Below are 56,514 nucleotides of genomic sequence, written 5' to 3' on the forward strand. Positions count from 1 at the left end.
CTCCGGTTCCGCTTCGCTCCACCTGCGGTCACCCATGGCGCCGGAGGCAATCTTGCACTAACAATTAACGCGGACCACTCAGTGGGGGCCGGTCATCTGCATGGGCAACGCCCGTAAACAGCACGAAGCTGGCGGCGATGGCCGAGGTTGAGTTGCTCAGAAAACGGGACTTTTTCATCGGGTGCATCCTTGCTGGCGGAAAATCATTGCACCCCGACCCGGCGCGAAAACCGGCCGGGCCTTGGTGCAATTGCGGTCTGGCCGCGGAAAACTGATCAGGGTGAATCCCTAGAACATTAGACTAACAGTCTATTACGGGATATATTTTCTGACAATTCTGCTAAAATACGTACGCATTTACGTACGAAGGGACGTCTATCTACCTATAAATACAGTATCGCCGTAATTATACAGATAGAGGTCGCCAAAAACTGCGAAAACCAGTCGCTTTTAATGCTTAAGCCATGAAATGTTTTTAGCGCAGCTGCGAAGCCGGACTGGCCGTGTCCGAGATGCTGCGCTGCCCTCAAGCCACACGAAAGCAAGCCGCGATGAAGTCCATCGCGGCTGCCGGGCTCTAGGGATTGAAAGGAACGCCCCCTTACCAGGTAAGGGTAAGGGCAGGCCGATCAGCCGTTCGGCTTGTTCATCCGCTTGCGGTGCTTGAAATTGCGGTCGCGCGGCGGGCCGGGGCGCTTGGCGTCGCGATCTTGTCCACGGTGCGGCTTGCGCGGGGCTTCGCCGGGGGAATTGTCTTCCGCCAGGATGATTTCCACGCCGTCGTCCTCGCTGGCAGTGCGGCGCACGGCGGCCAGGAAGCGCGGGGCGATGGCGGTAGGTACCTCAAAGCGGCTTTCGTTGCCCAGGATGCGGATCGCACCGATCTCGCTGCGGCTGACGTGGCCCCGGCGGCACAGCAGCGGCAGCAGCCAGCGCGGATCGGCATTGTGGCGGCGGCCGACGTTGATGCGGAACCATGTGCTTGCTTCAAACCCGGGGCGTGGACCCTGCTGCGGCGGAGCTTCGCTGGCCAGCAGTTCTTCTGGCTCGGGCAGGCGGGTGCGATAGGCCTGGACCAGGGCGAGGGCGATGTCCTCGGCGCTGCGCTCCGCCAGCAGGCGCTGGGCGATGGCGGTGTCGGCTTCGCTCGGCTCGACCGGGGTAAGCAAGGTGGCCAGCAGGCGCTCGCTATCGGCGGCGCGGATTTCGTCGGCGGTGGGCGGGGAGAGCCACTCTGCCGGGATCTTCGCCCCGCGCAGCATTCCTTCGACCCGGCGGCGACGCGGATAGGGGACCAGCAGGATCGCCGTGCCCTTCTTTCCGGCGCGGCCGGTGCGGCCAGAGCGGTGCTGCAAGGTTTCCGCATCGCGCGGCACTTCGACATGGATTACCAGCGACAGGCCGGGCAGGTCGATCCCGCGCGCGGCCACGTCGGTCGCCACGCAGACGCGGGCGCGGCGGTCACGCAATGCTTGCAAGGCATGATTGCGCTCGTTCTGGCTATGCTCACCCGACAGAGCGACGACGGCAAAGCCGCGCTCGGTCAGGCTGGAATGGAGATGGCGCACATTATCGCGCGTGGCGCAGAACAGGATCGCCGTCTCCGCCTCGTGAAAGCGCAGCAGGTTGACCACCGCGTTCTCGATATCGGCGGGCGCAATGGCCATGGCCTGATAGGCGATATCGCCGTGGCCGCTGCTGGCATCGGCGGTGGAAATGCGCAGGGCGTTGCTTTGATAACGCTTGGCCAGGGCAACGATCGGCTTGGGTATGGTGGCCGAGAACAGCAGGGTGCGGCGGCCATCGGGCGTGGCGTCGAGCAGTTCTTCCAGGTCCTCGCGGAAGCCCATGTCGAGCATTTCGTCCGCCTCGTCGAGCACGGCTACGGCGAGGCCGGTCAGGTCCAGCGCGCCGCGCTCCAGATGGTCGCGCAGACGGCCCGGCGTACCGACGACGATCTGCGCGCCGCCATTCAGCGCGCGGCGTTCGCGCATCGGGTCCATCCCGCCGACGCAGGTAACCACCCGCGCCCCGGTGGGTTCGTACAGCCACGAAAGCTCGCGGCTGACCTGCATGGCCAGTTCGCGGGTCGGCGCGATGACCAGCGCCAGCGGCGTGCGGGCGGGCAGGATCTTGCCGTCCGTCCCCAGCATTTCCGGGGCCATGGCCAGACCGAAGGCGACGGTCTTGCCGGAACCGGTCTGGGCCGAAACGATGAGGTCGCGGCCCAGTGCCTCGTCTTCAAGCACGGCGGCCTGGACAGCGGTGGGAGCGGAATAGCCGCGCGCGGCAAGTGCATCGCCGAGCAGCGAAAAAGGAGTCTGGAAAGTCATGTTCTCACGATTGCTAGTGCAAACGGCCATACGGGCCGCGGGCGGACATTCTGGCCGCCGGATCGGGCCGCATTAGGCCTTTGTGGCGCCGGGGACAACGACAATCGCCAGAATCTCCAAAGCGTCTTCCTTGCCGGCGAATTCGCGCAGTTCGCCTACCTCCGCGCCGAGCAAAGCGCGGGCCAGTGGCGCGGAGAACGAAATCATCCCCGCTGCCGGATCGGCCTCGTCATCGCCGGTAATGGCCAGGGTGCGTTCCTTGCCGTTGTGGCGGAAGGTAACCTGGGTGCCGATTTCCACCGTCTCGCCATCGGGCTGGGGGACAAGTTCCGCCGTGATCTGGCGCGTCTGCCAATAGCGGAGGTCGCGCTTGGCCGCGTCGATCCGGCTCTGCTCCGCGCCCTGCTGGACCAGTTCGGCAATCTCTGCCTCCAGCGCGGCAAGACGCGCGTCAATCAGCGCCAGCCCGCGTGCCGTGACCAGGTTGGGGCCGGGCGGGATCGGAATCTCGAACTTGGGTTCAAGGTGTTCCTCATCCCCCTCGCGCCGGAAAGCCACGCTCATTGCTTCTGTCTCCTAGGCCACGATGGCTTCGAAGGCTTCGCTCGCCTCAAGCCAGGCTGCCTCAGCCGCTTCGATCTGCGTTTCGATAACGGCGCGGCGCTTCATTAGTTCAGTCATGGTCAGTTTCGCCAGGGCAGGGGCGGCGCTGGCGGGATCGAACATCGCCTGGTCAATCGCGCTGCGTTCTGCCGTCAGGCGCTCCAGCTCGGCTTCGGCCTTGCGGGCGCGCTTGCGCAGTTCCTGGCCTCTTTCACGCGCTTCGGCATTGGCCTTGCGCTGTTCCTTCTTGTTGACGCCGCGGGAGCCGTCATCCTTGCCAGCCGCAGCGGGTTCGCGGGCGAGGACGAAGGCGATGTAATCGTCGATCGAGCCGTCGAACTCCCGGGCCGTGCCGGAATCGACCAGGACCAGCCGGTCAGCAGTCATTTCCAGCATGTGCCGGTCGTGGCTGACGATAACGACCGCGCCTGAATATTCGTTGAGCGCCTGGACCAGCGCCTCGCGGGCGTCGACGTCCAGGTGGTTGGTCGGTTCGTCCAGGATCAGCATGTGCGGCGCATCGCGGGTGATCAGGGCGAGGGCCAGGCGTGCCCGCTCTCCGCCGGAAAGCTTGCCCACTTCGGTCGTGGCCTTGGGCCCGGCAAAGCCGAACCGGCCCAACTGCGCGCGGACTGCCGCTGGACTCGCCCCCGGCATGGCCAGCGTCATGTGTTGCAGCGGGGTCTCGCTGCGGTCCAGCTCTTCCACCTGGTACTGCGTGAAGTAGCCCACGCGCATCCGGCTGCTGGCGGCCATGGCCCCGTCCATGGGCGCCAGCTGCGCCGCGAGGAGGCGCGCCAGGGTGGTCTTGCCGTTGCCATTGCGGCCCAGCAGCGCGAGCCGGTCATCCGGGTCGATCCGCAGGTTCAGCCGTTGCAGCACTTTGGTCTCGCCATAGCCGACCGAGGCCAGGTCCAGCGTGATCAGCGGCGGGCGCAGCTCGTCCGGCTTGGGGAAGTCAAAGCTGAGCGAGGGATCGTCGATCAGTTCGGCGATCGGTTGCAGCTTGGCCAGCGCCTTGGCGCGCGATTGCGCTTGTTTTGCAGTTGAGGCGCGGGCCGAATTGCGCGCGACATAGTCCTGCAGCCGCTCGCGCATCGCGTCCTGCTTGGCCTTGGCCGAGGCAAGCTGCGCCTGCCGCTCTGCCCGCTGCCGTTCAAACGCGTCATAGCCGCCGGGGTAGAGCGTCAACTTGCCGCCAGACAGGTGCAGGATGTGATCGACCACGTTGTTCAGGAAATCCCGCTCGTGACTGACCAGCAGGATCGTCGCGGGGTAGGAACGCAGGAAGTCTTCCAGCCACAGCACCGCTTCCAGATCGAGGTGGTTGCTCGGTTCGTCGAGCAGCAGCAGGTCGGGCTGGGAAAACAGCAGCGCGGCCAGGGCGACGCGCATGCGCCAGCCGCCGGAAAAGCTTTCCAGCGGGCGGTTCTGGGCCTCCTCGTCAAAGCCCAGACCGGCCAGGATGCGCGCGGCGCGGGCCGGGGCGGAGTGGGCGTCGATCGCGATCAGCCGTTCGTGCACTTCGGCCAGCCGGTCGCCATCGGTGCAGCTTTCGCTTTCCGCCATCAACGCTTCGCGCTCGGTATCGGCGGCCAGCACGGTTTCGAACGGCGTTGCATCCCCACCCGGTGCTTCCTGCGCGATATAGCCAAGCCTGCTGCCGCGGGGCATGGCGACGCTGCCGCTGTCCGGCTCCAGCATGCCGGCAATGACCCGGACAAGCGTGGACTTGCCCGCGCCGTTGCGCCCGATCAGGCCGATCCGACCGCGCGGCGGCAGCTTTGCGGTGACATCGTCAATGATCGTCCGCCCGCCAAGGCGAACCGTAATTCCGGTCAGGTTCAGCATCCCGCGCGCCTAGCAGGACCGGCGCGCGGGCGAAAGCCATTGGGGTAAGGGCAGCGGATCCAGTGATCGAGAGGTGACTGTTGTTTGGGCGGCTGTTTGGCAGCTGGTGCTACTTTCCGTCATTCCCGGTGAGGGGTTTAAGTATTTTAATTTAAAACTAAACCCCCATAACAGAACGGGATTACGGGATGTAGGTATATTTCGGTAATTTCAAGCCGGTGCCTCAGTACTCTAATAGTCCCCGTGTCAAGCACCTGGGGATTTTCCATGAAAGTTATCTTCGCGTCCGCCATCGCCATTGCGGCTGGCACCATCTCTGCGCCAGCTTACGCCGACAGCACGATCTATGATGGATACGGGGCATTCGCCGCTGGCTACAATTCGCTAGATGGGGGTTCTGGCACCTATACCTATTGCTACGATGGGAACTGTGATTCCGGAACGGATGAAATACCTGAAAAGTACGATGGGCTTAACCTGAACGTTCGTACCAGCGTTTCAGTCCCGCTGGGCGGGGCATGGGGTGCCCAGGTTGATGGAGACTTCTCGCGTACTGTCTATGATGCCAATCAGGATTACGGCAAAGGGCAAAGCTTCACGCTAAAGTCGAATGAGTCGACCTTTGCCGGCCATGCGTTTGCGCGCAATGACAAGCGTTTGCTGGGGCTGTTTGTACAACGCACTTCGATCAACAACAACTTTGGTGTTGGTCGCGCGGTTTACTATGCCGGTGGTGAGGCCCAGGCCTATCTGGGCAAGGTCACGATGTACGGACAAGCCAGTTACGGTAGCCATGATTTTAAACCGCACGATTCAAATCTCGTCAATCTGGGCCTGCAACTGCGCTATTTTCCGCAGGACAACCTGAAACTGACGCTTGGCGGAAACTATCAAAGCGAAAAATTGACGCGGGATCAGGACTGGTTCAGTGCGGATTACTATTCCGACTCGAGCTGGAAAGAAAATCAAGAATACCTCGGATTTTCGTTCAGCGCCGAAAAGAAACTCAAAAAATCACGCGCAAGCATCTTTGCGGACTTTTCATACGGCGATCTGAAGACGAAATCCGAAGATACATACCGAAATGAGATTGGTTCCGGATCGGAGTCCTATCGCTCTGACGCGTCTCAAGTGCGTCTCATGATCGGGGTAAAGCTCAATTTCGGTTCGACGACCCTGCTCCAGCGTGATCGTTCCGGTGCCACGCTCGATCCGGCCCGCAACGGCTACTTTACCTACCAAGGCTATTACGCTCCCTGATTTCCCTGGATCGGGCAGAGGGACAGAATTTGTCCAGGCCGCGGTTCCAGAACCGGGCCTGGACGGTCTGTCCCACTGCCGACGGGATTCAACGCCAGGGCTCGACCACGATTTTGACGTCATTGCCGGGATTACCCAGCCGTTCAAAGGCTGCGGCGGTTTCGTTCAATCCCACCTGCCCGCTCAGGAAGATCGAAGGGTCGATCTCTCCTTCGCCCAGGGCTTGCAGCGTCTCGGCGAATTCGTCAGGCGTATAGGCAAAGACGAAGCTGAAGCGTAGCTGCTTGTTGATCGCCAGGACGGGCAGAATACGGTCGTCCTCGGCACAGGCGCCCACCACTACGACGTGCGCGCCGGGTGGGGCATTTTCCAGCAAGGACTGGAGCATCCCCGGAACGCCGACGCATTCAAAGATCACGGCATCGCGCAGGGACCGTCCGGCCATTTGCGCCAGTCCCATTTCCGCCAGCGTGGCCGGAACGTCAAAGCCCGACCAGGCGGCGTGGGGCGAGGTTTCGGCCGGGTCGACTACGATGTCCGCACCCAGCTGCTCGGCCCGGGCGCGGCGGGCGGGGGAAAAGTCGGCGGCAATGATCGGGCCGATGCCCCGCCGTTTCAGCGCGACGATAACGGCCAGGCCGATCGGACCGCAACCGATCACCATGGCCACCGAGCGCTCGCCCGGCGCGCCCACCGCAACCGCGTGCGTACCGACCGCAAGCGGTTCGGTCAGGGCAGCCGCTTCCGATGCCAGCCCGTTGGGAACCGGCAGAAGCAAGGCTTCGGTCAGGACCAGCCGCTCGGCAAATGCGCCGCGATAGCGGGTGGAAAAGCCGATCAGCTCCGGCCCTAGCTCGCTGAAGGCAAAGGGGGTGGAAACGACGCGGGTACCTGCCTTCAGGCGCTTGTCGGTGCCGGGGCCGTGATCTAGCACTTCGGCGCAGAATTCATGGCCCATGACCAGGTCCTGCGCTGGATCGAGCGTGTCCGCAGCACCGGAACGCCGGCCCATTTCGATGCTGTGCTCAAGGTGGTGGACGGCATGGAGGTCCGATCCGCAGATGCCGCAGGCCAGGGTCCTGGCTACAACCTGACCGGCGCCGGGCACAGCATCGGGCACGTCCGCAACCAGCAGACGCGGTCCGCGGCGAACCACGGCTTTCATGGTTCCCGTACTCATTCAGCGGGCGACTTCAAACGGACGGCGTTCTTCCGCCCACCTGGGATGGGCACTTTTCAGAGCGTCCACGGTCTTGTCCCAGAATGCCTGGGTCTTGCCCAGGAAGCGGATGTCGAAGTGATCCGCCGTGCGGAACTCAAGCACTTCCACCCCGTCCGAGCCGGGCTTGTAGGTATAGGGCACGTCGCTGCCGACGAAGAACCCATCTCCGGCGCCCAGCTGCTCGGTCCCGATCGTCAGCGATCCGGCCACGATGTAATAGAGGCAATCGGCATTGTGGCTGTGCAGCGGCAGGGGAAAGCCGCTCTTGAACCAGGCGTAGGTCAGGCTCATCCCGGGCATCGAGAACAGCATCTTCACGACGTTGCCATCGTTCGCACCGGCGGCGGCGGCGCGTTCGATCCCGTCGGCGATCAGCGGGGTGACGCCGACAGCTTCCATGCAGGACAGTTCATCGAAATCGGGCGCTTCGGCGGCGCGGTAAATGGCGAACCGGGGGGCAGCCTCGGCCTTGGCGGTTTCTGCGGTCATCCTATCCTCCTTGGTGGTTCAAGCTTCGGCGGCGCTGGCGGCAGCGGCCATGCGCGCGCGCAGATCGGGTTGGCCGGTGTGGGCGGTCAGGCCGCCATCGACCGGTACGGAAACCCCCGTGACGTAACTGGCGTCGTCTGAGGCGAGGAACGCAGCAACGGCGGCAATTTCCTCAGGCCGGGCAAAGCGTTTGGCCGGAACGACGCCTTCCCATTCGGCCTTCAGACCGGGAATGGCATCGACGCCGTTCATCAGGATCGGGGTTTCCACCGGCCCCGGGCAAACCGCATTGGCGCGAATGCCGTCCGCCGCGTGGTCGATAGCGAGGCTGCGGGTATAGTTGATCACTGCGGCCTTGGTGGCGTTATAGGCAGTAAAGCCGAAGTCCGCCGCCATGCCCGATGCCGATGCGGTGTTGATGATCGCGCCACCGCCGCGTTTGCGCATCTGGGGGATCGCCGCCCGGCAGCCGTAGAAGACGGCGTCCAGGTTGACCGCGACCACGCGGTGCCATTGTTCCAGCGGAAGGTCCGGCGTCAGGCCAAAGCAGCCGATCCCGGCATTGTTGTAAAGAATGTCCAGCCCGCCGAATTGCGCGACGCAGGCTTTGACCATGGCTTCGACAGCGACGGCATCCGAAACATCGACCTGGCGAAAGGCTGCCCCATCGCCCAGTTCGGCGGCGAGCGCCTCCCCGCCAGCCACGTCAAGGTCTGCGATCAGGACCGCGGCCCCTTCGCCATGCACCCGGCGCGCGAAGGCGGCGCCGATGCCCGATGCGCCGCCCGTGACGATGGCCACCTTGCCCGTGAACCTGTTTTGCTGGGTCATTGCCTCGCTCTCCAAACCTCAAGAGTCGAGGGCGCACTGCTTCACAATGAAGGCGGCATGCGCAGCTTGGGTCGCGTCACGAACGACCGCCCAGGCATCGACTCGATCCCAAATCCGTCCGGATTGCCCGGATCATTGCGGCAAAGAGGACAGAGAATCCGAAAGCCGTCAAACAAAAACTAATCAAGCTTGACTATTTTTGGCGCGGAGCCGTTCGCACAAGTGGCGATGTTCGGCGTGGAGCGCCTCGATTGCCGCCAGGATCATCGGGCGCGCGGGATCGAGCTTATATTCAATGATCAGGCCGCGGGTGCTAGCCAGCAGCATCCAGCCGTGCGGAACGTAAGCGGCGGGATCGGGCAGTCCGGCACCCTGCGCCAGGGCCAGAAGCGCCTCTGCCACCTGCAACTCGATCTTGCTGGTCACCGGAAGCAGGGCGTGGGCCAGATTGCTGTCCCACCGAGCCGCCAGCAGAATGTCGGTCAGAGCGAGGCCGCAGTCGCTGGCCTGGGTGGCCCACATGATTGCCGGGTAATCGGCAAGTCTTTCGAACGGGTCAGCGATGGCCAGGGCACGTTCGTCAGCATCGGCCATCACGGTGCGCATGGCATGTTCGGCCGTGGCTACGGTCAGTTCCAGACGCGTCGGGAACTGGTGGAGCAAGGAACCCCGGCTTAGGCCTGCTTCGGCCATGACATGTTCCACCGTGGTCGCTTCGAAACCTGAGCGAACAATGCAGGCGACCATCGCGCTGACGATGCGCAGGCGCGCGTCCATCCCCCGGCGGGTCAGCTTGCGCGGTCGCAATCGAACGGAATGATCAAGCAGGTCAGGCATCCAATCAACAGCTTGGCAGGATTGGAGCGAAGGTCAACCGCGCGGCTGCCGGGCATTGGTGCCGTACCGGCGCTAAATCAGGTTCGCCTTTGCAACCTGCCTTGACGGATCAGGAGGGCTTAACTAGTCATTTCTGACCAAAATAGAAAATGGAGAGGATAATGACCGTAAAGTCAGGGCTTTTTGCGTCCACGATCTACGTGGCCGCTGCCAGTGCGATTTCCCTTTTTCCCGCAACGGCCGCATCGGCGCAGGAAGCTGCTGCCGAACAGAGCGGTGGAATCGAAGACATCGTCGTCACTGCCCAGCGCCGTGAAGAGAACATGCAGGACGTGCCGGTTGCCGTGACCGTGGCCACGGCGGAAACGCTGTCGGAATCGGGCATTACGAATGTCACCAACCTCAACACCCTGTCGCCGAGCATCTCGTTCCGTGCGACCAACATGGCGTCCAGCACGTCGAACATCCAGATCCGCGGCATCGGCACCACCGGTAACGCGCGCACTTTTGAAGGCGCGGTCGGCGTGTTCATTGATGGGGTCTATCGCACCCGTTCGGGCCAGGCCCTGTCCAACTTCCTCGATGTGGAAAGCCTCCAGATCCTGCGCGGTCCGCAAGGTACCTTGTTCGGCAAGAACACCTCTGCTGGCGCGGTCCTGGTGGCCAGCGCCAAGCCCAGCACCAGCGACGTCGGCGTGAATTTCGAAACGTCTTACGCCAACTATGGCACCTATCTGGTGCGCGGCGCGCTGAACGTGCCGCTTTCGGACAAGGCCGCCGTGCGTGTCGCCGCTGTCGGTTCGGGCACGGATGGCAATATCCGCAATCCCAACGGCGGCTGGACCAACAAGAACGACGATTGGGGTGTGAAGGCCCAGATCCTGCTTGAGCCGACCGACCGCCTGACGCTGCGCCTGATCGGGGACTATGCCAGGTCGGTGGGCGATTGCTGCTATGGCACGGTTGACTTCAACGCGAACACCGCACCCACGCAGGGCTATATCGACTACCTCTCGCGGCTCAACGGCCTGACCCCGCCGTCGCGCGACATCACCAAGCGCGAAGCCGTGGTGAATCCCTACACCGACAACCGGATCAAGGATTACGGCGCAACCCTGCACATTGACTATGAGCTGGGCAACGGTGCGCTGCGTTCGGTCACGGCCCTGCGCCGTTACAACGTCATGAACGAGCAGGACGCCGACTTCTCGGGCGCGACGATCATGAACAACGTCGAGACGTTCAATTCCAAGTTCTTCTCGCAGGAATTGACCTATACCGGCGAGATTGAGGGCGGGCTGAACGTCAACTACGTGATCGGCGGCTTCTTCTCCGACGAAAAGCTGAACATGAACCGCGACCTGTGGCACGGTTCGCAGGCCCAGTCCTATTGGGACCTGGTCTTCGCTTCCCCCGCAGCACCGGGCGTTACCTTGGCCGACGTGCTTGGCGCACCGGATGCCAGCGGGTTTGACGGCAAGGGCTATTTCGGTTCGGAACGCTTCAACGGTACGGCCCGTTCGCTCGCCGCGTTCACGCACTGGGACTTCAAGGTCTCGGACCAGTTCAACGTGATCGCCGGCGCGCGCTACACCAATGAACGCAAGACCGGCGCGGCCGTGTTCCACGCCATGAATCCCAGCGATCCGCTGGTCCTGCTGGGCGTGATGCCGGGCGCGCCCTACAGCCAGAAGGTCACCAACGAAGCGTTGAGCGGAACCGTGGGCCTGCAATACAAGCCCAACGACGACGCGATGCTCTATGTCACCTACAATCGCGGCTTCAAGGCAGGCGGCGTCAATCTTGACGTCAACGCGTTCGGCGTGCTGGGCAATGTCGGCGCCGATGCCACGGCGATCTACAAGCCGGAAACGATCGACGGGTTTGAAGCCGGGGTCAAGCTGGACTGGATGAACGGCTTTGCCCGGACCAACGTCGCGGTGTTCCACAACTCCATCACCGACCTGCAGGTCGCGCAGTTCCTGGGTCTGCGCTTTGCCATCGTCAACGCGCCCAGCGCCAAGGTCACGGGTGCGGAAATCGAGCAGACCTTCAAGCTGTCCGACAACTTCACGCTGAACGGCGGTCTGACCTGGCTGCCCAAGGCGAACTACGGCAATGACGCTATCATTGGCACGCTGGCGAACCGCCGATTCTCGACCGCGCCGGAACTGGCCGGGAATGCCTCACTGAGCGGCGAAGTGCCGGTCAGCGACGCCTTGGCGGTAACGGGCCGCATCCATGTCCAGTACACGGGCGAGGTGTTCACCAACCCGGTTACCAGCAACACCGAGCGGGCCTATGCTCTGGTCGATGCCAACCTGGGCCTGAAGTCGTTGAACGCCCACTGGCAGATCGATGCCTTCGTGCGGAACCTGTTCAACACGACCTATGTCACGTCGCACTTCAACACGCCGCTGCAAACGGGCGATATCAACGCCTACCTCGGCGCGCCGCGTACCTACGGCGTGACCCTGCGCGGCTCGTTCTGATCCAACCGTCCACTCACTTGCCCCGCCGGCCACCGGAACCTCCGGCCGGCGGGGATTTTTTATGCCTGCCGCCGCTGGAGCCACCAGATCAGTCGCAGGTCAGCATTCCGGCCAGCGAGCGCGAGATTTCGGTCAGGGTGCTGTCCGAACTCCACATGGGGTGGGGGCGAGAGCGGTCCGCCAGTTCACCTTCCCGGCCAGCCAGGATGCCGCCCAGGGCCGCGCCCATGAACAGCAGGCGCTGGTTGACCCGTTTGCGTGGCAGATCGGGCATCAGGCGGCGGATGTGCTCGAAGCAGCGTAGATAGCCAGAATTCCAGCGCCCCTCCAGCGCGGCCATGAACAGCGCGCGGTGGGTGAGGCCCAGCATCACCACGAAGCGGTTATAGCATTCGCCCCATTCGGGGGGATCGGGATTGAGCGAGGTGCGGACCAGGCCCTCGACCGCTTCCAGCACCGTGTGCGGCCCGCCGTTTGCTTCTGCCGCATCCAGCCAGCGGTTGCGCTGCACGTCGATCAGGCGCGCGCCATCGACGATCAGTTCGCGCACCAGTTCTTCCTTGGAGCCGAAGTGATAGCCCACGGCGGCGTGGTTCTTCTGTCCCGCAGCCTCGGCGATCTGGCGCACGGTCACGCCGTCGATCCCGCGCTCGGCAAACAGCTTGAGCGCCACTGCTTTCAAGTGTTCCGCCGCTTCTGAGCGGGCATGATGCGCCGGTTCGTGCATGGTTCGGTAATAGCTTGACTCGCCCGCGCGTCAAACCGCATTATCCAAATGGATAAACCTTGGGACAGGAGCCGGCATGGGGTGGATCAAAAGCGGCAAGCGGACATTCAGCGCTGAAGAGTTCGATCTGCGGGCCCGCCGCGCCGCCACGGTCGTATCCGGTTTCGGCCTGGCCCGGGGCGACGGCGTGGCGCTCTACCTCAGGAACGACATCGCCTATTTCGAAGCGGTGTTCGGGGCCGGAATGCTGGGGATCTATCCGGTGCCGGTGAACTGGCATTACACCCCTGACGAGGCGAATTACCTGCTGACCGACAGCGGGGTCAAGCTGCTGCTGATCCATGCCGATCTGTATGAACCGGTCAGGCACGCGATCCCCGATGGTCTTCCGGTCGTCATCGTGGAAACGCCGGAGGAAGTGCGCGCCGCCTATGGCCTTGCCGCTGCGCCGCCGCCGTCGGGACTGCCCTTGTGGCGCGACCTTGTCGAAGGGGCTGAGCCGTGGCTGGGCGAAGCGGGAATTGCGCCCAGTTCGATCATCTACACCTCTGGCACCACCGGACGCCCCAAGGGAGTGAAGCGCGCCGCCTTTACCGAAGAGCAGAATGAGGCGGTCAGCTTCATGCTCGGCTGGTCCTATGGCTATTCCGAAGTGCTGGCCGGACAGCGCGATCCCGCGACCATCACGACCGCCGTTATAGGCCCGGTCTACCACTCGGCCCCCAATGCCCATTCGGCCTTTTCGATCCGAATCGGCGCGAACGTGGTGGTCTGTCCGCGCTTTGACGCCGAGGAACTGCTCGCCCTGATCGAGCGCGAGCGGATCACGCACCTCAACATGGTGCCAATCATGTTCAACCGGCTGCTGCGCCTGCCGGATGAGGTGAAGCGCAAATATGACCTGTCCAGCCTGGAATTCGTCACGCACGCGGCGGCACCATGCCCGCCGCCGGTAAAGCGGGCGATGATCGAATGGTGGGGGCCGGTGATCTGGGAATATTACGGCTCGACCGAAATGGGCAACGTGACCTGCCTGTCATCGGAAGAATGGCTGGCGCATCCCGGGTCGGTCGGCCGGGTCATGCCGGGGGTTACCCTTCGCGTGGTTGGTCCCGATGGCCAGGACGTCGCGCCGGGCGTGGTTGGAGAAGTGATCGGCAAGGGCCGCCACGGCACGGACTTCACGTACCAGAATGCCCCGGAAAAGCGCGCCTCCATGGAAAAGTACGGCCTCGTGACGCCGGGCGACATGGGCTATTTCGATGCCGACGGATTCCTCTACCTGTGCGACCGGATCAACGACATGATCATTTCCGGCGGGGCGAACATCTATCCTGCCGAGATCGAGGCCGAACTGCACAAGCTGCCAGGCGTGGCGGACTGCGCCGTGTTCGGCATTCCGGATGAGGAATTTGGCGAAAGCGTGATGGCGGTGGTCCAGCCGATGCCGGGCGCGGCCCTGACCGGTGAAGGCCTGCGCGCCGAATTGAAGAAAGTGCTGACCAGCTACAAGGTGCCGCGCCGGATCGACTTTGCCGAAAGCCTGCCGCGCGAGGATTCCGGCAAGATATTCAAGCGCAAGCTGCGCGAGCCCTTCTGGGCGGGACGCGAACGGCGGATCTAGGTTACCGTCATTGCGAAACGCCGCGAGGCAATCCAGGCCGGTTTCAGCGGCACTGGATTGCCTCGTCGGCGTCCGCTCCTCGCATGGACGAGCGGAGCGGCTGATTACCGCTCGTTCATCGCGACATATTCCTTGATCTTCTGCTTGCCGAGCTGGCTCATGTGCACTTCGTCCGGGCCGTCGGCGATGCGAACAAAGCGGTTGAGCGTGAAGAAGCGCGCAATCGGGGTATCGTCCGACACGCCCATGCCGCCGTGCACCTGGATGGCGCGGTCGCACACGGTCTGCGCCATTTGCGGGGCGACCACCTTGATCGCGGCGATCAGGTCCTTGGCCACCTTGTTGCCATAGCGGTCCATGGCGTCTGCCGCCTTGAGGGTCAGCAGGCGGGCCATTTCGATTTCGCAGAAGCTCTTGGCCACGTCCTGACGGATGCTGGACTGGTCGGCCAGCTTCTTGCCGAAGGCGACCCGGCTGTCAGCGCGGCGGGCCATGATTTCCAGCGCGCGCTGGGCCTGTCCGATGGAGCGCATGCAGTGGTGGATGCGGCCCGGCCCGAGGCGGCCCTGCGCGATCTCGAACCCGCGCCCTTCGCCCAGGATCAGGTTTTCCTTGGGCACGCGGACATTCTCGAACCACAGCTCGCTTTCGCCGCCGGGCGAGTTGTGGCTGCCGAACACCGTCTGGTGGCGGACGATGGTGATGCCCGGCGTGTTCGGTTCGACCAGGATCTGCGAGTGCTGGGCGTGGCGCGGGGCATCGAAATCGGTCTTGCCCATGACGATCCAGATGTCGCAGCGCGGGTGCATGGCGTTGGAAATCCACCACTTGCGCCCGTTGAGCACATAGTCGTCGCCGTCCGGCGTGATCGACAGCTCCAGATTGGTCGCGTCGGACGAGGCGACCTGCGGCTCGGTCATGACATAGGCGGAACGGATGGTCCCGGCGAGCAGTGGCTTCAGCCACTTTTCCTGCTGCTGCGGGCTGCCGAACTTGGCCAGCACTTCCATGTTGCCGGTGTCCGGGGCCGAGCAGTTGAATACCTGGCTGGCCCATGGCACGCGGCCCATGAGTTCGGCCAGCGGGGCATATTCGAGGTTGGTCAGGCCGGGCGAGAATTCGCCATATTCATGCGGGAGGAACAGGTTCCACAGGCCCTGGGCATGGGCCTTTTCCTTGAGCGCTTCCATGCCCGGCCATTCCTTCCAGATGTTCGCCGGATCGGTCACGAAGTCGTGATAGGCCTGCTCATTGGGGTAGATGTGCTCGTCCATGAAGGCACTGACCTGCGCCAGAAGGCCCTTCACCTTGTCGCTGTGTTCGAAATTCATGGTTCAATCCTTTCAGAGGGACAGCCCGCCATCGACGATCAGCGTGTGACCGGTGACGTAGGAGGCGAGCGGGGATGCGAGGAACACGGCCGCGCCCGCCATGTCGGCGGGCAGGCCCATGCGGCGCTGCGGGATATTGGCCAGCGCGCCGGCCAGCCGGTCGGGATTCTGCGTGGTCACCTTGGTCAGCTTGGTATCGACCAGGCCCGGCGCCAGGCCGTTGACCCGGATCCCTTCCGGTCCCCAGGCCTGGCCCAGGGTCTTGGTCAGGCTGATCGCTCCGGCCTTGGACGCGGCATAGGCGGGGTTGCCGATATTGGCCTTGAGGCCCGAAATCGAACTGACGATGATCACGCTGCCCTGCGATTCCAGCAGTTGCGGTTTGCACAGGCGCGCGATGTGCATCAGGCTGTCCAGGTTCACGGCCATGACGTGATCCCAGCCGGGCCGTTCGAATTCGCCGCGGCGATAGACCACGGTGCCCTGGCACATCACCAGCACGTCCAGTGTGGGGAAGGGCAGGGGCGCCGCCGCGATGGCGTCGGGATCGCTCACGTCGACGCAGGTATAGCCCAGGCCCGTCAGGTCCGATCCTTCGGCGGGATCATAGTCTGCCGCAGTGGCGCGGGTGCCCCAGACGTGGACCTGGGCCCCGCGCTGGCGAAACCCGTGGGCAATGCCATTGCCGATCCCGCTGGACCCACCCACGACCAGCACGGTCTTGCCGGTAAAATCAGTGTCGCTGTGCAATATCGTCTCCATCAGCCAATGCGCCGCAGCGCGCGTTCGAACAGGTACAGGGTATGGGCATGGAGCCGGTTGCCCACTTCGCGCGGAGCCTTCCCGGCGCAGGCGCGGGCGTGGGTGCCTTCCAGGATGATGCCCAGCTTGTAGCAGGCCAGCACGGCGAACCAGTCAAAGTGGGCAAGGTCGCGTCCGGTCTGCGCGCCATAATGCGCAACCAGTTCGGCGGGGCTGGCAAAGCCGTCCCACGGCGTGATCGCCACGTCCGTTGCGTGCGGGGTTGCGCCTTCGGGCCAGGTGGCGACCAGCCAGCCCAGGTCGAGCAGGGGATCGCCCAGAGTGCACAGTTCCCAATCGACCACGGCGGCCAGTTCCCCGCTATCGCGCCGGAACAGCACGTTGCCGAAGTGGAAATCGCCGTGGATGATCCCGCCCTGGCAGCTTGCGGGCCGGTTCGCTTCCAGCCAGCGGCCAACCTTGTCAACGCCGGGAATGGCCGCCGCGCCGGTCCAGCCGGGCAGGTCGGCATAGCTGGCCAGCTGCGCGGCCCAGCGGCCCACTTGCCGCTCCAGCCAGTTGTCCAGCTTGCCAAAATCGGCCAGTCCCAGCGCGGCATGGTCCACCTTGCTGAGCGCCGCGATGGCATCCACCATGGCAAAGCCCATGCGGCGGCGCATGGCGGCATCACCGGCGTGCGGCTGGAGCAGGCCCTGGGTGGGATTGAAGCCGTCAATCGGCTCCATCAGGTAAAAGGCCGCGCCGATCACGCTGTCATCCGGGCAGGCCGCGATCAGGCCGGGGTGGGGCACATCCGTTCCGGCCAGCGCGGCCAGAATGCGCGCTTCGCGGCGCATCGTCTCGTTGGAATTGGCCCGCAGCACCGGAGGCGGGCGGCGCAGGATGTAAGCGCGCCCCGCGCGGGAAAAGCGCAGCAGGATGTTCTGTGTCCCGCCGGAGAGATATTCGATCCCCTCCAGCGGCCCGGTGCCCAGTCCCTGCCGGTCCATCCAGACCTGCAAGGCTGCCAGGTCTATCCGACCGTCCACGCCATTCCCTCGCCCAATGATTTATCCATCTGGATAATGCGAGTGGCGTAGGAGGGAGTCAAGGCGTTATTGGCAGGCGCCAGAAGCGGGCCTAGGAGCGGGCCCAGAAGCAAGCCATGCCTGCACCACAAAATTGATCCCTGCCGCTCATGCAAGAGCAGCAGGGATCACGCGGACTGGCAGCGGGGGGCGGTGCGCCAGTCCGGTAGAACAGAGCTTATGCGGTGGGCCGGGCGCCCTTGGCTTCCCTGGCCTTGTCGGCGTTGCGCTGCCCCTTGCCCGCAGGGGCGGCCTTGGACGCCGCCTGGTCATTGCGGGCTTCCTGACGCAGCGCGCCTTCGCCCATGGCCGAGATCAGGGCATTGCCACTGACCGCGAAGTTGTCCGCCGGAACGGTGGCGAGGCCATCCTTGGTCTGGACGATCACGGCATAGACATGGCCCGCTTGGTCAGTAACCAGCTGGCGCACCTTGCCGATGCGGTCCCCTTCGCCATCGAGTACCGGCATGGTCGGCGCGACGGAGAGCGTGCCCGAACCACTGGCTGCGGCGCTACCGGCGGCGACCAGCTGGCCCGGAGCGCCGATCACGCTACCTGCCGCAGCACCCGATCCACCAGCGCTTCCAGCAGCGGAGCCCGCACCCGATGCGGCCCCCTGCGCCGCTCCGCGAGCCTGCGCCCGGCCAGTGGCGACGAGCGAACTGGTCGTATCGCGGGTCTGCTGCACAGCGCCGCGCACGGCGTCAGTGCCGATCAGGCTGGCCGATGCGGAGCCTTGCCCGGATGCGGAACCCGAACCCTGCGCCGATCCGGCGGCGGAACCCAGCGGGCTGGCCAGGAGCGATCCGGAATTGCCGTTGGCGGCGGCGTCCGCACTGCGGTTCGCCTCGACCTTGCCAGAGCGGCGATCAACCTTGTGGCTGCCCCGGGAAGAAGCGGATGCCTCACCTGATCCGCGCGTGGTCGATCGGACGGATTCGGTCGTGCTGCCGATGGTGGAATTCAAGGTCGTGCCGATATTGCCGCCCAGGCTACCGCCGATTCCGCCACCCAGGCCTCCACCCAGCAGCTGGGCATGGGCCGGCGCGGAGACAAACGCGAGTGCGGCGGCGGAGATAAGAAGCTTGTGCATGATCTCGATCCTTTCCTGCGATTGCGGATGGTCCGATCCATCCGCTCATCCAGGAAACGGACCCCGCCGCCGGTTTAATCCACGCGGCGCGAAAATTTTTTCAGCGCGCGGGTCGACAGGCGCTGCACAGCAGCCCGCGCCCGTAGAGCTTGTCCGGCCCGCGTGCCCCCAGATCGAGCGCTTCGGCATCGAGGTGGGGGCGCCAGGCGGGGCCCAGATCCAGTGCCGCCGCCAGCCGCGCGGCAACCAGCGGCGCCGCATAGGAGGTGCCGCGAACCGGACCGGCGCGGCCAGCGGCGTTCTGCGCCCAGAGGTCCGCCCCGGGCGCCGCATAGTCGAGATGCAAGGCGCGCCCTGCCTCGATCAGGGGGCGGTTGCGCCGATCCACCCCGGTTACCGAGACGACATTGTCGTAAGAGGCGGGATAGGCAGGCGGCGCTGCGGGTCCGTCGTTGCCGACCGCCGCAACGATCACCACCCCGCGCTGCTGCGCCGCGCTGACTGCGCGGGCAAGCACCGGGTTGCGCGGGCCGACCAGGCTGATCGTCACGACCTTCGCCCCGCCTTGCGTCAACCAGCCCAGCGCCCGCGCAATCGCCAGGGCGTTCCCTCCGGCCGGGTCGCTGCCATAGACATCGGCCAGGCGGACATCCCGGACGCCTGCGGCCGACAGCAGGGAGACTACCGCGCTGCCGTGGTTGCTGGCGCGCGGCGCACCGCTGGCAAAGCCACGTTGCATGCGGACCGGCGCGGCGCTGCCGACACCGCCGTCGATCACGCCAACGCTCGTGGAAATCGTGCGGCTGCTGACACCGCGCGCTGCGAATGCCGTTGCGCGTGCCGCGGTCCCGGCGCCCAGATGCAGGTTGTCCGCGCTGATCGTCGCTCCGGGTAGAAGCTGCTCCAGCTTCGCCTGCGCCTTGCCCAGCGGCAAACCGGGCGGAACGGCCAGGCGGATGACGGCAAGGTCAAGTCCCTCGACCGTGGTTCGCTCGATCACCGTGAAGCCCGCAGCGATTGCCTGGGCCAGAGCGGCATCGTCCACGTCCATGACCAGCAGCTCGCCGCGCCGGGCGAGATCGCCAAAACGGTCGCGTTCGATCCTGTCCCGATTGTCGCGCAGCAGGCGGTCCAGCGCACGCTCACGCAGTTGCAGCAGTTGTGCTGCCCGCGCGCCGACCTGGGCGTCGAGCGTTTCCAGCACGCCATCGACTTGCACGCCGGGAAGCTGCGGCAGCGGCAGTTGCGGCACGGCCAGTTGCGCTGTGGCTGGTCCGGCCAAGGCTATCGCGGCGGAAATGGTCCAGAGGGCTTTGCGCAGCATGGTTCACCTTTTAGCGGGAATTTGCATTAATCATGGATGAAACGGACAGTTCCGGACGTTTCATCCATGAAAGGCACAGAACCTGTCTGATTCGTTTGAACGTGACCTGCTGGCACTTCTGCCCCGGCTGCGGCGCTTTGCCGCCGGGCTGGCCGGTAGCGTGCCGGACGGGGACGACCTGTGCCAGATGACTCTGGAGCGCGCGCTGGCCAATCGCGACAAGTGGCAGGCGGGCACGCGTCTCGATAGCTGGATGTACCGGATCATGCGCAACCTGTGGATCGACGAAGCCCGCTCCCGCCAACGCCGCGGCCAGACCTTCATGGAGGAAGAGGCGGGCCTGACGATTGGCGCGGACGGAGCGCAAGAGGCGAAAGTGGAGCTGGGCAACGTGGACCGCGCGATGAGCAGGCTGCCCGCCGAACAGCGCGAGGCGGTGTTGCTGGTCATGGTCGAGGGCTATGGCTACCGCGAGGCGGCAGAGATCATCGGCTGTCCGGTTGGCACGCTCAATTCCCGGCTGGTGCGTGGGCGCGATGCCTTGCTGGCCGAACTGGGAGGACTGCAATGACGCTATCCCGCGAAGAACTGGCCGCCTTTGCCGATGGCGAGCTGCCCCCACAGCGCGCCGCGCAAGTGGCGGCTGCGGTGGCGGCGGACCCGGAGCTGGCCCGGCAGGTAAAGGCCCATCAGGATCTGCGCGCGATGCTGGCCGGTCACTACGACCCGATTGCCGGGGAGGCGGTGCCGGATCGTCTGGCGAACCTGCTGCAAGATCCCGCCGCGCGCGAACCGGCGGCGGCCACGGTGGCGCAAATCGGCGATGCCCGCGCCAGACGCGCCGCGCGCGCCGTGCCGCATTGGCGCTGGCTGGCGGGGCCGGCTCTGGCGGCGTCCTTGGCGCTTTTGCTGATCAACCTGCCGCGCGAAGAGGCGGGCGATGCCTATGCGGACAAGCAGCTGGCGGCAGTTCTGGACAGCCGGCTTAGCGCCGATCCAGTCCCGGCGGGAGAGCCGCAAGTGCTGCTCAGCTTCAACCGCGAAGGCGGGGAACTATGCCGCGCTTGGGCCGGGCGGTCGAATTCCGGCATTGCCTGCCGCGATGGCCAGGGATGGCGGATCGTGCGCAAGGGCGGGGCAGTGGCCGCTGAGCAGCGCGATTACCGCCAGGCAGACAGCGCTGTGGGCGACATGATGGCCGCTGCGCAGGATATGGCCGTGGCTGGCGCGCTCGATCCCGAGCAGGAGGCGCAGGCCCGGAAGAACGGCTGGCGTTGACCCCGGCCGGGCGATGTCCAGCGTCTTCAGGTCAAGATTCTGCTGATCCGGGGTTCAATGACGCTGCGATCTGTTGCTCCGCTGCGGTCGCTTCGGCGGCCAGGTCGCGCAGGGCCTGCGCCATATCCTGCATCAAGCGGGTGCTGACGGGTCGCTCGCCATTGGCGAAACGCCGCAGCGCGCGCTCGTCGATGCCCAGCCGCCGCGACGCGGTGGTGACGCCGCCCAGCACCTGGATGCAATAGGCAAAGTGCTCGGACAGGGGCTCAGCCGGGGATGACACGTTCTTGGACTCCAATCTTGCTGGGCACCTGAGCGGTGGCGCCTTCCGGTCCGGTCTACTACAGGATCGGGCATGGCTGTCACGAACGAAGACGAACCGGCCCTCGCCCGCGCGCAGAGGCGGTTCCTGCGGCGCATCTACAATGGGCGGACCCAGCCCATCCTGGTCAATGGCAAGCCGTTCCTGACCTACAAGGAAGCGTGCCAATACCTCCTGTCGCTGGAGCAGGAACCGCGCGAGGCCGCCTATCAGGTGATGAAGGCCCAGGCCAAGTCTGCCTCCGATTAAGGAAGGCAGGCCCGCCAGGACCGATGCGCTTCAATCCTTCGGCTTCACCGTAACCCAGATATCGATCGGCGCGATGAACTTGCCGGGGGCGGGCTTGCCCACGTCGATCCGCTCTGCCGTTACCAGTTCGCCGGTTTCAAGGTTGAAGCTGATCCACGGCTTGGGCATCCGTCCGAACTTCATTTTCTGGATCGGGCGTCCGGTGGCGGTATTCATGATCGTCGCGATAATGCTCATGGGCGCGCCGCTACTGGCGGGGCGGGTGGCTTGTCCAGTCGGAGACAGGACCTATCGACAGCCTCTCTAGCCGCACTGCGCTGTTGACGACCGGTGCGTTTTATCGCGAAGGGGAGGGCGATGACTGCGTCCACCGAACTTGCCATCCGCCTGCGCCGCGCCGCGTTCAACCGGGCACTTGCCGAAGCGGACCTCGCCGCGATCGGGCCGCTGCTGGCGCCGAACGTGGTCATGGTCACCGGCTCGGACAGTGCGGTCATTGCCGGACGCAAGGCGCAATTGCTGGCGTGGAAGCGCGAGTTCGCAGCCCGCGCCCGCACGACATATGTCCGCACGCCGGAAACGATCACTGTCTCGACGGTGGAGCCGATTGCGCTGGAACAGGGCAAATGGCAGGGCACTTCGGCGGCCAGCGGGGAACACCTTGCCTCTGGCGACTATTCGGCCAAGTGGCGCAAGTCCGGCGGGGACTGGGTGATCGAGGCAGAGATTTACGTTACCCTTGCCTAAGGGCAGGACGCAGGAACCCGAACTTAAATGAACTATCGCCACTCCTTCCATGCGGGCAACAGCGCCGATGTGGTCAAGCACAGCCTGCTGATCGCGCTGGTCCGGGCCTTGCAGCAAAAGGACAGCGCGCTGACCCTGATCGATACCCATTCCGGCTGCGGGCTCTACGACCTTGGCGGGGATGAAGCACAGCGCACCGGCGAAGCCGCGCAGGGCGTGTTGCGGGCCTTTGCCGATACGAACCCTTTGCTCGATGACTACCGTTCCGCCGTACGGGCCGTGAATGGCGGGGGAGGGCCGCACCTTTATCCTGGATCGCCGCGGTTTCTGTCGCAGTTGCTGCGCCCGCAAGACTTCCTGATCCTGAACGAGAAACACCCCGAGGACGTTGCTGCTCTGCGAAGCGCGATGCGCGACACCCCCGCTGCCGTTCATCACCGCGATGCTTATGAGCTGTGGCTGGCAATGGTGCCGCCCCGCACTCCGCGCGGCGTGGTCGTAGTCGATCCGCCCTATGAGCAAATGGACGAGCGCGCCCGGATCACGGCCACCCTGGCCGCCGCCATGCGCAAATGGGCGCACGGCGTGACGGTGATCTGGTTTCCGTTGAAAGACCGCGCCACCCATACGCGCTGGAAAGAGAAGTTGGGCAAGCTCGGCATCCCGAAACTGCTGTGCGTGGAGCACTGGCTGTACGATAGCGATCAGCCCGGCATCTATAACGGCGCGGGCCTCTTTTTCGTCAATCCGCCCTACGCCTTCACCCAGGCGCTGCCCCCTCTGCTGGAAGCCCTGCGCGCCGCGCTGGCGCCCGAGGGGCACAACGGAGAGATCACTAACCAATGGCTGGGGGACTGAACGCAGCGCCACCCAGCGTGGCCGCTCAATTCCTCGTCGCGTTTTCCGCCTGCATCCGAGCGAGCAAAAGCTCGATCTCGTCCGGATTGAGCAACCAGGTGCGCGATTTGCGATCCGCACGAAAGGTCGGCCGGGTCAGGAGCATCCGCGCCTTCTGCTGCGCCTCTGGGGTCAGGATGGCAAAGTGCTGGACGCAGTCGCGGACCGTGCTGATGCTGGGCGGTTTCCCGTCGAGGTCTATCAGAGTCGCGGGCTGGTCCCAGGGAATGTCGAGCATGGAAGGTCTGCTTTCGTGAGCGGGGCGGGTTTCACGCACTTCTGCGGGCGGTCCGGATCATGCCGCTTGAGAGAGCAGCGTGCAACGTGGTGCCCTTGGCCTTTCCGGCGCCGCACATCAATACCGGACTGATCAGAGTGGGCTTACGGGGCAGGCCTGCCAAGCTTCGTTAGCAGGGCAGGTCCAAGGTTAGCGGTGCAATCCATCCGACACTGCCAAAAAAAGGGGCCGGCGAAAACCGGCCCCTCGTTTCTTCATTCCCGGTTTGCGGGAGATCAGAATGCCAGGCGGATACCCGCGCTGACACCGTGGCTGTCGCGATCGTTGCGGAACGCCCCTTGGTAGGCGGCGAAGACGTCAACGCTGCTGCCGATCCTGGCGCTGAGACCAGCATCCACTTCCACTGCCGATCGTCCCATGCCGATGGCCGAAACGGTGAACGGCGCTGCCGACACCCCGTTGAAATAGGCCGTTACCGTGCCCGGATGGTCTTCCAGATCGTAACGATAGCTGGCGTTTACAAAGGGACGGACGGTTCCAAGATCGGCCCCGAAGCGTGCCCCGACGACGAGGTCCGTCCGGTCCGCCTGGATATCCGCCACGGTCAGGCCGAGTGTACCCATGCCTGTTTCGGTGAAGCTTTTTACCTTGCCGCTCGAATAGTCGATGCCTGCGTATGGCGTGAAGGTGAAGCTATCACCGCTCAGATCATAGCCCAGGGTGATGCTGCCCTTGACCACATCGCCGGCGGTATCGACCCCGGCCGTACCCTCGATCAGGGTCACCCCGGAGCCAGCGGCAACCGCCTTGGAAGCGGTTATGTCACCCGAGATGTAGGCGACCTGGCCATCGATCCGGAACCCGCCGCTGGCGTAACCGGCATAACCGCCGACCTGCCATGACTTGCTCTTGCCCGAGGAGTTGCCCTGCAGGAAGTCGACTTCATCTTCGGAGTAACCACCGGCCAGGCCGAAACGCAGGTTCTCTGAACCCATTTCCACCCCGGCGGCAAAGCCGGTGATGGCGTGATCGCTGCCGATCCGGTAATCGCCGCGATCCTTGCCATCGCCCCAGCTGCCATAACCGGTGATCCAGACCCCGGTCTGGCGATCTTCGCCACCATTCAGCGAAAGCCGGTTGCTGACCTGCCGCGTGAACAGGTTGCCCTGGTCAAGCAATGCCGTTGCATAGGCGGCATAGGGTTCCGGGTTGAGTGACGAGAACAGCGCCTGGGCCTGGGCAGCAGTCATGTTATCGATCTTGTTGACCGTGGCGGCGGCCCCCGTGCTGCCGATCATGCCGGTCAGACCGTTCGCTACGGCTACCTGGTTCGGGTTGGTCGCCACAGTGTTGTAAGCGGCCGAGCGAACCACGACGAGGCGGTAGTTGTTGCCCTGGATCCCGCCACCGCTGGCAGTGGCGTTGGACAGGGTCAGGAACGGCGATACCGTTGCACCGGTGACGGTCGAGAAGCTGCCGCTGATCCCGCCGGTGGTGGTGATGATGTCGTAGTTCGTTCCTGCAACATAGAGGCTGCCGTTGCGGGTCAGTGCCAGGGTTCCGGCAAGGGTGGCCGTTCCTGGAGTGCCGGTCACGGCGATCCGGTCATAGTCCACACCGGCGACGACCGTGCCAGTTCCGTTTGCCAGAACCTCTGCGGCATAAGTTCCCGTCGAGGTCTGGGTATAGGAACCGGTGATGGCCAGGATGCCGGGGCTGTGGCCGGGTGCGACAGTACCCGCGTTGGTCACGTCGCCGACGATGGTGCCGGCAACGGTGCCAAGCCCGCCAACCAGCTTGCCGCCAGCGTCAATCCCCACGGTGGGCGAAGTGAGCGTGCCGTCGACCGATAGCGTTGCTCCGCTCGCCACCGTGGTGGTGGCCGCCGCCAGAGTCCCGGTCAGGGACAGCGTTCCGGCATCGACCCCCAGGTTCCCGCTCAGCTCGCTGCCGGTGCCTGACAAGGTGAAGGTGCCGGTCCCGACTTTGACCAGGCTTCCCGAGCCGGCGAGGAATTGTCCGGCAAAGGTGGTGCTTGCATTGTTGGCGCCGGTGGTCAGCGTGTGGCCATCGGTCTGGACCGTGCCGGTGCTCCCGCCCGAAAGCGCACCGATCGTCTGGTCATCGACGAAGCCGCCGATCAGATCACCCAGAGCCCCGTCGAGTATGATGGTCGAATTCGCGCTGAGTCCATTGAGGCTGCGAGCGCCAAGTTCGCTGCCTTCCCCGACCGTGGTCGTGCCGGAATAGGTGTTGGTTCCGGCAAGACCCACGACCCCGTCAATCACGACGTTGCCGGTTCCCGACATGTCGCCGTCGTAGGTCTGGAGCGATCCATTCAGGACCACAGTGGCATTGTTCAGGATATCGCCCTGAATGCCGACACCCGCGATCCCCTGGAGCGTGCCTGCCGAGACTGTCGTTCCGCCCGTGTAGGTGCCGATGCCGTCCAGGACGAGCGTGCCGGTGCCGGTCTTCAGCAGGGCGCCGCCCCCCGAAACCGCGCCAGTCAGGGTCAGGGTCGTGCCAGCGTCCGTATTGAAGGTGCCGCCACCATCCGTGGTCTGGAGCGAAACGGCATTCGCCAGCGTCATCGTTCCCGTGGTCCGCAGGACACCATCGTAGAACTGCAGCGTGCCAGTGCCGATGTTGGTGGAGTTGCCGATCGCAACGGTGCCGCCTTGGCCAATCGTGCTCACGCCGCCGCCCAGCGTGGATGTCCCGGCAAAGCCCGAGTTGTCGCCCGTCAAGGTGACAGTGGTCGTGCTGTTGCCGATGAACTGCATATAGGCAGTGGCCGCACCAGTCACGTCACCCGAGAAGGTGCCGCTTTGCGGACCGCTGACCGGGAGCAGCTGGTTGAAGGTCAGGAACGCGTCGTTGTTCAGGGTGTAGTCCCCGGTGATCGAGGCCCCCGCACCGACGAAGCCCATGATTGCCCCGTCGTTGATCGTGGTGCCGCCGGTGTAGCTGTTGGCACCGGTCAGCGACAGGATTCCGCTGCCGCTTTTCGTCAGCGAGCCTGCTCCGGCAATCATTCCGGAGAAGGTGGTGTTGGTATTCAGACCGCCCACATCAAGGTTGGCACCCGTGGCGAGATTGACGGTAGCGTTCGCGCCGGTCCCGGCCAGCGAACCAATCGTGTCGCTGTCGTTGACGTTAAGCACGCCGGCAGTTGTTGCGGTGGAATTGATCCGTACTGCGGTCGCGCTGCCCAGTGCACCGTCATTCAGATCGACGATGCCATCGTGGACGATCAATGCTCCGGGCGCAATCTGATCGGTACCCGAAAGAATGAGTGTGCCGACCGAATACTTGATCAGCGACCCCGGTCCGTTGATCACGCCTCCGTTGTCGCCATAGTCTCCGCCTGCAACGGCAAGCGCCGAGTCTGCGGCAATGTTGATGACATTGTTGCCAGCTGTGTAATCGATCAGGTTTTTGGCCGTCACGTCGGCATTCACGTTCAGAATTCCATCACTCATGTAGAGGTCGGAATTGCTCGACAAGGCGCCGACGCTGTCGGCGTTGAGCGTGCCATTGAAGATGTAGGTCCAGCCCGTGTGTGAGTTCGTGCCGGTAAATGTCGTGGCATTCGGTCCGGTAATACCGATCGAACCTATTCCGGTGATGTTGCCCGCGAAAGTTCCGGCTGCTGTACCGTTGAAGATCAGCGAACCCTGCGGTCCATCGGTGGAATTGTTGACGATGGTCGTCGCGCTTGAGCCCAGGAATGCGGCGTTATCGACGGACAGAAGCCCCTCGTTGAGGTTGACGGTGACCAGTTTGCCGGCAGCACCATCAAGGGTATTCTTGATCACCCAGGTTCCGGCATCGTTCTTGTTCACTACACCGAAATTCAGGATGGTCACCCCGGCCTGAAGCGTACTGGTGCCCGTGCCGTTGAGGTTGAGGACATTGTTGGCCGAATTCGCAGCCAGGCCGGTCAGCGTTCCAGCAACAGTTCCGGTCGGCGCGCCTGTCCCGTCGATCTGAGATCCTGGCAGGCGCAAGCCGTTGTCGCCCGAAGAGCCCAGGGAACCGGCATTATAGATGTTCGACCCGGCGCCGTTCATGGTCACGTCGCCAGTGATGGTGCCGTCGTTGGTGACCGTGTTATTGCGGTCGGCCATCGTCACATCGCCGATGATCGTGGCATTGCCATGGACCGTGCTGCCGTTGATCAGGGAAGACGATCCGGTTGACCCCGTGCCCAGCACAATGTCGCCATAGATCAGGCCGCCCAGGTTGCCGCCGCCGCCATGATTGACCAGGGTCGTATTGCCTTCGGTCGAGATGACCGTTCCAGAACCCCAGATAAAGCCGTTCTGGAAATCGTAGGTGCCACTGAACGAAGACAGGTAGCCGCCGTCGATGCCGTTATGAATCAAGACGGTGCCTGCACCTGTCTGTTCAACCTTCGCCAGCGTCTGCCAACCCAGGACGCCCTGGTTATTCAGTGTGAAATTCCCCTCGGCGCTGACGACGCCGTCAATCAGGCCAATGTTGTTCACCCCGCCCGTGGTGGAGTAATTGTTGTTGAGCACGTTGGTCGTCGTGCCCGTTGCATTGCCAAAGTCGATCGCGCCGCGAATTGCTGCACCCGACGAATTCGTCACGATGCTGCCGCCACCAACCGAGATGGCCGCCCCGGTTCCACTGCCTGCATCGATGCCGTAGGTGATCACTCCGGCAGGGGCGAAATTGCCGCCGAAATTGATGACCGCACTGCTGGTGCCAGTGCTGATCAGGGCAGGGCCGCCTGCGCTTGTGGTAATGTTGGCATCACTCAAAACCGTGACGACCAGATTGTTGGTCGACGATCCGTTCCAGCCCGCGGTCCCGGGGTCATCGCAGACAACTTGTTCGGGATTGACGGGCGCTTGCGAAACGCAGTCAGCCCAGGCAGCAGTGCTGCACAAGGCGCCAGACAATGCGGTGGCAGTCGCCAATGCGGCGCGGATGGTCTTGATTTTCATGCCTTACCTCCTGAGGTGAACCCTGGGAGCAAGCTAGCGACCGCTATTATAAGGCATTGTTGTTGTTGGCTTGCTCAAAATAGAACAAAAACAATAACATGGATTTTTGTGGTGATCTTCCGCGAGTGCGGAGCGTGAAATTCAGCACCCCTTTAGCGTGATGTTTCCTGATCTATGTTATAATACTTAAATCTGGTTGGCAACACGATTTGGTATTGAAATCGACCCGGCCTTGATCTGCAGGACCGACCGGCCATGAACAGCGGGACTATTCAGTGGGGCTGGTGAATTGACAGATCCCGGAGCAGGGCGGGTATGCGCGATTTGAACTGGAAGAAGCCTTTTGCGCAGAATGGCCAGGCAAGCCGGTCCCAGCGGCGCTGGTGCTCTGCAAACGTGATGCCCTCATTGATGAGACGGCCCTGGATTTCAGCCAACCTGTCGGCTGTTGGCCCTGTCGGGGTGAAGCCGGTTACGATCTGAGTGCAGCCACGCTCCCTTGCGGCTTTGGCCATGCTGGCAAGGTCGACTTCCTGGCATTGGATGCCCCAATGTCTGGAGGCGCGATCTGCTGCGTCAGTTATGGCTATCCGATCTGCATGGGACATGTGCAGGTCGCCTGGAATGAAAATCCCGCGGACATCATCAAGCTCAAGCTCTGTTTCCAGAGAGAGGTCTTCACAGGTAACCAGGACCAGGCTTGGCGCTTTATGATCTGGTGCGGTCGGCTCTCGCAGCGCGGCGAGTGAGGGCACGGCGCCTGTGACGGGCGGGACCGAATTCTTCGCCAGGCCTCTGGCCTTCAGCGCGCCGCCTGTCATGCTGCTGATCCGTTCTTCATCGGCGAGGTAAGTCTTGCCTGCCGTATGCAGCCCGCTAACCCATCGCCAGCTTAGGGTATTCGAGGCCGGGTCAGCATCGAGAAGCTGATGGAACATCCAGTCTGCGCCAAGCTGCCAGGGCAAGCGCAGGGTAAAGACCCAGATCGACGCGACCTGCATTCTGGCCCAGTTATGGAGGTAGCCCGTGTTCCCAAGCTCACGCACCCAATGATCGAACGCCTCGATTCCCGTGGCTGCATTCAAGGCGGCCCGGTATTGCACAGCTGCCGCGCTGTTGGTGAGCAGCTGCTGTTTCGCAGTGGCGGTCTCTGCCACTGTTTCGGGCCAGAGGCCGCGATGAAGCTCCAGCCAGCCTTTCCAGTATGTCCGCCAGAATACTTCCGCGATGAACTGTTCCACCTGTTTGAAGGGATGAGCGGCCAGCACCGCGCGGACAACCTCTTCCTCGCTGACCAGACGCCGGCGCAAGGCGGCCGACAGTCTGGAAACCGCGGCATGAGAGCCCGACGGATCAACCAGGTTCCGCTTCGCGCCATAAGCTGCGGCAGCGTCGCTGACAAATGCGTCAAGCCGGGCGAGGGCGGTTGCCCGCGTCAGAGGGAATTGCGCCGGGTTCATCATCGCCCTGTCTATTGGCTGCAACCGGGCTGCTTTTGCAGAGCCTGCTCGACCATGTCGCGCAGCGGCAGGCGTGCGGCCATTCTTACGGCCAGCATCGCGGTGCCGCTGACCTTGCGTTGGACAAACAGGGTATCCGCAGGCGGAACGTGCCACGCCGCGCGGTCGGCGGCGATCCGCTCGGCCTGGCGGCGAATGGGTTCGATGAAGCTGCGATCGGCAAAATCGAACAGACCAGGCCTGCCAAGATGCTGCAAGAGGATCTCGATCATCTCGTCAAGCGCTCGGCCATGGCGTTGCCGCAGCGCGGGGGTGATAAAGCCCGCCGCCACCAGCGCGCCACGCAGGGCTGCGCGATCCTCCGCCAGGCCCGCCTGCATAAGCTCACGATAGGCAGTCGCCGTGGCCCCAGGGACAGGCCGGGTTGCGCCGAAATCCAGCAGGACAATGCGGCCGCTATCCGCCTGCCAGCGGAAATTGGCGAAGTTCGGGTCGGTCTGCATATGGCCGAATTCGAACAGTTCGCGCAGGACCAGGCCAAACAAGGCCGTCATGGCGGCATCCCGCGTTTCGCGCGGCGCCTCTTGCAGCGTCTCGATCGGTCGGCCCGGAATGAAGTCCATGGCCAGAACCCGTTCGCCGCACAATTCGTCCAGCGGTGCGGGCATGACGAAAGCCGGGTCATCGGCCAGAAGCGTCCGATAGCGGCGCATCTGGGACGCTTCCCGGACATAGTCGGCTTCCTCGCGCAGCTGGCGCTTGGCTTCGGTCAGCAGCGGCGCAAGGTCGAGCGCGGCTGGTAGCAGCCCGGACATCCGCAGCAGCGTGGCGACATTGTCGACATCCGCATCGATGCTGGCGGCGATGCCGGGGTATTGCACCTTGATCGCCAACACGCGTCCATCGGGCAGTGTTGCGCGATGAACCTGGCCAATCGAGGCGGCGGCGATGGGCGTTGCGTCAAAACTGGCAAAGCGCCGCCGCCAATCCGGTCCCCACTGCGCCGTCAGCACCTGGCTCAGCTGGGCGGGCGGCATGAAATGGGCCGCGTCCCGCAGCCGCGCCATGATCGCGGTCAGCTCTGCCGGGAGCAGGTCGCCCGCATCGAGCGAGATCATCTGCCCCAGTTTCATCGCCGCGCCGCGCAGCCGCGAGAGCTGTTCGGTCACGCGCAAGGCATTGTCCGGCGTCAGCAGCAGATCGGCCATGCGCGGCCGCTCGCCACTGGCCAGCCGCCGCGCCCCTTCAGCAATCATGCCCCCGGCAATGCCGCCAGCCAGTTGCCCGAACGAGGCAAGCCGTGAGAGGCGGGCCGAAGGAACCTTGCGATAACGCGGCCCGCTCATCGAAAATACTCCTGCAAGCGCGGTCTGACGCGCAAGAACCGGATGTAGCTCCATTCCAGCAGCGCAGCGATCCAGGGCAGGCGTGCGGCAAGCCCCAGTGGGCGCAGCAAGGGAATCGCGCGCCACATGGCGCCAAAAGCTGCCGCGCCAGACAGGATCGCACCGTTTTCCCGCGCGTGGAACCGCGCCAGCATGTCCGCTTTGTCCAGCGGACAGGCGGCATCGCCGCGCGACAGGTCGATAAACCGGATCCGCCCAGCGCGATCCAGCCGCCGCATGAACGATATTTCACGCTGGCATAGCGGACAGCCGCCATCGAACCAGACGTCTATCTGATTTGGCGGCTGAGTGTTCTCTGGCTGCTTGATGGTCACGCTTACCTTTCAGTAGCGCGCAATTTCCATTCTTCGATGCCGGGGGATACCTGTCCATGGGCGCAGGTGCGCTACTCTCCGCAATTAGAGACACCCAGTTTCCGCTGTAAGCGGTTAGGGCGCCAATGCCGTGAAGCTAGACCTCGCGTTAAGCATCGCAGGGTCGAAGCCGGCAGTCTTCTTGTACGAAAGGGCAATTTCCGCCCGCTCTGCCATGGGCAGCACTTCGTTCAGGTCGCGCCCGCTTGCAAGCCGCTCTGCGGCAAGATCGAGGACGCGGTCGGGGCCTTGCTGGCGGTTCAGCAGAACGATCCGGGCGGTCGTCTCGCGGCGGTCGGATTCGTATTTTGCAAGTGCTTCCTGGACGGAATTTGCGGCTGCCAGGTGCCAGGCGAACACCCGCGCGTCAATGATGCCTTGCGTCGCGCCGTTGGAGCCAATCGGATACATCGGATGCGCCGCGTCCCCCATCAGGGTAACGCGCCCGAAGGTCCATTGCGGCAGCGGATCGCGGTCCACCATGGGGAATTCGTAAATAGGCCCCGATGCGGCGACTATTGCCGGAACATCGACCCCGGCCCAGCGCCAGTCCGCGAAACGCGGCAGGAAGTCTGCCCGATTCCCAGGCCGGTTCCAGTCGCGCGGCGGCGGGGAACCTGCATCGCTCACCTGAAGGTCGCAGATCCAGTTGAGCCGGTCGAGACCGGTATCGGGATCCTTGCCGATCGGATAGGCGACAAATTTCTGCGCTGATCGTCCTGCCCAGATCATCGCCTTTCCGCCCATCGGCGCGGTGACGGGGGAGGTGGATCGCCACAGGGTGATCCCGTTCCAGCGCGGGGCGCCTTCGTCTGGATAGAACTGCCGCCTGACCGCCGAATGGATGCCGTCCGCACCAATCAGCACGTCGGCCTCCACGCGTTCGCTGTAGCCGGTCGCTCGATTGACGCTGTGGGAGCGGGAGCTTCCGCACAGCCAGCGCGTCGAACTCGGGATGTGGGACGATCCGCACCGGAACACCTGGGTCAACCAGCTCAACCTGGCGATACATCGGGCCGGGCGGCCGGTCATCCTGGTGGCCCACAGCCTTGGCTGCCATGCCGTCGCCTGGTGGGCCGCCTATGAGCAGCCGGCATTTGGCCGCCCTGTTGCTGGCGCCTTGCTGGTCGCACCTCCGGATGTGGAAAGCGAAGATCTCGATCCCCGGTTGAAGCGGTTCCCGCCGCTGGCAGGCGGCAAGTTGCCGTTCCGAAGCATTGTCGCCGCCAGCCGGAACGATCCCTATGCCAGCTTTAGCCTGGCCAAGCGCTTCGCCCGGAAATGGGGCAGTCGCCTGGTCGATGCGGGCCCGATTGGCCACATCAATGCCAGTTCGGGCATCGGCAACTGGCCCTACGGACAATACCTGCTGAACCAGTTGGTCAGCGAAGCGACGCCGCCGCGCGCGCCGCTGATTTCCAACGGTTCTGTTGCCGTATTGGGCAAGCGGGACCAGTCGAACGCGAGGGTTTCCCGATGAGGGCCAGTGGGTGCGACCACGATCATCGAGTGTCCTCGGGTAACACTGGCAGCAGCCTGACCCTCATTTCTACAAATCGAGTAGAGTATAAAGTTGAGCTACCAGCCCTGACAGAAGTGATTTGATGTCTATCACATTGGTTGAGTTTACGCCACTCGAACTAGCTTTTCCCAGACTGGAGCATTGCCATGACCGCCAGCAACCCGAAACCAGCGCTCACCCCGGAAGCGGCCCGGCTGCTTGAAGAGAGCCTTGCCGATGTGCGCGAGGCTCTGACGGGCCTCAAGTACGGCAGCGTTTCGGTGACCGTCCACGAAGGCCGGGTCGTCCAGATCGACGTGACGGAAAAGAAGCGGCTGAAATCCGGCTGATCGGATCAGGTCAATCCTCAACCAATTCAAGAACAACGAGAATCTGACCGGACCACCGGAGGGTTCCTGAACCAGATACAGGGACACATATCATGACGTATCATAAGGCTCTCCTTGCCGGCGTGGCTGGCATCGCCGTTCTTTCCGCCCCGGCGCAGGCTGCGGAGATTGCTCCCGAATCCGCTCCGGAACAGGCACAGGCCCAGACGCAGGATGAGGATTTCAGCCGGGGCGACGTGATCATCGTCACGGCCCGCCGCCGCCAGGAAACGGCGCAGGCAGTGCCGCTGGCGATTTCGGTGATCAAGGCGGACTCGATTGAATCGACCGGTAACTTCAACGTCACCAAGCTGCCGCAGCTCGCACCGACATTGCAGGTCTATACTTCGAACCCGCGCAACACCTCGGTCAATATCCGCGGCCTTGGCGTGCCCTTCGGCCTCACCAGCGACGGGTTCGAACAGGGTGTCGGCATCTATGTCGACGACGTCTACAATTCGCGCGTGGCCGCAGCCACCTTCGATTTCCTTGACGTGGCGCAGGTCGAAGTGTTGCGCGGTCCGCAGGGCACGCTCTACGGCAAGAACACCACGGCGGGCGCGATCAACATCACGACCAACCAGCCGACCTTCGATTTTGAAGGGCGCGCCGAAGTGACCCTGGGCAACCTGGACTACAAGCAGGCGAAAGCCGCCGTCTCCGGCCCCTTGTCGGACACGGTCGCGGCGCGGCTGGCGATCTCCTCGACCAGCCGCCGCGGCACGATCTACAACGTCACGACCAAGCGCTGGATCAACGAGCAAGACAATATCGGCCTGCGCGGGCAATTGCTGTTCAAGCCGAATGATGACCTGAGCATCACGCTGTCGGGCGACTACAGCAAGCAGGATGCCTATTGCTGCGGCACCTCCTTCGTTCGCCTCGGCACGACCCAGCGGGCACTGAACCGCCAGTACGAAGCGCTGGTTGCGGCAATCAATGCCGCCACTCCGGGGCGGAACTACGCCGTGCCCAGCCGCAACGTCTATGACCGCCTGACCGATATCGATGCGCCGCTTCAGGCCGGCAACATCATCGGCGGCGCTTCGGCGCGGGTGAAATGGAACCTTGGCTCCGGCACGCTGACCGCGATCACGGCCTGGCGCTTCTGGGACTGGAAGCCGCAGAACGACCGCGATTTTTCTGGCCTGTCGATCGTCGCCGCTTCGAACAACCCGTCGCAGCAGGACCAGTACAGCCAGGAATTCCGCTACAACTACGAAAGTGACAAGCTGGACTTCGTCGTCGGCCTGTTCGGCTTCAAGCAGCGGATCGATACGCAGGGGCTGGAACGGCAAGGCTCTGATGCCAGCCGCTGGAGCCTGAGCGGTGCCCTCGCGGCCGATCCCAGCGTCCTGTCGGGCCTGACCGCCAACAACACGCAGTACCTCAAAAGCGATAGTGCCGCGCTCTATGGCCAGGTCAGCTACAAGCTGACCGATGCCCTGACGATCCAGCCCGGCCTGCGCCTAAACTATGACAAGAAGGAAGGCTATTACCAGCGCGTGGTGACGACGGGGGCGGGCACGGTGATCAGCTGCACCCCTGCGCCTGCGAGCGGCACCGCGCTTGCCGCCCAGTGCGGGGTCTATCAGCCGCAGGAAACCTCTCCTTCGGCCAGCAAGTGGAACGTCAGCTATGACCTGAACGTCAACTACAAGCTGGCCCCTGACGTCCTGGCCTATGCCACCTATGCCAAGAGCTTCAAGACGCTGGGGATCAACCAGAACGGCCTGCCGCTGACCACGGCCAATGTTCCCGATTTGTCGGCCAGCACGGTGAAGCCGGAATCGGTCAACCACTTTGAAGCCGGCTTCAAGACCCAGTTCTGGGATCGCCGCGCGACCTTCAACCTCAGCGCCTTCCTGACCGAGATCAAGGACTTCCAGGCGACGGTGAACGGCGGCCAGTTCGGCACGGTGCGCGGGTACCTGGCCAATGCGGAAAAGGTCCGCTCCGCCGGGATCGAGGCCGATTTCAAGATCCGCACCAGCGACCGCTTCACCGCCTATGCCAATGCGGCCTACACCGATGCTAGTTACGTGAAGTTCACCAATGCGCCGTGCCCGCCCGAGCTTTCCGGCGGTACGTTGCAGCCAGCCGGGCAGGCGGCGGACTACTCCAACGCCGGCGTTCCCGGCGCGCTCAGCCCGCGCCAGTGCGACATTTCGGGCCAGGCCCTGCCGGGCGTATCCAAATATGCCTTCTCCTACGGCGCGGAATACAATGTTCCCGCCAACCTGCTGGGCAAGGAGGGCCAGGTCTATTTCGGCGTGGATGGCAACTACCGCTCGGATTGGAACTCGAACGCCTCACCGTCGATCTACACCAAGGTTGAAGGCTACGCGCTGACCAACCTGCGCGCCGGTTTCCGCGGCGATGGTTTCGATATCTTCGGCTGGGTCCGCAATGCCTTCGACACGCAGTATATCGAACTGCTGCAAGTGGCACCCGGCAACGTCGGCCTGATCGCCGGCACGGCGGGCGATCAGCGGACCTGGGGCGGGACTATCAAGTTCTCGTTCTGATGACACGGGGCCCGGGCCGGAACGAATCCTCTGTTCCGGCCCAAAGGCAAGGTCAAGATGAGGCAAAAGTCCGCATTGATTACTTGCCATATCGGATCACATCCGGAGGGAACCGGCGTCGCTTCAAGCTTATCTCTCCCATAGTCCGACCTTACCGACAAATGTACTTCGCATTTAAATGATAGTATCATTGGCGCGCATTGCAGTCCTGCGCGAGATCAGCTCTCTATTCCGATGCATTTGATATCACCCAAGTCAGCAATTTGATCTCAATTTGGAACTAATTCGTTGGGTTAAATGCGTCGCAAGGGGGGCGGATACAGTTCATAATGGCTCTTATTAGCAGTGCCATCCTGCTTACCCGAATGTAAATTGAGGTGGGGGTTAATTGCCTACGCGTTTGAATAGCCTGGGAATTCACGGGCTGGCGCAAGTGCAAATCTCATCACAAGAAAACGGGGAGTTTTGATTTATGGTAAAATCTCGCAATCTGGGCCTGCTCAAGGCAGGTGCGGCATCGGGAATCATGGCATTTGCCATGATCTCGTCGTCCGCCTCGGCCCAAACGGCTGCGCCTGCGAACGAGGAAGCGGAGGCGATCGTTGTCACCGGTTCGCGCATTCAGCGCGTCGACCTGACTTCGACCAGCCCGGTCGCAGTTGTCTCGGCAGAAGAGTTCAAGCTCACCGGCGCAGTCAATGTCGAGCAGGTCATCAACACCCTGCCGCAGGTTCTGCCGGGTACCACGGGCTTCTCGAACAACCCGGGCAGCGGTGCGGTGACACTGAACCTGCGTAACCTGGGTTCGACCCGTACCCTGGTGCTGGTCAATGGCCGTCGCTGGATGTTCTATGATACCAACCAGACGGTCGACCTTAACACCATTCCGCAATTCCTGCTGTCCAACGTCGACGTCGTGACCGGCGGTGCATCGGCCGTTTACGGCTCGGACGCCGTCGCGGGGGTCGTCAACTTCCGCCTGCGTGACGTGAAGGGCCTCGAAGCCGGCGGTAGCTATGCGCTGACCAGTCGCGAAGACGGTGAACGGTACTCCGCCAACGTTGCCGTGGGCGCAAGTCTCGATGACGGTCGTGGCAATGTGACGGTCTATGCCAACTACACCAAGCGCAAGCCGGTGTTCCAGGGCGCCCGTGCATTCTCCGCTACTGCAGCTGGCGATGGCTGCATCGTCCCGGGCAGCACGAACAGCACGACCTCGATCGGCACGCCTTACCCGTCGGGCATCACGGTAGCCACTTGCGGCACCCGCGGCGGCGAGGTCGGCTTTGTTCCGCAGGGCTCTGCCACTGGTCCGATCGGAACCTTCGGTTCCGGCACCAGCACCTATATTTTCGATCCGAGCGGCGGTGGTTCGCGTCTGTTCCAGGATCCGGCCGATCTTTATAATTTCGCCCCGGCCAATTACCTGCAGCTTCCGCAGGAGCGTTACCTGCTCGGTGCCTACGGCAATTACGAGATCACTGACGGCGTTGAATTCTACACCGAACTGAGCTTCGTCAACAACCGGGTCGCTCAGGAACTGGCCCCGACCCCGACCGGCGTGACCGCACCGCTGTTCATCAACAGCCCGTTCTTCAACGACCAGACCCGCGCCCTGCTTCTGGCAAATGACGCGGCTGAAGCGGCTGCGACCCGCGGTGACGGCTATGCCAACACCTCGGTCTCCTACCGCTTCCTTTCCGCCGGTTCGCGCAATCAGGAAGCAACCCGCCAGGCGTTCCGCGTCCTGGGTGGTTTCCGCGGTGATCTGACCGACAAGATCAAGTACGACCTGTACTATTCGTACGCCCGGACCAGCAACACGCAGATCCAGCAGGGCAACGTCTCGCGCAGCCGTTACATCAATGCGTTGACGGTCGAATTCGCACCGGGCAGCACCACCACGCTGCAGTGCAAGGACGCTTCGGCTCGTTCCGCTGGCTGCGTTCCGATCAACGTGTTCGGCAGCAATCTCGCCAGCGCAGCCGCAGTGAAGTACGTCCAGGTTAACTCGACCAACCTGGAACAGTCGGAACTCACCAATGCCGTGGCTTCGATCTCGGGTTCGCTGTTCAACTTCGGTATGGGCGGTGAAGATGTCGGCTTCGCCTTCGGCGGTGAATACCGCAAGATGGCGTCGCGCTACATTCCGGACCAGTTCCTGGCCTCGGGCGACGTGCTTGGCTTCAACGCCGGTCAGCCTACCTCGGGTTCGTATGATGTGAAGGAACTGTTCGCAGAACTTCGCTTGCCGATCATCGAGGATGGTATCGTTCGCCGCCTCGACCTGAACGGTGCAGCCCGTTATTCCGACTATTCGCTCAGCGCAGTCGGCGGCAGCTGGACCTATACTGGTGGTGCAGAGCTGGAACCGGTTCGCGGCCTGACCCTGCGTGGTCAGTACTCGCGTGCCGTTCGCGCTCCCAACGTCCAGGACCTGTTCGGCGGTAACAGCACGGGCTTCCCGGGCGCGACCGATCCCTGCTCTGACCGTGGCACCGCCGCATCGCGCACAGCTGCACTAGAGGCCTTCTGTATTGCTTCGGGGGTCCCCGCCTCAACCGTCTTCACCCGCGCGGTGCAGCCGAACTCGCAGATCCAGGCGGACTTTGGCGGCAACCGCAACGTTGAAGAAGAAACCTCGGATACCTTCACCGCAGGGGTCGTGTTCAGCCCGGTCTTCGTGCCGCGCCTGAACATCATCGCTGACTATTTCAACATCACGGTGAACAACACGATCGGCGTTCTGGCCGGTGGCCTCAGCTCGGCGCTTTCGCTGTGCTTCAACACCATCCAGGACCTCAACAACCCGATCTGCCAGGTCTTCGTCGGAAAGCGCAATGCATCCAACGGCGCGCTGGGTGAAACGTCAGGCGGACGCAACCCGCAGTTCCTCTCGGCCAACGTCGGCAAGCTCGAGACCAGCGGTATCGACTTCCAGGTCGACTACTCGACGCCGTTCCTGGGCGGCAAGGTAGGGTTCTTCTACCTTGCTACCTGGCTGGACAAGTATCGCAGCACCCCGATCGCTTCGATCCCGCAGCGCGAGAACATCGTGGAAGGTACCCACGGTCAGCCGAAGTATCGTCACAATGTTCGCGTGACCTATGACCAGGGTCCGGCAACGGTGTCGGTGCGCTGGCGCTATGAAGGCAAGACCCAGGACAGCCGCATCCAGAACGTGTTCAACGGCGTTGAGCGTATCGGAACCAATCCGGCCCTGCTGCCGCGTCCGTACGTTGGTGCAACCAACTACATCGATCTTAGCCTTGGCTATGACCTGACCGAGTCCATTTCCATCAACGCAGGCGTCAACAACCTGTTTGACAAGAAGCCTCCGGTCCTCGGTTCTGCTGCTGAGCAGGCCAACACCTTGCCGAGCTTCTACGACGTTCTCAGCCGCGACTTCTTCGTCTCGGCTCGCGTGAAGTTCTAAGTCTTAAACTAAGCAAATCCTGGGCGGCGGACTTCCGGTCCGCCGCCTTTTTTGCGTCTCGGCGGGTTCACCAGGCTAGACGGCAGCGGCTGTTACATCGAACGCAACACTCATCCGTCTTCCGCCAGAAATGGGCTGCGTTCCGTGAAACAAGGTGCTGGGGAAAAGGGCGCAATGCCCGACAGCCGGGCATATTGTCGTCAACGGATCAAGCTGCGGCGCGAGCTGTGAAGGCGGGCGGCCCAGTTCCAACAGCCCCCCTTGGCTCTTTGTCCCTATGCCGTCCGGAAGGATGATGTAGCAGGCCGAAGACAACAAGCCTTGCGGGTGAACGTGGCTCACATGCTGTCCGATCCCGTTCATCAGGATCGACCAACTGCCAGAAATATCCCAAGCGCTGTCGCGCCTGGACAAAAGCGGATGGCGGTCATCCCGTTCGGGCAAGCCTGCCCGATAGGTTTGCAGGGCTTCCTGTAGAGCGTTCCTGAGAGCTTTCAGCTCAGGTTCCACCCGGTTCAGCAATGCGCCTTTGGTCTGTGACCCACCTCTGATCGACTGACTGAAAGGCTCGTACGAGCGCTGGTGCAAATGCAAAAGGAGCTCGGCAATTGCATCCAGTTGCGACCGGGCGATGTTGAGCGGAACGGCCTGAACCAGACCCGCTTGACCATGGAGCCAGGCGTGGCGCGGGTCGTTCATCGTGCGCCAGCAAATGTCGATCAAAGCCCAGGCTTCCACCGGGTTGTCATTCGCCTGTATGATGTCGCCCAGCAGGCACTCTGCCTCTTCAAAAGCGCCCAACTGGATAAGGTGGCGGGCATAAGCCACCGACCAGTCCAGCGATGCCGCAGTATCGAACATTTTGTAAAGTGACGCCGCTCTTTGCGTGTCACCCGCCTCCCCCAGGCAAATCGCACAATTAAGGGCGAGGTCCTGGTTATTCGGCCAATTGGACAGGGCTTTGTCGAGGATTTCTGCCGCGCGCCCGTGTTGGCCAGCACCGGCCAGCAAACTACCCCAGGCCAGATATAGTTCCGGCGATGGGGCTGATTCCACTGCACGACAAAGCTCGCGGTCAAATTGTTCCCGTTCGCCTGCAGCCCATGCCAGCTCTGCGAACAGCAGGTGTCCGCGTGGCCAGGCCGGTAGCTGGGAAACAAGCGCCGCCGCTGACTGCCGTGCTTCATCCAGCAGGTCGTTTGCCGCCAGTGCCTCTACATAATCGCAAAAGATCTCCGGATCGCCCGGGCTCTGCGTCAAGCACTGCTGGAAATCCGCGATGGCGCGGGTTTCGCCTCGTTCCAGGGACAAGCGGGCGCGACCGATTAAGGCCCGCTTGTTGGCCGGATCAAGCTTCAGGGCCTCGGCATAACTCGTGCTGGCGCAGTCCAACGCATTGCTCAGGCGTTCGGCATCGGCACGCAGTGCCCAGAGCTGTGCGGTCCAGTGACCAGTTTCCAGGCGGGAGGTAAAAAGTTGCAGCAATTTCTCCGGCTGGTTCAACCGGAGATATACGATCCCCGCATTTGCAGTCGCTTCGGTAAAGTTTGGTTCAAGCTCCAGCGCACGAAGAAAGTGTACAAGCGCGGTTTCGTTTCGGCGTGCCCGTGCATGAAAATTGCCCGCACTGTTGGCGACGCGCGCATCATTGGGGAACCTGGCGAGTGCTGCCGAAAACCGCTCCTGCGCAGCCTGGTCCTCTCCTGCATTGGCAAGAGCCATGGCTTCGCGGACGAGAGCACCGGTATCGGTCATCGATCCGAAAGCCACCCCGTAATCGCAAAGCGCGAGGCAGGAGCAAACGGCGTAACATAGCTGACCAGGTGGTCTTGCGGGACCAGGAACATGTTCAGGGCATTGAAGCGCGGGCGAAAGCCCTCCACCACGTCGCCGTGCTCATCGAGGAACAGGAGGTATCCTCCCCAATCGGGGCTCCAGTCGGATGGTGCCAGGTTCAACACATAGGCCACCCGCCAACCTTGCGCGACGTGGCTGTCCGAGTGCAGCCCGAGGTAATGGTTCGGAGCAAATAGCGTCGCTTGTGCATCAGCGCGAACGAGTTCGCCAATTCCCGAAACATCTCGCGCCAGGTCGAGGAAAGCCGGGGCATTGAGGTGTTCCAGCAAGATCTCGTAAGGTCCGTCCGGGTCCCATTTGCCGTTCAGTGCATCGACGATCGGATAATGCGCATAGCGAAAGGCGTATTCCCCTCGGGCGGATAGTGCCTCGGCCGATGCAGCCGCCCGGTTGACCGCTTCGATACCACTGGGGTTCCGCAGTTCCTGATTAGGAAAGCTTTTCGGCTGTGCAGTACCATCAACCGTGCTGTGGATGGCCATGCTCCACGCGGTGTGACTGCGCAGCAACCCGGCAAGTTCCACCGCCGCCTCTGCGGTAAGGACGTCGCGCACCTGGACCCTGCCACAATCGGCAAACCGCCGAGCCAGGGCTGGCCGATCCAAATCCGGATTGATCTCGAACAGCGTCCTCAAGCTTTGACTCCTATCGGCACTGACCTCGCCATCGCTTCAGCAAGCCTGTGCCGTAAGGTCCCCGCAGAACCGGTTATGATTCCGCTCCGAATTTCCGCAAGCCCCCTGGTCGAAAGTTCCACACCAGATTGTCCGCCTGCGGAACGACAGCGCGTTTTGACTAGACGGGCAGGGTGCCGTAACCACAGCGCCATGGCGCTTTTCCGCATAAATCCTCGGCTTGATGCCAACCGGCTGCATGCCGATTTTCAGACCAGGGGCCGCATTCATATCCCCGACTTCCTGGTCTTGGACGACGCCGAGCGGCTGCTGCAATTCCTGAAGAATTCCACCGCATGGCACCTGGTCCTGAATTCGGGTTCCAAAGTCTTTGAACTGGACCGCGAAACGCAGGCCGCGCTTACGCCGGAACAACGCAGCCAACTGGAGCAAGCAGCCTATGCAGAGGCGCGCTATGGCTTTCAGTATTGCTACGAGACGATCAGGGTTGCCGATGCGCAGTCCGAACGGGCCGAAAGCGGAACGCTATTGGACGAATTTGCCCAATTTCTGTCATCACCCAGTGCCCTGGCGTTTCTGAAGACTGTGGTGGGCGATGACTCGATCAGCTTCGCCGATGCGCAAGGGACCGCCTATGGGCCGGGACATTTCCTGACGGCACACGACGATGCAGTGACGGGTAAAAATCGCCGTGCCGCCTTTGTGTTCAACCTCAGTCAGGATTGGTCATTTGACTGGGGCGGATTGTTGGCATTTCACGAGCGTGGATCAGGAAGGGCCGAAGTCATGGTGCCCTGTTTCAACGCAATCAATCTGTTCGCCGTGCCGCAACTGCACAGCGTGACCATGGTCGCTCCTTTTGCGCCGCGCCGCCGATATTCAGTCACCGGCTGGCTGCGAAGCGGGCCCAGACCCTGATCAATTCGAAGCAATCTTCGATAGCCGCACGCCGCAGGTGACGTTCAATAACGCTTGGCGAGCCTCACCTGTCCAAAAGCGTATTCGACGGCGCGGGCAGCAATCGTTGGTGGGGTTCGGCTTTACGCAGCAGAGGCGAGGTTCTGTTCGATCTCCCGCGCGGCTTCCTGCATAAGTTCCAGCAAGGCCTGGTTTTTTCCGGCTGCCGAATTGGCCAGCAGGCGGGAAACCGATATTGCCGCTGAAACGCTCTGGTCCGGTCCGCGCACCGGCACGGCCAAGCAGAACAGGCCCGGTGCAATCTCTTCCGAATCCATTCCAAAGCCGCGCTGATGGATTTCGTCGAGCTCGCTGCGCAGCTGCTGCGGGCTGGTGATGGTATGTTCCGTCAGGGCCGGGAAAGGGCCATTGGCCAGATAGGCCTCGCGGTGGGCCTTGGGCAGGTGGGCGAGCAGCACCTTGCCGATGCCGGTGCAATAGGCCTCAAGCTGCAGGCCAACCTTGGTGAACAGTTCGCCCGCGCCGACGCCGGTCTTGATCCGGTAAGTCACCATGTCGTTTTCCAGCGTGCCCAGCTGGACGACGCTGCCAACCCGCGCCGCCAGCCGGTGCAGGACCGGAGCGGCGGCAGCCACGATCAGCTGCTTGTTGTCGACCAGTTGCAGCAGGTTCATCAGGCGCGGCCCGGCGGCCAGTTGGCCGGATCGCAACCGGACCAGGTAGCCTTCGTGCATCAGGCTGTGGATCTGCCGGTGCGCGGTGGCGCGGGGCAGGCCCAGTTGCCGCGAAAGCGCATCGATGCTGCGCCCTTCGCGGTCGGCCAGCACGGCTTCCAGCATGGCAAGGCTGCGGCCCAAGGCGCTGATAATGGGCGTTCCATGTCTCATATCGTGAGAAATAGGCGAGGGCCGGACTCGCCGCAAGGCCGGTTTTTGTCCATATCTGCACCCTGCGAAGGGAGAGCCTGAAGTGAGCAACGAATTCGAACAGGTCGCGGCCATGCTGCGCGAAGCCTATTCCGGCCAGGTCCTGCCGCCGCTGCGCGACTGGCTGGAGCCGACCGACGCCGCGGGGGCCTATGCCGTGCAGGCGATCAACACCCGTTACTGGCAGGCCCAGGGCCGCCGCATCGTGGGGCGCAAGGCGGGCCTGACTGCCGAAGCCGTGCAAAAGCAGCTTGGCGTCGATCAGCCCGACTTTGGCGTGCTGTTTGACGATATGCGGATTGCCGATGGCGGCAACCTTGATCCGGCCCGCTGTATCCAGGCCAAGGCCGAAGCGGAAATCGCTTTCGTTCTCGGCGCGGACCTGCCCGCAACGGATACCACCGCTGAGCAGGTCGCCGCCGCCGTTGCCTCGGTCCATGCCGCGATCGAAATCGTCGACAGCCGCATTGCCGACTGGAAAATCACCTTTGCCGATACCGTGGCCGACAATGGCTCTTCGGCCTTCTTCGTCCTGTCCGATCAGGGCCTGCCGCTGGCGGGGCTCGATCTGGAAGGCGCAGCTATGACCATGACGGTCAATGGTAACGTCGCCTCGACCGGGATCGGCTCGGCCGCGCTGGGCAATCCGCTCAATGCTGCGGCATGGCTGGCCCGCACGCTGGCGGCTGGCGGTGATCCGTTGAAGGCTGGCGACATTCTGCTGGCCGGAGCGCTCGGCCCGATGGTGGTGCTGACCGCAGGTGACGAGGTGCGCGCCGACGTTGCGGGCATCGGCACCTGTTCCTTCTCATTCAAGGGAGCCTGAGCATGGCCAAGACCCCAAATGCCAAGACCAAAGTAGCGATCATCGGTTCGGGCAATATCGGCACCGACCTGATGATCAAGATCATGCGCCTTTCCGACGCGCTGGAAATGGGCGTGATGGTGGGGATCGACCCGGAATCGGACGGCCTTGCCCGCGCCAAGCGGATGGGCGTTGCGACCACCCATGAAGGCATCGACGGGCTTCTAAAGATGCCGGAATTTGCCGAGGTCGAGATCGTGTTCGACGCGACCAGCGCCGGCGCGCACAAGCGCAACAGCGAACTGGTGCTGGCGGCGGGCAAGCGCATGGTCGACCTGACCCCGGCAGCCATCGGTCCCTATGTCATCCCGCCGGTCAATGGCGACAAGTGCCTTGATGCCAAGAACGTCAACATGGTCACTTGCGGCGGCCAGGCGACCATTCCCATCGTTGCGGCGGTGAACCGGGTGGCCAAGGTCCACTATGGCGAAATCGTCGCCTCGATCGCTTCGAAGAGCGCCGGTCCCGGCACCCGCGCCAATATCGACGAGTTCACCGAAACCACCAGCCAGGCGATCATGGACGTCGGCGGCGCGACGCGCGGCAAGGCGATCATCATCCTCAACCCAGCAGAACCGCCGCTGATCATGCGCGATACGGTTTACTGCCTGTGCGATGACGCCGATCAGGACGCGATCCGCCAGTCGGTGGAAGACATGGTGGCCGAAGTGCAAAGCTATGTCCCCGGTTACCGCATGAAGCAGGCCGTGCAGTTCGAACATATCGGTTCGAACCAGCCGCTGCGCATTCCCGAAATGGACGGCGAGTTCACGGGCCTGAAGGTTTCGGTCTTCCTCGAAGTGGAAGGCGCGGCCCATTACCTTCCCGCCTATGCCGGCAACCTCGACATCATGACCTCTGCCGCGCTCAAGACGGCAGAGAAGATCGCCAACCGCATGCACGAAGGAGCAGCGGCATGACTTTCGATCCGACCACGCAAAAGCTCTACATTCAGGACGTCACCCTGCGTGACGGGATGCACGCGATCCGCCACCAGTATGGTCTGGACCATGTCCGCGCCATTGCCCGCGCGCTTGACCGGGCCAAGGTTGACGCAATCGAAGTTGCCCACGGCGACGGCCTGCAAGGCTCCAGCTTCAACTATGGCTTTGGCGCCTATACCGATTGGGACTGGATCGGTGCCGTGGCCGAAGTGCTGGAACACTCAGTCCTGACCACGCTGCTCTTGCCGGGGATCGGCACGGTCCATGACCTGAAGCACGCCTATGAAATGGGTGTCCGCTCGGTCCGCATCGCCACCCATTGCACCGAGGCCGACGTTTCCAGGCAGCACATCGAGGCGGCGCGCGGTCTGGGCATGGACGTGTCCGGCTTCCTGATGATGAGCCACATGACCACGCCGGATGCATTGGCCCAGCAGGCCAAGCTGATGGAAAGTTATGGCGCGCAGTGCGTCTATGTCACCGACAGCGGCGGCGCGATGAACATGGACGAATATGCCGCGCGGCTGCAGGCCTATGACCGGGTGCTGAAGCCGGAAACCCAGCGCGGCGTTCACGCGCATCACAACCTCAGCCTGGGCGTCGCCAATTCGATCGTCGCGGTGCAGAACGGTGCGGTGCGCGTCGATGCCTCGCTGGCCGGAATGGGTGCAGGCGCCGGCAATGCGCCTCTGGAAGTGTTCATTGCCGCGGCCGACCGGATGGGCTGGAACCACGGCTGCGACCTGTTCGCGCTGATGGACGCGGCTGAAGAACTGGTCCGTCCGTTGCAGGATCGTCCGGTCCGGGTCGACCGCGAAACCCTGACGCTGGGTTATGCCGGGGTCTATTCCAGCTTCCTGCGTCACGCTGAAAAGGCTGCTGCCGATTACGGCGTCGATACCCGCACGATCCTGGCCGAAGTGGGCCGCCGCAAGATGGTGGGCGGTCAGGAAGACATGATCGTCGATATCGCGCTCGATCTGGTCGGCCAGGCAGCGAAGTGACTGTTTGGCGGGAGGCGATGCAATCGGCACCGCCTCCCGCCGAGAACTAGCGAACTCTAAGCCACAAAATCAGGCTGCTTGGCCGGGGCCGTTTCCGCAAAGGCAGGGTGGGCCAGGCAGTTGGCTTCGATCACGGCCAGCCGGTCCCATTCGATCGCCACGCCAAAGCGGCGGGCATTGGCCATTTGCGGGATCAGGCAGATGTCGGCCAGGGTGGGCGTATCGCCAAAGCAGAAGGGCGAATTTCCCTGCGGCAGCAGCGCGGCACAGGCGGCCAGGCCTTCGTGGTTCACTTGCCGCGCCCAGTCCTGCGAAGCCGCTTCGCTGCCGGTCAGCTCCGTGATGCTGTTCAGCACCTTCAGGTTCTGCAGCGGGTGCGTCTCGCAAGCGATGGCCATGGCGAAGGCGCGGATGCGGGCGCGTTCCAGCGCCGACTTGCCCAGCAGGTTCGGCTCCGGGACGGTCTCTTCCAGGTATTCGATGATCGCCAGCGACTGGGTCAGGACCACGCCGTCAATCTCAAGCGCGGGGACCAGCCCTTGCGGATTGAGCTTGAGGAAGCCGGGGCTGCGTTGCTCCCCGGCTCTCAACTTGTAGGCGGTCTGCTCGTACCCGATCCCCTTCAGCGCCAGCGCAATGCGGACTCGCCACGATGCGCTGGAGCGGAAGAAGCCGTGCAGGTGAACGCTCATTCCGCCGGCTGCCCGACCGTGATGGTGAGCGAGGACAGGCCTTCGATTTCCACGACCATCACGTCGCCCGGAACGACAGCGCCGACGCCTGCGGGGGTGCCGGTATAGATCAGGTCGCCCGCTTCCAGCTGGTACAGGCCGGAGAGGAATTCGATCAGCTTGTCGACCGGGGTGATCAGCTGCGACAGGTCGCCGCGCTGCTTTTCGACGCCGTTGACGGTCAGGGTAATCGCGCCCTTGGTAGCATCGCCCAGCGCCGACTTGGGGTGCAGCAGGCCCAGCGGCGAGGATTGCTCGACGTTCTTGCCGGCATCCCACGGACGCTGCTTGGACCGGGCTTCGGCCTGAAGGTCGCGGCGGGTCATGTCGAGCCCGGTGGCATAGCCCCAGACGTGATCCAGCGCCTCTTCGCGCGGGATGTTGCGGCCGGGCTTGTCGATCGCGACCACCAGTTCGGCTTCGAAGTGGAAGTTCGACGTGCCCTGCGGATAGGCGATGGTGGCACCGTCGTTCACGACGGTTTCGGCCCACTTGGTGAAGAAGAAGGGTGCTTCGGGATCGGCCTGCATGCCCATTTCCTTGGCGTGCTCCTCGTAATTGCGGCCGATGCAGAAGATGCGGCGCACGGGGAAGCCTTCGCCCGTCGTGGTCGGAGCGATGACAGGGGCGATCGGTTCAAACAGCAGTTTCATTCACAAAGCTCCCGATAAAGGCAGAGTTTTTCCTGGACCACGCGGTCGGTGTAGGCGAACAGGACCAGCTTGCTCTCCGCTTTCCAGCGGGTCGCGGCCCAGGTGGGGACGACGACCATGTCGCGCGGGGAAAGCTGATAGGTCTGGTCCCCGATTTCCACTTCGCCGGTCCCCTCGATCACGGTGAAGACCGCGCTTTCGGTGGAACGGCGGGTGCGGGTTTCAAAGCCCGCGGGCAGCAGGCGGACGTGGGCCGAAATGGTCGGCATCACGGCGCCGCCCGTGCTGGGGTTCAGGAACTCCAGCGCATGTCCGATATGCGGATCGGGCGCTTCGCTGGCGGCCAGGGCTTCAAGCGAGGCGGACCATTCCGCATAGGGATAGTGGAACAGCGGTTCGCGCGGCTGTTCGGCGCGGACCGAGCCGGCTTTCAGCGGGCGCAGGCCCCGGCCGAACTTGGCGCGGTTGCTGCCTGTCGGTTCGGTTTCCGGATGGCTCGGCTGGTCAAGGCGCTCGGCAAACTGGGCGTCCAGCGCGCGGATCGTGGGGATGTCGAGCCCGTCGAGCCAGATGATCGGGTTGTTCGAAGGATTGCCGTGATCGTGCCACCGCCAGTTGGGGGTAAGGATCAGGTCGAACTGCTTCATGAAGGCCTTTTCGCCGTCGACCGCCGTATAGGCCCCGTCGCCCTCCATGATGAAGCGCAGCGCGGACTGGCTGTGACGGTGGCAGGGCGCGATCTCGCCCGGCAGGACCAGTTGCAGGCCCGCATAGAGGCGCGGCGTGATCGCGGATTCGCCCGGAAGACCGGGGTTTTCCAGAATGACCACGCGGCGCTCGGCCTGTTCGGCGCTGATCAAGTCGCCCGCGCGCAGCAGATAGCCGCGCACGTCGTCATAGGCCCACTTGGCGGGCACGGCGCGGGTCTGCGGCTCTGGCGTGACGAGCGCGCTCAGCACTTCCCACAAGGGGTAGAGGTGCCGGGGCCGCATCTCGTCATAGAGCGTTTCCAGCTGCGCGCGCTGATCGTTGGCCAGCGGCGGATGGGGGTGATCCTCATGCATCGACAGTGCTCCGCTTGGCCGCCGAGGTGGCTGCAACCACGTCCTCCGCAGCGTACATCCAGTCCACCACATCATACCATTGCTCTGGCGTCTTGGCCTGCATGATCTGGTTGCGCAGCGCGGCGTGAGCGCCGTCCGGATGGTAGATATGGTTGCCCACTTCGCGGGCCTGCAACTGGACGCGCGCGGTGCGCAGGCGGCGGCGATCCTGATAGCGGCGCAGCGCGCCCGGCAGATCGTCCGGCGTCTTGCCGCATTCGACCGAGAGGATCACGGAATCCTCCATCGCCATGCAGGCACCCTGGGCGAGGTACTGCATCATCGGGTGAGCCGCATCGCCCAGCAGCGCGACATTGCCGTCGGTCCAGTTCATGATCGGTTCGCGGTCGCACAGCACCCACTTCTTCCAGTCCTGCCCGATCTTGATGATCTGCTGAGCGCGCGGGTGGATGTGTTCGAAACCCTGCATCACTTCTTCGTGGCTGACCGGAACGCCAGCGACCGGTTCAGGGGCATGGTTGTGATAGGTGACGACCAGGTTGAAGGTCTTCCAGCCCGAGAGCGGATAGTGCACCAGGTGGCACTTCGGCCCGGCCCACAGGGTTGCGGCGTTGAGGCGCAGCTCTTCCGGCATCTGGTCAAAGGGAATGACCGAGCGATAGGTGGTGTGGCCGGTCACGCGGGGCATACCGTCGCCCACCATCTGCTGGCGTACCTTGGACCACAGGCCGTCCGCCCCGATCAGGGCGCGGCCATGAATGTGCGAACCGTCAGCCAGGATGGCTTCTACCCCGCCATCGGTGTGCGCATAGGACACGACTTCGCTGTTGGTGCGCAGTTCGATCAGCGGATTGTTCTGGCAACCGCGCAGCATGACGCCGTGCAATTCGCCGCGGTGCACTACGGCATAGGGATTGCCGAACCGTTCGCGGAACGGCGCGTCGAGCGGGATCGAGCAGATCTCCTCGGCACTGATGGCATCCATCAGCAGCAACTTGTCGACATAGACCGCAGCGGCGCGCGCTTCCTCGCCAATGCCCAGGTAGTCGAAGGCGTGGAAGGCATTGGGGCCAAGCTGAATCCCGGCACCGATTTCACCCAGGACCGGAGAGCGTTCCAGGACCATCGAAGGGATGCCTTGCTGGGCAAGCCCCAGCGCAGCGGAAAGGCCCCCGATGCCGCCGCCCGATATTAGGACCAGATTGTCAGACATGCCCGCATCCTCTCGCGCTTGTTTGCTAGTGAGCGGCGCCTAGCAATTTAGTATGCATACAGTCAATTCGTCTTGCGCGGCATGTCCGTCAATCGGTTTGGCGGCCGATCACGGTCTTGATCAAGCGCAGGAAAGTCTCGCGATCTTCGGGGCTGAGCGGGGCCAGGATGCGCTCTTGCACCCGCTGTACCCGGGGCAGGCTGACGTCGAGCAGGGCCTTGCCGGCCGGAGTCGCGCGCATCACCTTGCTGCGCTTGTCCTCAGGGTTCACGACTCGCTGGATCAGGCCCTTCCGCTCCAGCCGGTCAACCACGCCGCCGATCGTGGCGCGGTCAAAATCTATGATTTCTGAAAGCCTTGTCGCATCGATGCCGGGGCTATCGACGATGGCGACCAGGGCCACCATCTGCACTGAGGTCAGCTCCGAATCGGCCAGCTCCTCGGTAAAATAGGCGGAGGACACTTGCTGGGCACGGCGGATGTAGTGCCCGGGCATTTGCAGGAAGAGGTCAGTCAGCATGGCCGGTGCATAGGCCGCGCGGGCGGCGATTGACAAGCGCTGGCTGGGCGCAGGGCATCAAAGCGCCGGGACTTCTCCCGATTTTATTAAGCTTGCATAACAGTTTTTGCGGACCTGGCCTGGTCGCGCGCTTGCTCGATGGCGGCAATCGCGCTTGTCCTTACTACGGACACGTTTACAGAAAGCACGCTCCAGAACCCGGTGTTTGGTTGACGCTCCCGGACCGCGTCCATAACCTTCAACGCCAAGTACAGGCTCGACATGTACTTTTTATGAATGCTGACGAAGTGAAGTCCGTCAAAACGGTCCGGTGCTAAGTCACCACCATAAAGGTGGGCGTCATTTTTTGAATTGATTGAGGTCAATTTCCAAACCTGGTTTGGAAAATGGGGAGGATACTATGAAGCGGGACATTCGCTATATTTCCAAATTGAGTGCAAGTTGCGCTGCGCTTGTGCTTGGTCTTACTGGTTTCGCTGCGCACGCAGAAGACGCCAGCGCTGCTGAAGAGCAGGACAACGGCGGCATTGCCGAAATCATCGTGACTGCCCAGCGTTCGGAAGCCAAGCTGCAAGACACTCCGCTGTCGATCGTCGCGGTCGGCGGTCCGGAGCTGGAGCGCCAGGGCACCGACAGCCTGAGCGGCTTCGACACCTTCATTCCCAACGTCACCATCGGCGGCACGGCGGCCCAGGGCAACGCGATCGTCAACGTCGCGATCCGCGGCATCGGTGGCGCGCCCCAGGGCTTCATCACCCAGGAAGGCGCTGTCGGCATCTATGTTGACGACATCCTGTTCGCCCGTCCGAACGGCGCTCTGCTCGAACTGCTCGACGTTGAGCGGATCGAAGTGCTGCGCGGTCCGCAGGGCACCCTGTTCGGCCGCAACACGGCTGGCGGGGCGATCCGCTATGTGACCAAGCAGCCCGCGGACAAGCTGGAAGGCTCGATCAAGGCAGTGGCCGGTTCGCGCGACCGCTTCGACATTTCGGGCATGCTGAACGTGCCGCTGTCGGATACGCTGGCCACCCGCTTCTCCTTCGCCAAGAAGAGCCGCGACGGTTACATTCACCGCATCATCGACGATACCTATGTCGGCGGCGGCGATTCCACCACCATGCGCGGCCAGGTCAGCTGGAAGCCGACCGATCGTCTTGACGTCAACGTCTCGGCCGACCTGATCCGCACCAGCGACAATGGCCAGCCCAGCCTGTCGACCGACTTCTCGCCGACCGACCTTTACCCTGCCGCGCTTTACGGCAGCAGCGCAGCGGCGCTTTCGATGCGCGCCACGGCCCCGGCCTCGGTTTCGCGTTCGGGCTATACCAATGCGGCGACCGACTTTGCCTATTACTACGACCAGATCGTGGGCAAGTACGAGATCTACGGCGGCCTGATGCCGGACGTGAACAAGTTCAAGAGCTATGGCCTGACCGGCACGATCGCTTACGAACTGACCGACAACCTGACCGTCAAGTCGCTGACCGGTTACCGCGACATCGCCCAGATCCAGAACCAGGACTGGGACCGCACCCCGCTGCCCCTGGTCCAGCTGAACGACACCACCGACATCGAGTACCTGACCCAGGAACTCCAGCTGAACGGCTCGTTCTTCGACAACAAGCTGAAGATGGTTGCCGGTGCATTCTATTACTGGGATGACTCGCTGAACGAACGCCGCCGCTTTGACCCCTCGGCTGGTGCGAACAGCGCCTTCAAGGGCGATACCGGCAAGGGCAGCTTTGAAAGCAAGCACATCAAGACCGAGGCCATTGCCCTGTTTACCCAAGGCACCCTGGCGGTCACCGATGCGCTGAGCGTCACGGCTGGCGTGCGCTGGGGCGAGGACAAGAAGGACTTCACCTCGTTCCGCGAAGGCCGCGGCCAGGTCTGCGTCAGCAATGGCACGGTCGTTGCGGCCACCGGCACCCCGCCCGCTTGCCCCGCCGGTTCGGTTTCGACCATTTCGCCCCAGTCGGTCAGCGGCAAGTGGTCGAGCGTTTCGCCGCGCTTCGCCCTCGATTATCGCTGGTCGCCGGAAGTGATGACCTACATCTCGGCAGCCAAGGGCTACAAGGGTGGCGGCTTCAACGACGGTATCCAGACCCGTTGCTACACCTCGATCTTGCCGAACTGCGGCCTGAACGAATACCTGCCGGAAAACCTGTGGACCTATGAAGCCGGTATCCGCAGCGACCTGTTCGACCGCCGCGTGCGCCTGAACGTCACGGCCTTCCTGACCAAGTACAAGGATCAGCAGATCCAGCTGGCCGACCCGGGCCCGCCGCCGCTGGTCTACACCGTCAACGGCGACTCCACCGTGAAGGGCTTCGAAGCCGAATTCCTGGCCAGCCCGATCGAGAACCTGATGCTCAAGGCCAGCCTTGGCTATGTCGATGCCGGTTATGACAAGGACATCAAGGGCGCCAGCGGCGCGGTTGCGGTCACTCCGGCGGTTCCGTTCTATCGCAGCCCGAAGTGGTCCTACACCCTGGGCGCCAGCTACTCGGTGCCGGTGAACGAAGCAGGCGAAGTCGCCTTCGACGTGAACTGGGGCTGGAAGGACAAGCAGGTCAGCTATCCCAGCCCGACCAACTACGTCGTGCTGCCGTCCTATGGCATTCTCAATGGCCGCATCAGCTTTAACGCGGCGGCTGGCTGGAGCCTGGCAGTGTTCGGCAACAACCTGACCAACAAGTACTACCTGACCGGCGGTTTCGATCCGAGCGGTCCGGCCACCAAGCCGGTTCCGGGCCTGACCGGCGTGGCGCACGACCGCGTCTTCGGCTTCACTATGCTCGACGTGGGCCGCCCGCGCGAGTTCGGTGTGGAACTGTCCTACAAGTTCTGATCGGACGCGTTCAGGTACTGACCAAAGGGGGTGCGGCGTCCGGCGGGCGTCGCACCTTTTTTGTATCGAGAGGGAAATAGCGGAATGTTGAACCGGCGCCTGTTTATCGGCTCGGCCCTGGCCAGCGGCAGTTTTGCCCTGCCGTTTTCACGCGGGCTTGCGGCAGGGCAGAGCGACGCCATTGTCCCGCTGGTCCGGCATATGCTGGGCACGACTTATCAGGCCCTGCCCGAAGCGGCGCTGCGCATGACGCGGGCGCAATTGTTCGACACGGCAGGGATCGCGCTGGCGGCGCGGCATGAGGCCGGGGTGCGCGAACTGCGCCAACTCGGCACGGTTACCGGCGGGAAGGGCGAGAGCGCCGTCTGGGGCAGCAAGCTGCGCCTGCCTGCGCACGAAGCGGCGCGGATCAACGCGGTCATGGTCCACGCGCTGGAGTTCGACGATACCTTCGGGCGCGGCTTCCTGCACCCTTCGGCCATTGTCTATCCGGCAGCGCTGGCGGCGGCGGACCTGGTCGGCAAGGTCAGCGGGCAGGAGTTTCTGGCGGCAACGACCCTGGCCAACGACATTGCCTGCCGCCTGTCGATTGCCGGGCAACCCGGGGTCGATGGCTTTGCCATTGGCTGGCACAATACCACGCTGATCGGCTATCTCTCCTCCGCGCTGGTTGCCGGACGCCTGATGGGCCTGACCGAAGCACAGCTGGTGGGCGCCGCCGGGATCGCTGCCCATCAGGCGGCGGGCAACGCGCAGTCCCACGTCGATTCCGCCCTGACCAAGCGGCTGGGGCCGGGCTTCGCCTCGTCCGCTGGCGTCCTGGCGGCGCGGCTGGCGCAGATGGGGCTGAGCGGCCCGCGCGGCGTGCTGGAAGGGGTGAAGGGCTGGTTCAGCCAATATCACAAGGGCATCTATTCGCGCGACATGCTGCTGGGCGGGCTGGGGCAGGACTATCCGGCGGTGGAAACGGCGTTCAAGCCTTGGCCATCCTGCCGTGGGTCGCACACCTCGGCCGACGCCGCCTTGCAGCTGATCGCACGGCATCAGCTGACCCCGGAGCAGATCGAACGGATCGAAATCCGCAACGGTCCGGCAGAGTGGCCTTTCCTCAGCAATCCGATCGAGGCCAAGCGGCGGCCCCGGAACGTGGTGGAGGCCCAGTTCAGCATCCCCTGGGTGGTCGCTGCGGCCTTTACCGACGGGCGGGTGCGCATTGCCCAGTTCACCGCGCAAGCGCTGGAGCGCGCCGACATTCAGGCCATGGCCGCGCGGGTGACCGCGGTGCAGGATAACAGCCTCGCCAATCCGGCAGGCGGGCCGGGGCAGGCGGCAATCGTGGTGACCACGAAAGACGGCCGCCGCCTGGAAAGTCACGTCGCCGCTGCCAAGGGAGAGCCGCAGACGCCGATGAGCGCCGAGGAAGTCCAGCACAAGTTCGACGATTGCTTGGAATATGGCGGGTTCAGCCGCGCCCACGGCAACCGCCTGCGCGGCGTGCTGGCGGAAATCGACAGGCTGGACGACGTGTCCCGCCTGTCACGCCTGCTGGGTCAAGAGGGCTGAGTGGGGTTTCAACCCTGGCCCAGGCCGTCCCATGGTAGCGGTTTTTTCCATGGCACCTGGTTGCGGTCCCAGGTCGAAATGCTGAAGCGGCGGAACTGCCACTGGCCCGCCGAACGGACGCATTCGCAGGTGAAATAGCCCAGGCTGCGGACGCCCTTGGTGGCCTTTTCGGTGTTGGCGTTGAAATGCGTGGCATAAGCATAGACCACGCAGGCCTTGCCCTGGGGCACGAAGTGGAACTGGCCCGCCTCGTGCATCCAGATATCGTCGCCCTCCTTTTCGCGCATGGCGATCAGGTAGCGGAACCAGCCGAGGATTTCCTCGCGCCCACGGTAGAGCTTGCCGCGCCCGACAACGAGCGCATCCGGTGCAAAGAGGCTCAGGAACTCCGCCTCGTCCGAGCAGTCATAGGCCCACAGGTAACGGGTGAAGAGGTCCTCGATCCCCGCCCGGTCGGCCAGGGTGAAGCGGGCCGGACGCGCTGCGGCCAGGCCCGGCGCGGCGGTGGCCGCCGCAGCCAGGGCCAGCCCGCCCAGGGCGAGCTGGCGGCGGGAGAGATCAAGGGTGCGATCATCAGACATGGTTTGGGTTCCTTGCAGGGTCAGGCGCGCGCGGCGCGGCCATAGGTCAGGCGGTATGCGCCCAGCATGCCGATGAAGGCCAGCAACGGCGGCAGCCAGTCGCGCGGCGGCAGGCGGCGGTCCACCGAACCCATGAACCACGATGCGGCCATGACAGCGGCCATGAACAGGGCGAAGAAGATCCAGATCGGCAGTCCGCCCAATGCACCGGCGCGCTCCTGCGCCGGGGCTGGAGGAGTGGCCGCCGCGCCGGGTTCCTCCCACAGCCAGGCGGGCTGGTTCTTCATCTTCAGCATCGAACGGTAATAGCCGCCATAACCAAGCAGGACCACGCCGTTGATCAGCAGTTCCTGCACGCCGGTGTAGTAATGCCGGGGGGCAATCGCGCCTTCGACTGCGATGTTGAGGTAGGCGATCATCACCGTGATCGGGAATTCCATCACCGCCGCTGCGGGCGTGAAGCGGTTGGTGAGGGCGAGCAAGCCCAGGAAGAACTCGACATATTTGACCAGCGGGTAAAGCCCGATCTGGTCAAGGTGGACCATGAACTGGCCGACCGG

The 56,514-nt window shown here is 63.4% G+C and carries 50 protein-coding genes (1 of these 50 only partly in view); 18 read left to right on the top strand and 32 right to left on the bottom strand.

What is annotated here, in order from left to right:
* Window positions 1-629: 629 nt before the first annotated feature.
* From ACQKOE_RS15410 to ACQKOE_RS15420, 3 genes are all read right to left on the bottom strand, one after another.
* Complete coding sequence (locus tag ACQKOE_RS15410; protein WP_427513596.1) at window positions 630-2,333, bottom strand: DEAD/DEAH box helicase; 1,704 nt, start codon at window positions 2,331-2,333, stop codon at window positions 630-632.
* Between the two features lie 72 nt (window positions 2,334-2,405).
* Entirely contained in the window at window positions 2,406-2,897 is a 492-nt protein-coding gene (locus ACQKOE_RS15415) for a GreA/GreB family elongation factor (protein ID WP_427513597.1), read from the bottom strand.
* 12 nt (window positions 2,898-2,909) lie between these two features.
* Window positions 2,910-4,787, bottom strand: a complete 1,878-nt coding sequence (locus tag ACQKOE_RS15420; RefSeq protein WP_427513598.1) for an ATP-binding cassette domain-containing protein — start codon at window positions 4,785-4,787, stop codon at window positions 2,910-2,912.
* A gap of 267 nt (window positions 4,788-5,054) precedes the next feature.
* On the opposite strand from ACQKOE_RS15420, the gene ACQKOE_RS15425 reads away from it, so the two are divergent.
* Window positions 5,055-6,047 (top strand): hypothetical protein, encoded by a 993-nt coding sequence (locus ACQKOE_RS15425; protein WP_427513599.1) that lies wholly within the window; start codon window positions 5,055-5,057, stop codon window positions 6,045-6,047.
* A gap of 88 nt (window positions 6,048-6,135) precedes the next feature.
* On the opposite strand, the gene ACQKOE_RS15430 is transcribed toward ACQKOE_RS15425, so the two are convergent.
* From ACQKOE_RS15430 to ACQKOE_RS15445, 4 genes are all read right to left on the bottom strand, one after another.
* A complete protein-coding gene (locus ACQKOE_RS15430) occupies window positions 6,136-7,227 on the bottom strand; it encodes a zinc-binding dehydrogenase (protein ID WP_427513600.1) in 1,092 nt (363 codons plus the stop codon).
* On the bottom strand, window positions 7,228-7,758 hold the full coding sequence (locus tag ACQKOE_RS15435; RefSeq protein WP_427513601.1) for a cupin domain-containing protein: 531 nt from the start codon (window positions 7,756-7,758) through the stop codon (window positions 7,228-7,230). It lies immediately after the preceding gene.
* An 18-nt stretch (window positions 7,759-7,776) separates the two neighbouring features.
* Window positions 7,777-8,589 carry an SDR family NAD(P)-dependent oxidoreductase gene (locus ACQKOE_RS15440; protein WP_427513602.1) on the bottom strand — a complete coding sequence of 271 codons (813 nt, stop codon included), beginning with the start codon at window positions 8,587-8,589 and terminating at the stop codon, window positions 7,777-7,779.
* Window positions 8,590-8,772: 183 nt separating this feature from the next.
* The gene (locus tag ACQKOE_RS15445) at window positions 8,773-9,426 is read right to left on the bottom strand and encodes a TetR/AcrR family transcriptional regulator (RefSeq protein WP_427513603.1); all 654 of its coding nucleotides are present in this window, start codon (window positions 9,424-9,426) and stop codon (window positions 8,773-8,775) included.
* A 161-nt stretch (window positions 9,427-9,587) separates the two neighbouring features.
* Here ACQKOE_RS15445 and ACQKOE_RS15450 point away from each other — a divergent pair, with 161 nt between their 5' ends.
* Window positions 9,588-11,918 (top strand): TonB-dependent receptor, encoded by a 2,331-nt coding sequence (locus ACQKOE_RS15450; RefSeq protein ID WP_427513604.1) that lies wholly within the window; start codon window positions 9,588-9,590, stop codon window positions 11,916-11,918.
* A gap of 88 nt (window positions 11,919-12,006) precedes the next feature.
* Here ACQKOE_RS15450 and ACQKOE_RS15455 read toward each other — a convergent pair whose 3' ends face one another.
* A complete protein-coding gene (locus ACQKOE_RS15455; protein ID WP_427513605.1) occupies window positions 12,007-12,645 on the bottom strand; it encodes a TetR/AcrR family transcriptional regulator in 639 nt (212 codons plus the stop codon).
* A gap of 76 nt (window positions 12,646-12,721) precedes the next feature.
* Here ACQKOE_RS15455 and ACQKOE_RS15460 point away from each other — a divergent pair, with 76 nt between their 5' ends.
* The gene (locus ACQKOE_RS15460; protein WP_427513606.1) at window positions 12,722-14,269 is read left to right on the top strand and encodes an acyl-CoA synthetase; all 1,548 of its coding nucleotides are present in this window, start codon (window positions 12,722-12,724) and stop codon (window positions 14,267-14,269) included.
* A gap of 104 nt (window positions 14,270-14,373) precedes the next feature.
* On the opposite strand, the gene ACQKOE_RS15465 is transcribed toward ACQKOE_RS15460, so the two are convergent.
* The 5 genes from ACQKOE_RS15465 to ACQKOE_RS15485 form a co-directional block, all read right to left on the bottom strand.
* Complete coding sequence (locus ACQKOE_RS15465; RefSeq protein ID WP_427513607.1) at window positions 14,374-15,600, bottom strand: acyl-CoA dehydrogenase family protein; 1,227 nt, start codon at window positions 15,598-15,600, stop codon at window positions 14,374-14,376.
* A 12-nt stretch (window positions 15,601-15,612) separates the two neighbouring features.
* A complete protein-coding gene (locus tag ACQKOE_RS15470; RefSeq protein ID WP_427513608.1) occupies window positions 15,613-16,350 on the bottom strand; it encodes an SDR family NAD(P)-dependent oxidoreductase in 738 nt (245 codons plus the stop codon).
* Between the two features lie 11 nt (window positions 16,351-16,361).
* Window positions 16,362-17,390, bottom strand: coding sequence for a phosphotransferase family protein (locus ACQKOE_RS15475; RefSeq protein ID WP_427513609.1), 1,029 nt, complete (start codon window positions 17,388-17,390; stop codon window positions 16,362-16,364).
* A gap of 217 nt (window positions 17,391-17,607) precedes the next feature.
* Window positions 17,608-18,522, bottom strand: a complete 915-nt coding sequence (locus ACQKOE_RS15480) for a PRC-barrel domain-containing protein (protein ID WP_427513610.1) — start codon at window positions 18,520-18,522, stop codon at window positions 17,608-17,610.
* A 100-nt stretch (window positions 18,523-18,622) separates the two neighbouring features.
* A complete protein-coding gene (locus ACQKOE_RS15485) occupies window positions 18,623-19,846 on the bottom strand; it encodes a S8 family serine peptidase (protein ID WP_427513611.1) in 1,224 nt (407 codons plus the stop codon).
* Window positions 19,847-19,928: 82 nt separating this feature from the next.
* Between ACQKOE_RS15485 and ACQKOE_RS15490 the strand changes: the two genes are divergently transcribed.
* Both ACQKOE_RS15490 and ACQKOE_RS15495 read left to right on the top strand, forming a co-directional pair.
* Window positions 19,929-20,417 carry an RNA polymerase sigma factor gene (locus ACQKOE_RS15490; RefSeq protein WP_427513669.1) on the top strand — a complete coding sequence of 163 codons (489 nt, stop codon included), beginning with the start codon at window positions 19,929-19,931 and terminating at the stop codon, window positions 20,415-20,417.
* A complete protein-coding gene (locus tag ACQKOE_RS15495) occupies window positions 20,414-21,124 on the top strand; it encodes an anti-sigma factor family protein (RefSeq protein WP_427513612.1) in 711 nt (236 codons plus the stop codon). The genes ACQKOE_RS15490 and ACQKOE_RS15495 overlap by 4 nt, the downstream gene beginning before the upstream one ends.
* A 31-nt stretch (window positions 21,125-21,155) precedes the next feature.
* Here the strand turns inward: ACQKOE_RS15495 and ACQKOE_RS15500 are convergent, their stop codons facing one another.
* Complete coding sequence (locus tag ACQKOE_RS15500) at window positions 21,156-21,407, bottom strand: hypothetical protein (protein ID WP_427513613.1); 252 nt, start codon at window positions 21,405-21,407, stop codon at window positions 21,156-21,158.
* 72 nt (window positions 21,408-21,479) lie between these two features.
* Here ACQKOE_RS15500 and ACQKOE_RS15505 point away from each other — a divergent pair, with 72 nt between their 5' ends.
* Window positions 21,480-21,695: a hypothetical protein gene (locus ACQKOE_RS15505; RefSeq protein WP_427513614.1), complete on the top strand. Its 216-nt coding sequence runs from the start codon at window positions 21,480-21,482 to the stop codon at window positions 21,693-21,695.
* A 30-nt stretch (window positions 21,696-21,725) separates the two neighbouring features.
* On the opposite strand, the gene ACQKOE_RS15510 is transcribed toward ACQKOE_RS15505, so the two are convergent.
* Complete coding sequence (locus ACQKOE_RS15510; protein ID WP_427513615.1) at window positions 21,726-21,932, bottom strand: hypothetical protein; 207 nt, start codon at window positions 21,930-21,932, stop codon at window positions 21,726-21,728.
* Between the two features lie 120 nt (window positions 21,933-22,052).
* Here ACQKOE_RS15510 and ACQKOE_RS15515 point away from each other — a divergent pair, with 120 nt between their 5' ends.
* Both ACQKOE_RS15515 and ACQKOE_RS15520 read left to right on the top strand, forming a co-directional pair.
* Window positions 22,053-22,442: a nuclear transport factor 2 family protein gene (locus ACQKOE_RS15515; RefSeq protein ID WP_427513616.1), complete on the top strand. Its 390-nt coding sequence runs from the start codon at window positions 22,053-22,055 to the stop codon at window positions 22,440-22,442.
* Between the two features lie 27 nt (window positions 22,443-22,469).
* Window positions 22,470-23,300 carry a 23S rRNA (adenine(2030)-N(6))-methyltransferase RlmJ gene (locus ACQKOE_RS15520; protein ID WP_427513617.1) on the top strand — a complete coding sequence of 277 codons (831 nt, stop codon included), beginning with the start codon at window positions 22,470-22,472 and terminating at the stop codon, window positions 23,298-23,300.
* Window positions 23,301-23,325: 25 nt separating this feature from the next.
* Here ACQKOE_RS15520 and ACQKOE_RS15525 read toward each other — a convergent pair whose 3' ends face one another.
* The 6 genes from ACQKOE_RS15525 to ACQKOE_RS15550 all read right to left on the bottom strand — a co-directional run bounded on the left by ACQKOE_RS15525 (window position 23,326) and on the right by ACQKOE_RS15550 (window position 32,642).
* Window positions 23,326-23,577, bottom strand: a complete 252-nt coding sequence (locus ACQKOE_RS15525; RefSeq protein ID WP_427513618.1) for a hypothetical protein — start codon at window positions 23,575-23,577, stop codon at window positions 23,326-23,328.
* Between the two features lie 275 nt (window positions 23,578-23,852).
* Window positions 23,853-28,556 carry a beta strand repeat-containing protein gene (locus ACQKOE_RS15530; RefSeq protein WP_427513619.1) on the bottom strand — a complete coding sequence of 1,568 codons (4,704 nt, stop codon included), beginning with the start codon at window positions 28,554-28,556 and terminating at the stop codon, window positions 23,853-23,855.
* Window positions 28,557-28,828: 272 nt separating this feature from the next.
* Window positions 28,829-30,019, bottom strand: coding sequence for an FAD-binding domain-containing protein (locus ACQKOE_RS15535; protein ID WP_427513620.1), 1,191 nt, complete (start codon window positions 30,017-30,019; stop codon window positions 28,829-28,831).
* 8 nt (window positions 30,020-30,027) lie between these two features.
* Window positions 30,028-31,362 (bottom strand): ABC1 kinase family protein, encoded by a 1,335-nt coding sequence (locus ACQKOE_RS15540; protein ID WP_427513621.1) that lies wholly within the window; start codon window positions 31,360-31,362, stop codon window positions 30,028-30,030.
* Window positions 31,359-31,736, bottom strand: coding sequence for a thiol-disulfide oxidoreductase DCC family protein (locus ACQKOE_RS15545; RefSeq protein WP_427513622.1), 378 nt, complete (start codon window positions 31,734-31,736; stop codon window positions 31,359-31,361). The genes ACQKOE_RS15540 and ACQKOE_RS15545 overlap by 4 nt, the downstream gene beginning before the upstream one ends.
* Before the next feature lie 114 nt (window positions 31,737-31,850).
* Entirely contained in the window at window positions 31,851-32,642 is a 792-nt protein-coding gene (locus ACQKOE_RS15550; RefSeq protein ID WP_427513623.1) for an FAD-dependent monooxygenase, read from the bottom strand.
* Window positions 32,643-32,679: 37 nt separating this feature from the next.
* On the opposite strand from ACQKOE_RS15550, the gene ACQKOE_RS15555 reads away from it, so the two are divergent.
* The 4 genes from ACQKOE_RS15555 (at window position 32,680) to ACQKOE_RS15570 (ending at window position 39,629) form a co-directional block, all read left to right on the top strand.
* Complete coding sequence (locus tag ACQKOE_RS15555) at window positions 32,680-33,255, top strand: RBBP9/YdeN family alpha/beta hydrolase (protein WP_427513624.1); 576 nt, start codon at window positions 32,680-32,682, stop codon at window positions 33,253-33,255.
* Between the two features lie 188 nt (window positions 33,256-33,443).
* Window positions 33,444-33,626, top strand: coding sequence for a YezD family protein (locus ACQKOE_RS15560; RefSeq protein ID WP_427513625.1), 183 nt, complete (start codon window positions 33,444-33,446; stop codon window positions 33,624-33,626).
* Between the two features lie 92 nt (window positions 33,627-33,718).
* Window positions 33,719-36,193, top strand: a complete 2,475-nt coding sequence (locus ACQKOE_RS15565; RefSeq protein WP_427513626.1) for a TonB-dependent receptor — start codon at window positions 33,719-33,721, stop codon at window positions 36,191-36,193.
* A gap of 472 nt (window positions 36,194-36,665) precedes the next feature.
* Window positions 36,666-39,629: a TonB-dependent receptor domain-containing protein gene (locus ACQKOE_RS15570; RefSeq protein ID WP_427513627.1), complete on the top strand. Its 2,964-nt coding sequence runs from the start codon at window positions 36,666-36,668 to the stop codon at window positions 39,627-39,629.
* A 75-nt stretch (window positions 39,630-39,704) separates the two neighbouring features.
* On the opposite strand, the gene ACQKOE_RS15575 is transcribed toward ACQKOE_RS15570, so the two are convergent.
* Window positions 39,705-41,384 (bottom strand): tetratricopeptide repeat protein, encoded by a 1,680-nt coding sequence (locus ACQKOE_RS15575; protein ID WP_427513628.1) that lies wholly within the window; start codon window positions 41,382-41,384, stop codon window positions 39,705-39,707.
* Window positions 41,381-42,121: a 2OG-Fe(II) oxygenase gene (locus tag ACQKOE_RS15580; RefSeq protein ID WP_427513629.1), complete on the bottom strand. Its 741-nt coding sequence runs from the start codon at window positions 42,119-42,121 to the stop codon at window positions 41,381-41,383. The genes ACQKOE_RS15575 and ACQKOE_RS15580 overlap by 4 nt, the downstream gene beginning before the upstream one ends.
* Before the next feature lie 192 nt (window positions 42,122-42,313).
* Here ACQKOE_RS15580 and ACQKOE_RS15585 point away from each other — a divergent pair, with 192 nt between their 5' ends.
* Window positions 42,314-43,039, top strand: coding sequence for a 2OG-Fe(II) oxygenase (locus ACQKOE_RS15585; RefSeq protein ID WP_427513630.1), 726 nt, complete (start codon window positions 42,314-42,316; stop codon window positions 43,037-43,039).
* A gap of 122 nt (window positions 43,040-43,161) precedes the next feature.
* On the opposite strand, the gene ACQKOE_RS15590 is transcribed toward ACQKOE_RS15585, so the two are convergent.
* Window positions 43,162-43,926, bottom strand: coding sequence for an IclR family transcriptional regulator (locus tag ACQKOE_RS15590; RefSeq protein WP_427513631.1), 765 nt, complete (start codon window positions 43,924-43,926; stop codon window positions 43,162-43,164).
* Window positions 43,927-44,038: 112 nt separating this feature from the next.
* Between ACQKOE_RS15590 and ACQKOE_RS15595 the strand changes: the two genes are divergently transcribed.
* The 3 genes from ACQKOE_RS15595 to dmpG are packed head-to-tail and all read left to right on the top strand — an operon-like array spanning window position 44,039 to window position 46,778.
* Complete coding sequence (locus tag ACQKOE_RS15595) at window positions 44,039-44,791, top strand: 2-keto-4-pentenoate hydratase (protein ID WP_427513670.1); 753 nt, start codon at window positions 44,039-44,041, stop codon at window positions 44,789-44,791.
* 2 nt (window positions 44,792-44,793) lie between these two features.
* Window positions 44,794-45,750 carry an acetaldehyde dehydrogenase (acetylating) gene (locus ACQKOE_RS15600; protein WP_427513632.1) on the top strand — a complete coding sequence of 319 codons (957 nt, stop codon included), beginning with the start codon at window positions 44,794-44,796 and terminating at the stop codon, window positions 45,748-45,750.
* Complete coding sequence (gene dmpG, locus ACQKOE_RS15605) at window positions 45,747-46,778, top strand: 4-hydroxy-2-oxovalerate aldolase (protein WP_427513633.1); 1,032 nt, start codon at window positions 45,747-45,749, stop codon at window positions 46,776-46,778. The genes ACQKOE_RS15600 and dmpG overlap by 4 nt, the downstream gene beginning before the upstream one ends.
* A gap of 56 nt (window positions 46,779-46,834) precedes the next feature.
* Here dmpG and maiA read toward each other — a convergent pair whose 3' ends face one another.
* The 6 genes from maiA to ACQKOE_RS15635 all read right to left on the bottom strand — a co-directional run bounded on the left by maiA (window position 46,835) and on the right by ACQKOE_RS15635 (window position 51,324).
* Window positions 46,835-47,470, bottom strand: coding sequence for a maleylacetoacetate isomerase (maiA, locus tag ACQKOE_RS15610; RefSeq protein ID WP_427513634.1), 636 nt, complete (start codon window positions 47,468-47,470; stop codon window positions 46,835-46,837).
* On the bottom strand, window positions 47,467-48,162 hold the full coding sequence (locus ACQKOE_RS15615; RefSeq protein ID WP_427513635.1) for a fumarylacetoacetate hydrolase family protein: 696 nt from the start codon (window positions 48,160-48,162) through the stop codon (window positions 47,467-47,469). Before ACQKOE_RS15615 ends, maiA begins: the two co-directional genes overlap by 4 nt.
* On the bottom strand, window positions 48,159-49,226 hold the full coding sequence (gtdA, locus tag ACQKOE_RS15620) for a gentisate 1,2-dioxygenase (protein ID WP_427513636.1): 1,068 nt from the start codon (window positions 49,224-49,226) through the stop codon (window positions 48,159-48,161). Before gtdA ends, ACQKOE_RS15615 begins: the two co-directional genes overlap by 4 nt.
* Window positions 49,219-50,439 carry a 3-hydroxybenzoate 6-monooxygenase gene (locus ACQKOE_RS15625; RefSeq protein WP_427513637.1) on the bottom strand — a complete coding sequence of 407 codons (1,221 nt, stop codon included), beginning with the start codon at window positions 50,437-50,439 and terminating at the stop codon, window positions 49,219-49,221. The genes gtdA and ACQKOE_RS15625 overlap by 8 nt, the downstream gene beginning before the upstream one ends.
* Window positions 50,440-50,527: 88 nt before the next feature.
* The gene (locus tag ACQKOE_RS15630; protein WP_427513638.1) at window positions 50,528-50,959 is read right to left on the bottom strand and encodes a MarR family winged helix-turn-helix transcriptional regulator; all 432 of its coding nucleotides are present in this window, start codon (window positions 50,957-50,959) and stop codon (window positions 50,528-50,530) included.
* 86 nt (window positions 50,960-51,045) lie between these two features.
* Entirely contained in the window at window positions 51,046-51,324 is a 279-nt protein-coding gene (locus ACQKOE_RS15635) for a hypothetical protein (protein WP_427513639.1), read from the bottom strand.
* Window positions 51,325-51,413: 89 nt separating this feature from the next.
* On the opposite strand from ACQKOE_RS15635, the gene ACQKOE_RS15640 reads away from it, so the two are divergent.
* Together ACQKOE_RS15640 and ACQKOE_RS15645 are read left to right on the top strand one after the other, a co-directional pair.
* Window positions 51,414-53,810, top strand: a complete 2,397-nt coding sequence (locus ACQKOE_RS15640) for a TonB-dependent receptor (RefSeq protein ID WP_427513640.1) — start codon at window positions 51,414-51,416, stop codon at window positions 53,808-53,810.
* Window positions 53,811-53,894: 84 nt separating this feature from the next.
* Window positions 53,895-55,373 (top strand): MmgE/PrpD family protein, encoded by a 1,479-nt coding sequence (locus tag ACQKOE_RS15645; RefSeq protein WP_427513641.1) that lies wholly within the window; start codon window positions 53,895-53,897, stop codon window positions 55,371-55,373.
* Between the two features lie 8 nt (window positions 55,374-55,381).
* Here the strand turns inward: ACQKOE_RS15645 and ACQKOE_RS15650 are convergent, their stop codons facing one another.
* Window positions 55,382-55,954, bottom strand: coding sequence for a nuclear transport factor 2 family protein (locus ACQKOE_RS15650; protein ID WP_427513642.1), 573 nt, complete (start codon window positions 55,952-55,954; stop codon window positions 55,382-55,384).
* 20 nt (window positions 55,955-55,974) lie between these two features.
* Window positions 55,975-56,514, bottom strand: partial view of a hypothetical protein gene (locus ACQKOE_RS15655; RefSeq protein ID WP_427513643.1) — the 3' portion only. 132 nt of this gene lie beyond the right edge of the window; the window shows 540 of its 672 coding nt (coding positions 133-672); its start codon lies off the right edge, out of view; its stop codon occupies window positions 55,975-55,977.

The organism is Novosphingobium sp. NPDC080210, assembly GCF_050281025.1.
Classification (GTDB): Bacteria; Pseudomonadota; Alphaproteobacteria; order Sphingomonadales; family Sphingomonadaceae; genus Novosphingobium.

Bases quoted from the DNA above. Each gene is read 5' to 3' on its own strand.
- ACQKOE_RS15410 (WP_427513596.1), bottom strand. From the start codon at position 2,333: ATGACTTTCCAGACTCCTTTTTCGCTGCTCGGCGATGCACTTGCCGCG.
- ACQKOE_RS15415 (WP_427513597.1), bottom strand. From the start codon at position 2,897: ATGAGCGTGGCTTTCCGGCGCGAGGGGGATGAGGAACACCTTGAACCC.
- ACQKOE_RS15420 (WP_427513598.1), bottom strand. From the start codon at position 4,787: ATGCTGAACCTGACCGGAATTACGGTTCGCCTTGGCGGGCGGACGATC.
- ACQKOE_RS15425 (WP_427513599.1), top strand. From the start codon at position 5,055: ATGAAAGTTATCTTCGCGTCCGCCATCGCCATTGCGGCTGGCACCATC.
- ACQKOE_RS15430 (WP_427513600.1), bottom strand. From the start codon at position 7,227: ATGAGTACGGGAACCATGAAAGCCGTGGTTCGCCGCGGACCGCGTCTG.
- ACQKOE_RS15435 (WP_427513601.1), bottom strand. From the start codon at position 7,758: ATGACCGCAGAAACCGCCAAGGCCGAGGCTGCCCCCCGGTTCGCCATT.
- ACQKOE_RS15440 (WP_427513602.1), bottom strand. From the start codon at position 8,589: ATGACCCAGCAAAACAGGTTCACGGGCAAGGTGGCCATCGTCACGGGC.
- ACQKOE_RS15445 (WP_427513603.1), bottom strand. From the start codon at position 9,426: ATGCCTGACCTGCTTGATCATTCCGTTCGATTGCGACCGCGCAAGCTG.
- ACQKOE_RS15450 (WP_427513604.1), top strand. From the start codon at position 9,588: ATGACCGTAAAGTCAGGGCTTTTTGCGTCCACGATCTACGTGGCCGCT.
- ACQKOE_RS15455 (WP_427513605.1), bottom strand. From the start codon at position 12,645: ATGCACGAACCGGCGCATCATGCCCGCTCAGAAGCGGCGGAACACTTG.
- ACQKOE_RS15460 (WP_427513606.1), top strand. From the start codon at position 12,722: ATGGGGTGGATCAAAAGCGGCAAGCGGACATTCAGCGCTGAAGAGTTC.
- ACQKOE_RS15465 (WP_427513607.1), bottom strand. From the start codon at position 15,600: ATGAATTTCGAACACAGCGACAAGGTGAAGGGCCTTCTGGCGCAGGTC.
- ACQKOE_RS15480 (WP_427513610.1), bottom strand. From the start codon at position 18,522: ATGCACAAGCTTCTTATCTCCGCCGCCGCACTCGCGTTTGTCTCCGCG.
- ACQKOE_RS15485 (WP_427513611.1), bottom strand. From the start codon at position 19,846: ATGCTGCGCAAAGCCCTCTGGACCATTTCCGCCGCGATAGCCTTGGCC.
- ACQKOE_RS15495 (WP_427513612.1), top strand. From the start codon at position 20,414: ATGACGCTATCCCGCGAAGAACTGGCCGCCTTTGCCGATGGCGAGCTG.
- ACQKOE_RS15505 (WP_427513614.1), top strand. From the start codon at position 21,480: ATGGCTGTCACGAACGAAGACGAACCGGCCCTCGCCCGCGCGCAGAGG.
- ACQKOE_RS15510 (WP_427513615.1), bottom strand. From the start codon at position 21,932: ATGAGCATTATCGCGACGATCATGAATACCGCCACCGGACGCCCGATC.
- ACQKOE_RS15515 (WP_427513616.1), top strand. From the start codon at position 22,053: ATGACTGCGTCCACCGAACTTGCCATCCGCCTGCGCCGCGCCGCGTTC.
- ACQKOE_RS15520 (WP_427513617.1), top strand. From the start codon at position 22,470: ATGAACTATCGCCACTCCTTCCATGCGGGCAACAGCGCCGATGTGGTC.
- ACQKOE_RS15525 (WP_427513618.1), bottom strand. From the start codon at position 23,577: ATGCTCGACATTCCCTGGGACCAGCCCGCGACTCTGATAGACCTCGAC.
- ACQKOE_RS15530 (WP_427513619.1), bottom strand. From the start codon at position 28,556: ATGAAAATCAAGACCATCCGCGCCGCATTGGCGACTGCCACCGCATTG.
- ACQKOE_RS15535 (WP_427513620.1), bottom strand. From the start codon at position 30,019: ATGATGAACCCGGCGCAATTCCCTCTGACGCGGGCAACCGCCCTCGCC.
- ACQKOE_RS15540 (WP_427513621.1), bottom strand. From the start codon at position 31,362: ATGAGCGGGCCGCGTTATCGCAAGGTTCCTTCGGCCCGCCTCTCACGG.
- ACQKOE_RS15560 (WP_427513625.1), top strand. From the start codon at position 33,444: ATGACCGCCAGCAACCCGAAACCAGCGCTCACCCCGGAAGCGGCCCGG.
- ACQKOE_RS15565 (WP_427513626.1), top strand. From the start codon at position 33,719: ATGACGTATCATAAGGCTCTCCTTGCCGGCGTGGCTGGCATCGCCGTT.
- ACQKOE_RS15570 (WP_427513627.1), top strand. From the start codon at position 36,666: ATGGTAAAATCTCGCAATCTGGGCCTGCTCAAGGCAGGTGCGGCATCG.
- ACQKOE_RS15575 (WP_427513628.1), bottom strand. From the start codon at position 41,384: ATGACCGATACCGGTGCTCTCGTCCGCGAAGCCATGGCTCTTGCCAAT.
- ACQKOE_RS15585 (WP_427513630.1), top strand. From the start codon at position 42,314: ATGGCGCTTTTCCGCATAAATCCTCGGCTTGATGCCAACCGGCTGCAT.
- ACQKOE_RS15590 (WP_427513631.1), bottom strand. From the start codon at position 43,926: ATGAGACATGGAACGCCCATTATCAGCGCCTTGGGCCGCAGCCTTGCC.
- ACQKOE_RS15595 (WP_427513670.1), top strand. From the start codon at position 44,039: ATGCTGCGCGAAGCCTATTCCGGCCAGGTCCTGCCGCCGCTGCGCGAC.
- ACQKOE_RS15600 (WP_427513632.1), top strand. From the start codon at position 44,794: ATGGCCAAGACCCCAAATGCCAAGACCAAAGTAGCGATCATCGGTTCG.
- dmpG (WP_427513633.1), top strand. From the start codon at position 45,747: ATGACTTTCGATCCGACCACGCAAAAGCTCTACATTCAGGACGTCACC.
- maiA (WP_427513634.1), bottom strand. From the start codon at position 47,470: ATGAGCGTTCACCTGCACGGCTTCTTCCGCTCCAGCGCATCGTGGCGA.
- ACQKOE_RS15615 (WP_427513635.1), bottom strand. From the start codon at position 48,162: ATGAAACTGCTGTTTGAACCGATCGCCCCTGTCATCGCTCCGACCACG.
- gtdA (WP_427513636.1), bottom strand. From the start codon at position 49,226: ATGCATGAGGATCACCCCCATCCGCCGCTGGCCAACGATCAGCGCGCG.
- ACQKOE_RS15625 (WP_427513637.1), bottom strand. From the start codon at position 50,439: ATGTCTGACAATCTGGTCCTAATATCGGGCGGCGGCATCGGGGGCCTT.
- ACQKOE_RS15630 (WP_427513638.1), bottom strand. From the start codon at position 50,959: ATGCTGACTGACCTCTTCCTGCAAATGCCCGGGCACTACATCCGCCGT.
- ACQKOE_RS15645 (WP_427513641.1), top strand. From the start codon at position 53,895: ATGTTGAACCGGCGCCTGTTTATCGGCTCGGCCCTGGCCAGCGGCAGT.
- ACQKOE_RS15650 (WP_427513642.1), bottom strand. From the start codon at position 55,954: ATGTCTGATGATCGCACCCTTGATCTCTCCCGCCGCCAGCTCGCCCTG.